Below are 57,671 nucleotides of genomic sequence, written 5' to 3'. Positions count from 1 at the left end.
GCTGTCGGGTGAAGCACCGATTCCGCGTGCCACGCCGCATGCGGCCACGTGGGCCGACACCGCGAAGGTGGCCGCGGCCACCGGCAAGCCGCGCTGGGAAGTGTGGATCGACGAGGTCACGCACGGCATCGCCGAACAGCTGACGAGCCTCGTGCAGGTGCGCCGTATCGACAACGCCGACGCGATGCTGGTCACGCCGGATCAAGGCTACTTCGTGCGCGAGAACCTGAAGCTGCGTCTGCTGTCGGCGCGTCTCGCGCTGCTGTCGCGCAACCAGACCACGCTGAAGTCCGACCTGCAGGCGGCGCAGTCCGCGTTGACGCGCTACTTCGACGCGTCGTCGAAAGACACGCAGACGGTCATCGATCTGGTCAAGCAGGTGGACGCCGATTCGGCCGCGGTCGAGCTGCCGAACCTCGATACGAGCCTGCAGGCCGTCAATCAATACCGGAACCGGGGTTAATCATGGCGATCCGGGGACTCCTGTGGCTCGCGGCGCTGTTCGCCGTCGCGGTCGTGCTCGCGGTGGGCGGGCGCTTCGACGCTGGGCAAGTGCTGCTGATCTATCCGCCGTACCGCGTCGACATGTCGCTGAACCTGTTCGTCGTCGGGCTGGTGGTGCTGTTCGTCCTGCTCTATGCGCTGTTGCGCATCACCCGCAATATCTGGCGCATGCCGCAGCGCGTCGCCGCGTACCGCGCACGCGCGCGTGTCGCGAAGGCGCATGCGGCGTTGCGCGACGCGATCGGCAACCTGTACGCGGGGCGTTTCTCGCGCGCGGAAAAGGCCGCCAAGGACGCGCTCACGAATGGCGACAACAAGGGCGCGGCCGGTTTGATCGCGGCGACCGCCGCGCATCGCATGCATGAGTACGCGCGGCGCGACGAATGGCTCGCGCAGATCGACGAAGCCGACTGGCAGGACGCGCGCCTGATGGCCACCGCCGACATGCGCGCCGACGGCCGCGACGCCGACGGCGCGCTCAATGCGCTGACCGAGATGCAATCGCAGGGCGCGCGGCGCATTCATGCGCAGCAAATCATGCTGCGTGCGCAGCAGCAACTGAAGAACTGGGGCGAAGTGCTGAAGCTCGTGAAGACGCTGGAGAAGCGCGAGGCGATCCATCCGGCGGTCGCGGTGCGGCTCCGTCAACTGGCGGCGGAAAATCTGCTGCGCGATCGTCGCCACAATGCGGACGCGCTGCTCGAACTGTGGAACTCGCTGTCGGCGACCGAGCGTCATTCGCCGCGCCTCGCCGACACCGCCGCCGAACTGCTGGTCGCGCTGAACCGTCCGCAGGAGGCGCGCAAGATCGTCGAGGAGGCGCTCGCGCAGAACTGGGATGCGCGCCTGTTGCGACGCTATCCGGACACGGCCGGCGGCGATGCGTTGCCGCTGATCCAGAAGGCCGAGGCGTGGCAGAAGGATCGGCCGGAAGACGCGGACCTGATGTTCGCGCTGGGGCGCCTGTGCCTGCATCAGCAGTTGTGGGGCAAGGCGCAGTCGTTCCTCGAACGCGCGCTGAAGCTTGCCGACAACGAGACGCTGAAGATCCGCTCGCATCGCGCGCTCGCGCGTCTGCACGAGCAGCTGGGCGATACCGACAAGGCGAGCCAGCACTATCGCGAGAGTGCGTTGGCGATGAACGTGACGTGAGTTCGGCGTTTTCGGCCTTGCGCTGAAGCGCGCAAGCCTCGGAAACCGCTACCTGATGGCCGCAGCCCCGCGCTGCGGCCATTTGTTTTTCCGGCGGCCGGCGTTCCGGCTTCCGGCGGCCGGCGTCCCGGCGGCCGGGCGTGCGCTGGACTCGCGCGCAATTCGCGGATCCCCAGCTCGAATCGTCGGGACTGCGCTTTGCTTCACCACCTCACTGGATGCGCAACCTCGGAGGTGTTCAAAGTGGCCAGCGACGCTGTGACGGTGCAAACCGAGACCCGCAGCGGCGACGTCGAGCGCAAGGGCGTCGTCGTCATTACAGGGGCAAGTGCCGGCGTGGGGCGCGCGAGCGCGTCCGAATTCGCACGGCAGGGCTACGACGTTGGGCTCATCGCGCGCGAGCCGCGACGGCTCGCTCGCGCCGCCGAGGAGATCGCCGCGACCTATGGCGTGCGCGCACTCGCCATTGCGGCCGATGTCGCCGATGCCGACGCGATCGAGCGCGCGGCGCAGCGCGTGAAGCGCGAGTGGGGCGGCATCGACGTCTGGGTCAACGTCGCGATGGCGACCGCGTTTGCGCCGGTGTCGGCGCTCAGCGCGCGCGATGTCGAACGCGGCACGCAGGTGACCTACCTGGGGCAGGTCAACGGCATGCTGGCGGCGCTCCCCGTGATGCGCGCGTGCGGGCATGGGACGATCGTCAATGTCGGCTCGGCGCTCGGGTACCGGTCGGTGCCGTTGCAGTCGATCTATTGCGGCGCGAAGTTTGCCGTGCGCGGCTTCACCGATTCGTTGCGTTCCGAGTTGCTGCACGACGGAGTCGATATCCATCTGACGATGGTCGATCTGCCCGCGGTCAATACGCCGCAATTCGACTGGGCGCTCAATCGCACGGGGCGCAGGGCACGGCCGGTGGCGCCGGTGTTTCAGCCGGAAGTGGCGGCACGGGCGATCTACTTTGCGGCCACCCATCGGCGGCGGCAGGTGTGGGTCGGGTGGTCGACGGTCAAGGCGATCCTCGCGAACCGGATCGCGCCGACGCTGCTCGACCGCTATCTCGCGCGGGCGGGTTACGACGGGCAATTGACCGATGAACCGTTGCCCGCCGATGCGCCCGCGAATCTCTACGAGCCGGTGCCGGGCCACTACACTTCGCATGGTCGCTTCGATGACGAAGCGCATGCGTACTGCTGGCAGATGTTCACCGATCGGCATCGCAATGCGGTGTACGGCGCGGCAGTGATGGCGCTGGCGGGGGGCGTCGCGTGGCTGCTGAGGCGCGAGCGGCCCTGATGCGCGGCCGGTCGGCCTCATCCCTGTCGCCGACGGGATGTCTGGACTATCCTTCGAATGACGGTACCGCCCACAAACCGTGGTGCGGCGTCCTCGACTACGAACATTCCAAAAATGGAAGCGGACAGGCCAGTTCCTCACAAAGAACAGACTGCTGTAAGCAGGGCGCGCCGCTGGATGCGCTGGCTGCCGGGACTGACGGTGCTCAAGACGTACCGGCTGAGCTGGTTGCCGAACGATCTGACGGCGGGACTGGTGCTGACCACGATGCTGGTGCCGGTTGGGATCGCTTACGCGGAGGCATCCGGCGTCCCTGGCGTGTACGGCCTCTACGCGACGATCGTTCCGCTATTGGCGTATGCGCTGTTCGGTCCGAGCCGGATTCTCGTGCTCGGTCCCGACTCCGCGCTCGCCGCTCCGATTCTGGCGGTCGTGGTGCAAATCGCTGCGGGCGACCCGTCGCGCGCGATTGCGGCGGCCAGCATGATGGCGATCGTGTCCGGCCTGTTCTGTATCGTGATGGGCTTGCTGCGGCTGGGATTCATCACTGAATTGTTGTCGAAACCCATTCGATACGGCTATATGAACGGCATTGCGCTCGCCGTGCTGATCAGTCAATTGCCCAAACTGTTTGCCATCTCAATCGAAGAGCGCGGGCCGTTGCGGGACATCGTGAGCCTCGTGCAGGCCATCGCCGATGGCAAATCCAACTGGTATAGCTTCGCGGTGGGCGCTGGAAGCCTCGTGCTGATCCTGTTTCTCAAGCGCTTCGAAAAGCTGCCGGGCATCCTGATCGCCGTGATCGTTGCGACGTTGTGCGTAACCGTATTGCACCTCGATAGCATTGGTGTGAAAGTGCTCGGCAAGATTCCTCAAGGCCTGCCGACCTTTGCGCTGCCGTGGGTCACCGACGCCGATCTGGTCAAGATTCTGCTCGGCGGCTGCGCGGTCGCGCTGATCTCGTTCGCGGATACCAGCGTGCTGTCGCGAACTTTCGCGGCACGTTTTCGCAGCCGCGTCGACCCCAATCAGGAGATGGTCGGGCTCGGCGCGGCCAATCTTGCGGCCGGCCTGTTCCACGGCTTCCCGATCAGCAGCAGTTCGTCGCGCACGCCGGTCGCCGAGGCGGCGGGTGCGAAGACGCAACTGACGGGCGTCGTCGGCGCGCTGGCGGTCGCGGCGCTGCTGATGGCCGCGCCCAATCTGATGCGCTACCTGCCCAACAGTGCGCTCGCCGCGGTCGTCATCGCGGCGGCGATCGGTCTGTTCGAGATCACGGACCTGAAGCGGATTTTCCGCATCCAGCAATGGGAGTTCTGGCTGTCGATGGCCTGCTTTGCCGGCGTCGCGGTGTTCGGTGCGATTCCCGGCATCTGCTTCGCGGTGGTGATCGCGGTCATCGAATTTCTGTGGGACGGCTGGCGACCGCACTACGCGGTGCTGGGAAGCGTTGAAGGTTTGCGCGGCTATCACGACTTGCAGCGCTACCCGCATGCCCAGCGAATCCCCGGACTCGTGCTGTTTCGCTGGGATGCACCGCTGTTCTTTGCGAATGCCGAGCAGTTTCAGGAGCGCCTGCTGGAAGCCGTCGCCGAATCGCCGGCACCAGTGCGGCGTGTGGTGGTGGCGGCCGAACCGGTGACGAGCGTGGACGTCACCTCCGCCGACATGCTGCGGGAACTGACGCGCACCCTCGACGAGCGCGGGATTGCGCTGCACTTTGCAGAGATGAAGGATCCGGTTCGCGACAAGCTCAGACGCTTCGAGCTGACCGATCTGATTGGCGATGCGTGCTTTCATCCGACGGTGAGCAGTGCGGTTGATAGCTATGTCGAGATGGTTGGGAAGGAATAGTATTCGGACCTTGAGCTGGATCACCGGAGAGCCGGCATGACCCTGCCGTCCGCGTCTAAAACGCCTGCGAAAACGGTTTGGGACCGCGCCAGTTCACGTCCGCGGCATACCGTGATCCTGTGTTTCGCCGTGGTATTCGTTGTCACGTTGATTCTTGCTGTACACCAATATTTTCTCGTACGTGCCCGGGAGCTCGATAACCGTTCGCATCAGCTCGAGATTCAGGCCAGGGTTCTCGATGTCGCGGTCCGCAATAACAGGCAGCACTTGCAGTTTCTTCGCGAGAGTGCCGAGCGGCTCCTTGCGGACCGGACAGCACAGCTCGATCGAACACCGGATGCCTCGCTCCAGGCGGTACTCCGGGCGCAGGACGAGCGCGTCTGGACTCTTCAAGTTCGCGATATCGACGCCCCCATTCGGGGTATCGGCACACAGCAGCTCGCGGTGACTCCTGGTTTGCACCGCGACGAGCCTACATTTGTCGAGGACCTGCGGCTCGCCCAATTGATGAGCCGGCTGTTTGCCGTGCAATTCCAGATGGGGACGGGTCTCGAACGCGCGGTATATGTCTCGCCGACCGGTATCGTGGTCGCTCACCCAACCATTGACGACGACGAGGTAGTCCGGCTGTTGCAAATGTACGGCAGCTCGCGCCTGTTACAGCTGGCCAACCAGAACCCGCTCGACTATGACGTCACGTTCGATCCGGTTCGCGGGCGCAAGAACCCGGCAGGACCTCGCCTGCTGTTTGGGACAGCGGTGATGAGTAACGACGTGGTTCGCGGCCTCATATTCTTTGTGGTCCCGCAACGCATCGTTCAGGACTATCTGTGGAACAACACCACAGCGGATGAAACTCACGCTCTGATAGACCCGAGCGGGATGCCAATTGCAACGAGCGGAAGTACTTTCTCGGTCAATGATGAGAATTGGCTGAAGACTCTGCCGGCGCAGTGGAACACGCTCTCTGCTTCCACGTTGTTTCGGACACCCAGCGGAACGTTGAGTGCGGGACAGGACTTCCTGCTCTTCAGAAAGCTGGATACGGCGGATCTCGTATTGACCGATTACGTATCCGCTGCGACCGTATTCTTCTCGGTCGTTCGCTTGAGCAGCGCGCTGTTTGCCGGGGTGTGGATACTGATGGCATTGCTTCTCTGGGCCACTCTTTTTGTCGTCGACCAGCTTCTTTCCACGCAGATGGCACTCAACGGGCGGCTGCGGGAATTGTCGCTCGCGGACCCCCTGACCGGTCTCGCGAACCGCCGCCGTTTGAATGAGGAATTCGACGCACTTTCACGGCGCAACGACGAGCGCCGCATCGCGCTGCTGATGATCGATATCGACCATTTCAAGGTGGTCAACGACAACTGGGGGCACGCTGGCGGAGACGAGGCCCTGAAGCACCTGACCAACGTGGTCAGGATTGCCGTGCGCCCGGGGGATCTGATGGCACGTCTGGGTGGCGAGGAGTTCTGTGTGCTGCTGCCCGATACGACCGCGGACGACGCGGCCCGAATTGCGGAGCGCGTGCGCGAGGCCGTCGCCCGCAACGCCTGCGTCCTTCAGGAGACGCAATTAACCCGCACCGCGCCGGGCCGTGAGATATGGTTCACGATATCGATCGGGGTGGCGGAGAGTGTCTCGGATAACTGCTTTGACCTCGAGGGATTGATTGCGATCGCGGACCAGCGACTGTACGCCGCGAAGGCGAGTGGGCGAAACAGGGTGGTGGCAAGCGAGTCCATGCAAAGCTGAAAATGCGGATGTCGTCTCTGTACATGCGGCGCTTTGCCACCTGCTGTTCAAGACGGGCTTCATTCACGGTATTGCCGTCTCAACGCGGAATAGTCACGATTGAGGCGAACGTCCATCAGGACCGGCGTTTTGGGTTCGTCCGGAGCTGGATTCTTTGGGCCGGGGTCGCCGAAAGCAAATTCGACATCCACCGGAAATCGGCTCGTTGGCAGATCCGAAGCACGATAGCGATAGTGATGCAGACGAATCTGTGGAGGCACGGTTCCCATATCATTGCCGGACCGCCGCCCGCCTTTGCCGTCGATCCAGTAGCCGATATCGACCTGGAGGAGATCTTCCAGCGTCGAGCGGTTGATGTCCGTCAATAGTGGATTGAAGCGGATCGTGAAGCGCCTCGCGACCTGCTTGATTTTCGTGCGGTCGGCCGAGGGGTCGAGCGGATCGGGTACCACAACTACGATGATTTGCGTGTCCGGCAACACCGGATTCACGAAGGAATACTCCGTAACGCCTACCACGCCGCGATCTCGTCGCGCCGCAAGAATGCTGCCGAATATCGTATGCGCGGGATTGAAGGGCTGGTCGTCCCGCAGGATCGCCATCGCCGTGGCCAATATCCTGAAGGCCATGTCGCGCTGGGCATCGGTCACAGTCGGTCTCATCTCAGCTCCTGGCCCCGACGGTCCTGAGGGCGTCGGCGTACTGAGCCGTGCATGTATCGGGGTTGAGAACGAGAGGATCACCAGGATTGCGCCAGTAGGCCTGAACCACTTCCGCGCGCCGTGGCGCTTTGCCACCTGCTGTTCAAGACGGGCTCTAATCACGGTGTTGCCGTTTCAATGCGGAATAGCCACGCTTGAGGAGAACGTCCATCAGGACCGGCGTTTTGGGTTCGTCCGGCGCCGGATCGTTCGGGTCGGGGTCGCCGAAAGCAAATTCGACATCCACCGGAAATCGGCTCGTCGGCAGATTCGAAGCACGATAACGATAGCCATGCAGCCGAATCTGCGGTGGCGTCGTTCCCATATCGTTGCCGGGCCACCGCTCGCCGTTGCCGTCGACCCAGTAGCCGATATCGACATGGAGGAGATCTTCCAGCGTCGAGCGGCTAATGTCTGTCAATAGTGGATTGAAACGGATCGTGAAGTGCGTCGCGACTCGCTTGACTTTCGTGCGGTCGGCGGAGGGGTCGAGCGGATCGGGTATCACAAATACGATGATGTCCGTCCGCGGGAAAGCCGGATTCACGAAGGAATACTCGGTACCACCAACTTTACCGCGCAGGGGATCAGCCGCAAGAATGCGGCCGAATATCGTATGTGCGGGATCGAAGGGCTCGTCGTCCCGCAGGATCGCCATTGCCGTGGTCAATATCCTGAAGGCCATGTCGCGCTGGGCGTCGGTCACAGTCGGTCTCATCTCAGTTCCTGGCCCCGACGGTCCTGAGAGCGTCGGTGTACTGAGCCGTGCATGTACCGGGATTGCGAACGAGAGGATCACCAGGATTGCGCCAGTAGGCCTGAACCACTTCCGCGCAGGCGTAGGCATCTTCTTCATGAAGTTGGCTCCTATAGCCGGTTTCGAATTGCGCCATTTTTTGTGCTGTTTCAGCAGAGACGTTCAGCAGTTCACATACCTTCCTTTCAGCACTCGGGAGATCTCGCCTGACGTACTCCCAACCCCGTTTGTCCTGCATGTAGGAAATCAGCCAGTAGTAGTGGAATACAAGCATCCTGTGCAGACCGATGTGAACGCGATGATCGTCGGGTAGCGGCGAATTTCTAGCCACTTCATAGGCTTCGCTCAGCATCGTCGACCGATACAACGTCTGGATATTCGGCAGGTCCCTATAGTCGTCTGGAAAGTGCTGAAGCAAAGAAAACATCCAGAAGTACTGCTGGCAGTGGCGACACTCGTGATACAGCGTGTCGGCAAATGCGCTGAGACGGTTGTCCAGCGAGGGCCGCTGGTCTCTGAGTTCGACGATGTGCGCGATCTCGCTCTCGTTGACGGCGATAAGCCAGTACTTCCCGATGAATGCGGCGCTGACATCGTGTCGCAGGTTAAACTCCGTTGCCCGCAGTGGATTGACAATCACAACCTGTGGCATGCAACCGTTATTTTCGGGGCTAGCGGCATAGCCTCGTGGCAATCCAAAGGGCCCGGCACCAAGCGCGATTTCCAATTGCGGCGTGACCGCGTTTTGAATGGTCTTTATCGAATCGGCAGTCAACGGCCACGTCACCCCGGCCCAATCGATTCCCTGCAACGCCGTCTTGATCGCAGCCGTATAAGCCTTGGTCACCGGATATTCAACATCCTTGCGCATCGACATACCGGCCGGCGCATCAGCCTCGGTCGCACCGTTGATGAAGTGATAAAAGCGCAGACCGAAGTTCATCGGATCGCATGAAACGAATTCCGGCGGCTTGTCTTCCGTCGTCGCGCTTTGATCGGGAGAGGCCACGGCCTTTCCTGCGACCCTGGCGGTGCGTTTCTCGGCGTTGGGCACTGCGCCCGCAAACGGCTCGTTCGTCTCCCTGATCACCGCGCCTCTGCTCACCGCAATAACCTTGTCCGGTTCACTCTTGGCGAACAGTTCAACCGTCGCGAATGCAAGAAGATTGCTCGTGACGAGACTCGTTTCTCCAAGCGCATTGGTCACGCCCTGAATCGCCTGACCATCGTCGAGCGTGATCCGGTACGGCTGGTTCGGCAGTGCAAAGCCCGTATCGTGTTCGATCAGAACATGATGCGCAGCCAGCTTGCCCGGCTTTCCGGGCGTGACCGGCACACTGACAGGCCGCGCCGCTGGCCTGTCAGTTTGATGACCACGCGCATGGACCCGATGCTCTCCATCCGTATAGACCCTGTACCCTTCCGAATTGATGACCACCTTCGTGCTTCCCGCATGGAGCACGATCTCTTTGCTGGCCATCAGATTGATCGAATCGGTTCTACTGATGATGCTGACGACCCGCTGCGCGATGACCTCGACATCATCGCTCTGCGCGTCGATTCGCACCTTGCCTGACGCGGCCTTGAGCCTGATGCCGAGATTCTGCGTGAACACCCGCACGCCGTTGATTGCCGACGCCAGCAGCGATTTCGCCGCCGCCATGCTGACGTGTCCGCCCGCTGTGAGCGCGATGTGTTCGATACTCGCCACGTGCGTGCTTTGCGCTGCGGTGAGACCGACCCCCGCCGCGCTGGCCAGCACCATGTCGGGTGCGCTCAGTTGCGGGAAGGGAAGGTCCGCACGCGCCGCGACGCCGCGTATCGCCTCGTTCTGCGCCTTGATGGCCCGCGATACGTCGCTTTGACTGGTCTGTTGCTCCTGTGCCTCATACTGCCGCGCGAGACCCGCGAGGTTCTCGTGGATATCGCGCGCCTGCGTGAGGCGCGCCACGGTCTCGCCGAGATCCTTTGCCGGCGCGGTCGCGCCGCGACGCGCCTCCGTGGTGATCAGCATGCCTCTATTGGCGCGCGCGACACCCCATGCGTCGGTGGCCAGTTCCCAGCCTTCACCGCGCGCCTGCTGTCGGCCGGCCTCGCGCACGACCTGCGTGTTGTAGCCCAGCACGAGGCGCGAGCGTGCGTGATCGCTGGCGAGCTGTGCCTGGAGTTGGCCCGGCGTGTCATCCAGTACGACGTGATTGGTCTGGCCGTCGCAGCCACCTTTGAGCTCACTGCTCAAGACGCCTGAAAGTGCCTGGTTATCCGGTAGCTTCCAGGGCGGCTGGTTCCAGCCATTGATCATCCGGCCCGATACGTACGGCTTGTCCGGGTCCTCTTCGTGGTAGCTGACCATGACCTCCTGACCGACACGCGGCGGATAGATCGCGCCGAAGCCATTGCCTTGCCACGGCGACGACACGCGCACCCAGCAACTGGCGCTCTCGTTTTTCGGGCCAAGCCGGTCCCACACGAAACGCACCTTGGCGCGCGCGTATCCATCGACCCAGATCGGCTGATGCTCGGGCCCAACCACGATCGCCGTTTCCGCCGCGCAGCGCGGCTTTTTCTTCGGGCGGTTTCTGAAGAATGCATTGGCAGGCTGAAGCACGAAGCTGGTCACGCACCGGCGCAACGCGTCGTTCGTGTCGTTACCGGACGGCTGTGTGTTCTGCGGCGCGTTGCGAATGTCGAGCGTGGTCGATACCGCCAGGTACTCGGCGTTGATGTCGCATTGCGGATGGTTGTCGAGCCAGAATGTTTTCCCGGTTGTCAGGCCGCGCAGATTCCCTCGGCCCTTCAGACGTAGCCGGTGGCAGCGCATTGCGTCGACGCGCACGCTCGCGAGGTATTCGGCTTCATTGCGGAAGTTGTTTCGCCTACCCGACAATCCCATCTCGCCGGCGAGCGGTTGCGAGTAGTCGCCCCAGCCGTGTTGCTCGATGTTGTCGAAGGCCCGTTCGCTGAAGCTCTCGTACTCGCCCTCGAAGTGCATGCCGGGGCGCGTGTAGTCGTAGTCGATCAGACTGACCTTGCCCGTCGTGATCTGACGCGAGACCTCGAGCCTGTGAATGTGTTCTTCGTCGACGTGCCGGCTGTCAGGCGCGTGATAGCGGATAGTGTCGTAGCCGTTGTCGTGCTGTTTGTGCGAGCCGGGCGAATCGCACAGTACCAGCGTCATTCCGTCGAACAGATAGTAGATTCCCCATTCTCTCCAGATCCGCGTGAGGAATTCGAAATCGGATTCCCACATCTGCCGGACATGGTCCCGCTTTGGGTAGCCTTCGCACAGACCGGTCGCGCCCAACTCCATCACGACCGGAAAGTGATAACGCTCCTTGAGTATCCGGTCGGTGATGTCCACCACGCTCGCGTCCTGAAAGATCCTGCTTTCACGGTTCTTCGTGGCCAGCCACAGCCAGGGGCGCACGACGAAGCGGTAATGGGCGCGCCGGTCGTCGGTGCCGGTCTGTTTCATGCCTGTGACGAGGCCCGAAATCGTGCGGCGGCCCGCGCCCACGTGTGCCACGTCACCGGGTTCCAACGCCTGTTGACCGAACAATCCGTTCCCGTCGAACGCGATCGAAATGTCGATGACTTTGCCGATCAGGTTATCGGGTACGACCAGTTCCTGTGCTTGCCACAATCCGAGCGTCGGACTTTCGATCGTCGCCACATCGAGCGTGTATCGATAGAGCTTGCCCAGGGATTCGGTGCCGCGCAGACGGAGCGGAGCCAGCAAAGGCTCATTGCCCCACGTGGGTAGTGCGTCACTGGAAAGACCTAGCGTGCGGTCCTGTGCGGGTTCGACCATGCGTGCAAGGAGCTCGGTGTTTCGTGGCAACCGGGAAGCGATCATGAAGCGATCAGGATCGCGCCGCAGCCCGTCCTGTCGCCGGCATGGCTGACCCGCTTGCCGTTGTGGGTTCGCTGGCCGGTCGCGATGATCGGATAGACACCGCCACACTTCGGACACTCGACGCCGTGTCCATCGAGTGCAACCGGGATGCCCATGTGCATGAGGTCTGTCGCGGCCTCGATGACCGTGCCGTCGTGCGTCGTCTTGTCTGCGAGCCGGATCATCGGCTGGCCGTTGCCGTTCTTCATCGGTCGTCCCCTGTTATGTGCGAACGACAGTATCGGGAGCGGGGCAACCAGGAGCATTCGGAATTGGATGAATTTTTAGCCTATGTAGGCAATTTGTTTGATTTGTCGGGCGAACGGGATCTCACAGCTTCCAGAAGAAGCATCCCCCATGCGCCGAGGCCCCGGATGAACCTGCCAACAGCGCGCTCGCCGCGATCGTCACTGCGGCGGCGCCTAAGCCCACGCCACCGACGGACCATTACTGCACGATGTACACGCACTCCTATTCAATTGACGCCGAGAACGGCACAAAGGGCGAGTCGCTCGTTGAAGTGCTTTCGTGGGTTCGCGAGCCGATGCTTCCGGTTTTAGAAAGACTGATGACGGAATGCGGCTTTGCGGGAGAAGTCGAGGCGGACTGAGGTCTGAGGGGACTTCGTGATTTCGCATCGATTGATGCAATCGGAGCGGCCACCACGCCGCACGGCTGCGCGCCGTCCATAGACGACGCGCCCTTCGCTTAGAAGAACCCCAGCGCCTCCGCCTGATAGCTGACCAGCAGACACTTCGTCCGCTGATAGTTCGACAACGCCATCTTGTGTGTTTCGCGCCCGATCCCCGACTGCTTGTAGCCACCGAAGGCCGCATGCGCCGGATACAGGTGATAGCAGTTGGTCCACACGCGTCCCGCCTCGATCTCGCGTCCCATCTTGTAAGCGCGGGTACCGTCGCGAGTCCACACGCCCGCGCCCAGGCCATAGTACGTGTCGTTCGCGAGTTCGATCGCGTGCTGTTCGTCCTTGAACGTCATCACCGAGGCGACCGGCCCGAAGATCTCCTCCTGGAACACACGCATATCGTTGTTGCCGAACAGCATCGTCGGCTTCACGTAGAAACCCTCGCCGAGGCCGGCGCCAGGGGTTGCGCGCTCGCCGCCGACGAGGCACTGCGCCCCTTCGTCCCGGCCGATGTCGATATACGACAGAATCTTGTCGAGCTGCTGCTGCGATGCCTGCGCACCGATCATCGTTTCGAGGTTCAGCGGATGGCCAGCCTTGATGCGTTCCACCCGGGCGATCGCCTTCTCGATGAAGCGCTCGTAAATCGACTCCTGAACCAGCACGCGCGACGGGCACGTGCACACTTCGCCCTGATTCAGCGCGAACATCGCGAGACCTTCGAGCGCCTTGTCGAGGAACGCGTCGTCGCGATCGAGCACGTCGGCGAAGAAGATGTTCGGGCTCTTGCCGCCGAGTTCGACCGTCGACGGGATCAGGTTGTCCGCGGCTGCGTGCAGGATGCGCTTGCCGACCGGCGTCGAGCCGGTGAACGCGATTTTCGCGATGCGCTTGCTGGTGGCGAGCGCTTCGCCCGCTTCCTTGCCGAAGCCGTTGACGATGTTGATGACCCCGGCGGGGAACAGGTCGCCGATCAGTTCGATCAGCACGAGTACCGAAGCCGGCGTCTGCTCGGCCGGCTTCATCACGACGCAGCAGCCGGCCGCGAGCGCGGGCGCGAGCTTCCATGCGGCCATCAGCAGCGGAAAATTCCACGGGATGATCTGACCGACCACCCCAGCCGGCTCGTGAAAGTGATAAGCGACCGTGTTGTCGTCGATCTCCGAGATGCCGCCTTCCTGCGCGCGGATGCAGCCCGCGAAATAGCGGAAATGATCGACGGCGAGCGGCAGGTCCGCGGCCATCGTTTCGCGCAGCGGCTTGCCGTTGTCGATCGTCTCGGCGACCGCTAGCAGCTTCAGGTTCTTCTCCATGCGCTCGGCCACCGCCAGCAACTGGTTCGCGCGCTCTGTCACCGAGGTCTTCGCCCATTTGCGGCGCGCTGCGTGAGCGGCGTCGATGGCGAGGTCGATATCGGCGGCGCTCGAGCGAGGCACGCGACAAAACGGCTGCCCGTTGATCGGCGACACGTTGTCGAAATAGTCGCCGCCGACCGGCGGTACCCACTTGCCGCCGATGTAGTTTTCGTAACGCTGGCGATAGGGATACTCGATGTCGATGCCGAGGGCTTTCAGGTCAAATGGATTCATCACTTGTCTCCGTTTTGTGATGGTGATCGGGTGACTGCGCGGGACCACATCAGGCACGAACCGTACCAATGCATCGAAGTGGGCTATTTAAGGGACTGCGGTGAGCTGTATGGCGGAAATGTTCCGTTTCGGAACAGTTGCGCGGGCAGCGGGTGTTCAGAAACGCCGCAGATTCGGCCGACGCTGACGCAGATCAAGGATGCGGGCCCGCGCGGGGTCGCCGCGCGCGTCGGTCGGACTAGCAAAGGGAGTATTCTGTCGACACGCATCAAAGCGTCCGGCACGACCCGGGCGCATTCAGGAGGAGACAATGCGCGACGACGTTCATCCGCTCGGCGTGGCGGCGGCTAACCGCTCCAAAGGTTGGCCCGCACCGGCGATCCAGAAAGCCCACGAACGCTCCGAGACGTTCGGCCTGCGCGCATCGATCCGGCCGGATTACGACATCCTGTCCGACATGGGACTCGCGCTGAAGCGCGAACAGAACCAGGTGCTGTGCGCGCATGCGATGCCGGTCATGGAGACGCTGCGCGAGCAGATCGTCAACACGCAAAGCATGATCGTGCTGACCAACGCCGAAGGGTTGATCCTGCATTCGATCGGCGACGACGACTTTCTGCATCGCGCGGAAAAAGTGGCGCTGCGGCCTGGCGCGAACTGGGCCGAGGATCGTCAGGGGACCAACGCGATCGGTACCTCGCTGGCCGAGGGATGTGCGATGGTCGTTCATGGGGACCAGCACTATCTGGCTGCTAACCGCTTCCTGACCTGTTCGAGCGTGCCGATTCTCGATCCGTACGGCGATCTGATCGGCGTGCTCGACGTGACGGGCGACCACCGCAGCTATCACCAGCACACGACGGCACTCGCGAAAATGTCGGTGCAGATGATCGAGAACCATCTGTTTTCGACTGCGTTTCGCGACGTGCTGCAAGTATCTTTCCACGGCCGGCCGGAATTTCTCGGCACGCTGATGGAAGGGATCATTGCGTTTACCGATGATGGGCGCTTTCTGTCCGCGAATCGAAGTGCGCAGTTTCAGTTGGGCTTGTCGCTCGCTGCGTTGCGCGCGCATACGCTGTCGTCGCTATTTCAGATCTCGTATGCGCAATTGATCGATCGTTTGACGCATGGCGTCGCGCCGCATCTGATGCTGAATTTGCACAACGGTGCGGTGGTTTGCGCGCGCGGGCAGTTCAGGCGGGCGTCGTTTGGGCTGGGGCGTGGAGCCGTCGATGTGCAGGGTGCAGTCGCACCGCGACCGGTGTGTGCGAATGCGCGTCAACCGGCTGCGGGACTGTCGCGGCTCGGCGATCTCGATACCGGCGATGCTCGTGTGTCCGCACTGATCGCGAAGGTTCGCAAGGTGCTCGGCAAGGATATTCCGATTCTGATCACCGGCGAGACCGGTACCGGCAAGGAGTTGCTCGCGCAGGCGATTCATAACGATTCGCCGCGAGGTGAGGGGCCGTTCGTTGCGGTTAACTGTGCTTCGATTCCGGAGTCGCTGATCGAATCTGAGCTATTCGGGTATGAAGAGGGTGCGTTTACCGGCGCGCGGCGTAAAGGGGCGATCGGCAAGCTGATGCAGGCGAATGGAGGCACGCTGTTTCTCGATGAGATCGGGGATATGCCGTATTCGTTGCAGGTGCGGTTGCTGCGTGTTTTGCAGGAGCGGGTTGTGACGCCGCTTGGGGCGACGCGGGCGGTTCCTGTCGATGTCTCCATTATTTGCGCGACCCACCGCAACTTGCGCGAGATGATCGCGCAGAACCAGTTTCGTGAGGATCTTTACTATCGGATCAACGGGCTTGCGGTTCGGTTGCCGGCGTTGCGTGAGCGGAGCGATCTCGCGGTCGTCGTTCAAAAGATGTTGCGGTGGGAATCAGTCGAAAGCGGGGGGCGGCAGGCGCTCAGTGTTGCGGCTGATGTGATGGCGGTGTTCGGGCGACATGCGTGGCCGGGAAACTGTCGGCAACTGGCTAATCTGCTGCGCACTGCGGCGGCGATGGTGGATGAGGATGGGGTGATTCGGTGGGAGCATTTGCCGGATGATTTTTTGGATGATGTGGGGCGCGCGGGTTGCGGCGATGGCGAGGTTGGACAGGGGGACTCTGCTGCGTCGGCCGCTTCGAGCTCTTCAGCCATTTCGGCCGGTTCGGCTGCGGATGCCCCTGCTGCTGGCGATGCGTCGCTGCCCGACGGTGCTCGGCTGCAGGATGTTGCCACCTCTGTGGTTGCGATGACGCTGGCGCGCCACGGCGGAAACGTGTCTGCCGCGGCGCGTGCGCTCGGGGTCTCGCGGAACACGATCTATCGCAGGATGCCGGCTGTGCAGCCGGGGCGGGTGGCGGAAAAGGATTGACGCGGGAGTTTGCGCAGGACCAATCGATAATGGCCGCGGTGACCGGCCAGTTTTCCCTATGAGTCGAGTCACATGGGTGACGAAGGCTGCGGCGCCCGATGGCCGCCCGCCGGCCGCGCGCGCCGCGTGATGATCATGGACGTAGCCCCCATTACTTCACGAGCTCGCGCAGACTGTCAACGACCTCCGGGTTAGCCAGCGTGGATACGTCTCCGGGGTCTTGATGGTTTGAAAGTGCTGCGAGCACGCGCCGCATGATCTTGCCCGACCGGGTCTTGGGCATGTCCGGAACAATGACTACCCGGTGCGGCTTCGCGATGGCTCCGATCCGATCGACCACCGAGTCTGTGACCCGCTTTGCAAGCTCCTCCGAAGCTTCCACCCCGGGCTTTAACGAAACATACAGTTCGGGCACTCTGCCCTTGATCTCGTCGGCGACCGGCACGACAGCCGCTTCGACGACTTCGGGGACAAGCAGGGCGGCTGACTCGATTTCTTTGGTACCGAGGCGATGGCCGGCGACGTTGATCACGTCGTCGATGCGACCGAGAATCCGGAAGTAGCCGTCCGCAGCGTCGACAGCACCGTCTCCCGCCATGTAGGGCCAGTCGCGCCAGTCCTTGCTCTTGGGATCCCGGCAGTAGCGGGCATAGTACGTTTTCACGTAGCGCTCCGGGGCCCTCCAGATGGTCTGAAACGCGCCGGGCCACGGATTGAGAATACAGATGTTGCCCGCCTTGCCGGAACCGCTTGCAAGTTCATTACCGGCGTCGTCGTAAATCACCGGATGAATACCAGGTATTCCCGGACCGGCACTGCCGGGCTTCATCTTGTGCAACGCCGGCACCGTGCTGCAAAGGAACCCGCCCGTTTCAGTTTGCCACCACGTGTCGACGATGACGGCCTCCCCCTTCCCGACAGACCGGTGATACCACTTCCAGACTTCGGGCTCGATGGGTTCGCCCACGGTCGTCATGTGCTTGAAGTGATAGCTGTACTTCGCGGGTTCGTCCGGTCCGCTGCGCCGCAGTGCGCGGATCGCAGTCGGCGACGTGTGGAAGATATTGACGCCGAGGTTTTCGGCAATTCGCCAAGGGCGCCCGGCATCGGGGTAGACGGGCACGCCTTCGTACACGACCGACGAGGCCGCGAGCGCGAGCGGGCCGTAGACAATGTAGGAGTGACCGGTAATCCAGCCGATGTCGGCCATGCACCAATACACGTCCTCGGGGTGGATGTCCTGGATGTATTTCGATGTCCAGGCGACGTAGGCGAGGTAGCCTCCAATGGAATGCTGGCACCCCTTGGGGCGGCCCGTGGTACCGCTCGAATACATGAGGAATAGCGGTGCCTCAGCGGGCATCTGCACGGGCTCGACACGTTTGCCGCGAAACGCCTTGAGGGCGTCGTTGACGATGACATCGCGTTCTTCCACGAGCTGCGTCGGACTCGAATACTTGCCCGGATACCGCTGCCAGATCAGAACCTTCTCGGCCTGATGACCCTTCCCGGCAGCTTCGGCGAACGCGGTGTCGGCTTTTTCCTTGTGATCGATCAGCTTGCCGCCACGCCAGTAAGCGTCCATCGTAATCAGCAGACGGCTCTCGGAATCCAGGATGCGGTCGGCGCAGGCCGCGCCGCTGAAGCCGCTAAATACCTGCGAGTGAATCACTCCGAGCCGGGCGCAGGCGAGCATCGTGATGGGCAGCTCCGCCACCATAGGCATATGGAGAGTAACCCGGTCACCGGCTTTTAGACCGCAGAAGTCGCGTAGCATGGCCGCGAACTCGCTTACGCGGACATAAAGTTCCTGGTAGGTGACATGCTGGACCGTCTCGTCCTCGGGCTCTGGCACGAAATGGATCGCGGCCTTGTTCCGGTAGGCGGCGAGGTGACGATCCACGCAGTTGTAGCAGGCATTGATCCGGCCACCGACGAACCAGCGCCAGAACGGAGGATTGCTCGCGTCGAACATCGTGTCCCAGTACCTGTACCAGTCGAGAAGGTCCGCGAACTCCTTGAAGCACTCGGGGAATTTGTCGAGAGAGAAACGTGCGAACACTCCCGCGTCTGTCAGATTGGCTTGGGCGATGAACGAGGCGGGCGGCGGGAAATATTCCTCTTCAGGCCAGTGCACGGCGATTTGCGCCTCGGAAACCTCGGCCGCTTGTTGCTCTGCGGAAGCGCGGCGCGATGACTTGTCTCGTGACATGACAGTTCCTCCTTGCTTCTAGGTGCCCAGGGACACGAGGTGTCCCACGCTACCCGCGGCAGCGCGTCTTTCGACCTGTCTCATGGGTCTGGACACCAGGCGCGACAGTCCGTGCGCTGCATAACGAATTTAAGGCCAGGGCGGATGCAATGCCAAGCAACGTATTCCCTGTCAAAGAGCTGCATCCCGAGGGCCAATGGTGTTAGCGCGACGAGGAGCGTTGACTTGCCGGTCGCTCAACCCTGAACTCAATTTTCATTGGGGTTCATCAAACGGGAGAAGCGCCATGGATCTGCTCGTTGAACGTGTCGATGTATGGGCGGCCACAATCGAGGACAGGCCCGGCGGTCTCGCCGAAGTGTTAAGTGTCCTGCGAGATGCCGGAGCGAACCTGCAATTCATCATCTCCCGTCGAACTGCGGAAGCACCCGGGAAGGCGGTCGTGTTTCTCGCGCCGCTTCAGAACGACCGAGAAATTCGTGCCGCCTCGCAGGTGGGGTTCAACGTCCTCCCGAGTCTTCACTCGGTGCGGGTGATGGGCCCCGACCGGCCGGGCATCATTGCAGAGTTGACCCAAAAGTTGGCTACCGGGGGAATCAACCTTCGCGGCGTTTCGGCTGCCGCTATCGGCACACAGTTCGTTGCCTACCTGGCAATGGACGCGCTGGGTGACACGATTCGTGCAATGGAGATTTTGCAGCAGGCGTAGGACGTTGCGCCGCCGCGACCAAAAGGAGTGTTTGCGTGCCGCGCCGGCCGTGGGACGCCATCAGAGCAGCGCTCTGACACGTTTATGACGTCGTAGAGCCGGCCAGTGATCACACCCGCCGATAGCGCGAATTGTCAGGGGGTATTCGTTCGAACATCAGAGTTCCTCCATCGAACGGCGATCCATCGCCTCGTAACGAGTCCAGTCGGTCCACATTTCTCGACCCACTTAGCTGATACCGGAAAGACTCGATACGCAGACTTGGTCTCCGTCTCCGTGGAGCACCGCAGGCCTGACTGGCCGGCGCGCTTGCTGCACGCCGGCCGACCCGCGCCGAGTGGCTAGGCCGCTCGCGGATGGGCTTGTGCCCAGTCGTGTGTCGGAAGCACGGTGTGTCCGAAGCTTTCGTTGATCACCATCGCCGCCGACGCGTAGAACGCCAGTAGAGCGGTAATCAAGCCTACATAGCCGCCGGCCCGCGTGGCAACGCCCATACCTGTCCATGCGCCGATCGCCAACAGCAGAAAAGTGACCCACAGCGAGAGAAACACCAGTTGCACAGACGTACTCGTGTGCAGCGAGCCGATCCACATGTAGAACGTGAAGACCCCCCACACAAACAGATACCAGCCGATGAAGGCCTCAGGCACCTTGGTGCCCAGGAACGCGACAAACAGCGCAAAGGACCACCAGAAGGAGCCGTAACTGAGGAACGCCACCGTGCCTAGCGTATTGCCGCGTGGAAATTCGAGCACGCCCGCGATCATCTGCGCCGTGCCGCCGAAAGCGAACGCTAGCGCCAGCACGAGCCCCAAGGCATCCTTGTCGAACCAGCCGGCGTTCACCATGCTGAGCATCCATGTGGTGAATGCGAATCCAGCGAGCCCGAGCGGCGCCGGGTTGGCTAACTTACTGTTCATAAACCGCCTCCTTGGTGGTTAGCATCTGAGACATATCCGGAGACGATACGAATCCCTCGGTCGCCGCCGAACGCGACCGCGCCATGCTCGCTATCGATGGCCATCAGCGCAATATGCGTTCGGCCCAATTTGTGGCGCAGCCACGTGCAAGCCTGCGCGGTTGAACTTAAGTGTAGGATGCGTTGCGCCGCTCGCCGAATCGGATGGTACTGATCTGGCTGGACGATGACCGCCAGATAGACGCAGCGTGTCGCTACCCGTATGAACGTGATCGAAAGCGGGTCAATGGCGTTCGAGCGTCGGTTGGGCACTCAAGAGCGGCCTCTTGGCCGGACCCGTGCCAACCGGCCGGATCGGCCATGGGAGGGCCGGGAGTCAATGTGACTCCAGGAAGCCTTGAAGAAAGTGATGGGATTCGACTCGCTCACCGTCGCCCGTTTGGACTCACCTAACACCTGCTTGACCGGGAGCCTCGATTTCAATCGGATCAAGGTGGACGGCGGGTGCTCAGCGGTACCGGCAACGTTCTTGCGCGAAGGCTGCCGATACAGGGATACGAAAGCATGATCCCGCGTGCACATCTCCCAGCGCGGGGGAGATGTGTCTAGCGCGCCGCGATCCCTTGCGCCCCCGGCGGTACGCCGGTGACTGAGCCAAGTGGCTCGAGTGTTCCGTCTGGCATCACGCGAAAGCCACTTACAGCGCCGTTACCTTCACGAACGTAGAGGAATTTGCTGTGACCACTGAGCGCCATGTCAAGGGGAGCGCTGAGTGTGCCTGCAGTCGGATTGAGCAAGCGTACTGTGCCGTCCGCCGCGATCCGCAGACTGCTGATCGAGCCGCTACCGGCATTGGCCGTGTAGGCAAAACGTCCATCGCCCGTGGTGACAAGCCAGCAAGGGGCGCTCTGGCCCAAGGGAATTGCCGCACTGATGGAAGTCAGATGTTTGCTGTCCTCGACCTCATATGAGGAAACCGAACCAGATCCGGCCTCGGAGACGATCGCATAACCCCGGGTCGTGATGGAAAAGCCGAACGGCGTGACGCCGTTTGACGCATGGGGGGTTGGAGTCTTCGAGGCGTAACCGGTGAAGCCGACATAATACGTGTCAATGAGTTGTGTGCCCTTTTCGGTCACGAGCAGTTCGTTGCCTTCCGGCGCAAACTTCACTTGCGCGGGCTGGGCGGAGTTTCCGCCGGCAAGTGGTCGTTGTGAGCCTGGTAATGGAACGAGACGCTTGCCAAACGCGTCGACGATAAAGCCATTGATGTTCGGTGTGCCTCCGGCATTGAGCACATACGCGATGGGCCCCTTCACGGTCACGCTGACGGGCATTTGACCACCCGATGGTTTTCTGTCGAGCAGCGTCAGTTTGCTGCCGTCGACCGCGAACAGCGAAACATCATTGCTGCCGGCATTCACGGCGAACAGAAAGCCCCCTTGCAACGTCAGCGAACCCTGCGAGCCTAGCGGATCGGTTCCTGTGCCTGCTCCTTGGCCGCCGGTTGAGTACGTGGCTTCGTAGGTGAGTATTCCGTTGGCAGCCCGCGAATAGACAAGAACCGAGTTCCCGGACGGCTGGTTTGACAGAACGTAAACCGCTCCTGGCGGATCGACCTCCGAATCGGCTTGCGCAATGCTGATTGAAGCGAATCCTAACGCCGTCGCGAACGCGATGGTTCGCAATAGAAACGTTAAACGGCACGTGAAAAATGACATGGCGTACTCCTTGCGTGGGCGACGAGCGAACGGGTGACGTCGGATGGACGAGTGGGCAGAGCAGGTAGCTGTACGTTACGTCCTTGATAAATTGGGCTACAGGCAGACCCGCAAGAGCGTTACCCAGTTCGCGAGCTGTTTCATTACTTCACCCCTTGTCGCTTTACTACACGGTGGTTAAGGAGGTCGAACAGGGAACATCGGGCAGCGGTGGATTGGTCGGGAGCCGGGTCGCGACTATTCGGCGTCGTACATCTCCGTTCGGCTTGACTGCGGCTCTCGCGGACCTGAGTCAAGGGCGGTTTTCGTTGGACGTACAGCCATTCGCCGCCCCTCGTTTGTATATAGTCCATCTGGGCCGCTTGACCATGAACATTTTTTGACGGTGCTCCCAATGCCGTTGAATCCCGCCAAAGGTATGACTGATCCGCCAGTAAGTGCTGCCAATGGACTACCTTCGGCCTTGACTTGAAAAGCCCTTCGGGGCGAACAGATTGACGATGGCCTCCTGTAGGGCAGCAGGGGGACATTCGTCAACGTGGATTGAGTGACTCGAAGGGGTCGCGTGCCGCCAATCGCTGCCGGCCTGCAGCCGGGGAACGAGCGACACTCGCCCGCGCCGGGGCAGTACACTACCGGTCTCGGCAAAAGCCAGGTAATCCCATCCACGTCAGACAGTCCATGGACTACTTCGCCGCAGTACGGGCCTTCGTTTGCGCAGCGGAACTGCAGAGCTTCAGCAAGACGGCCAATGCACTGTCAGTCAAGACCTCGACTGTCTCCCGCTACGTAAGCGAACTCGAAAGAGATCTGGGCATCGCCCTATTCAACCGGTCGACGCGCGGCCTCGTCCTGACAGAAGGCGGCCGGCTGTTTCGTGAACACGCCTTGTTAGCGTTGCAAGCACTCGATGACGCGCGCGAAGTGACGTCGTCGCTAAATCGCACGCCACAAGGCGTGCTGCGCGTGACAATGCCACCGGCATTCGGCCGCCTGCACATCGTGCCGCATCTGCCGGCCTTCATGGCGCGCTATCCTGATATCGACCTCGACATCGTCTCTACGGACGAAACGCTCAACATGATCGATGCGGGCATTGATGTGGCGATCCGTACCGGCGTGCTGCCCGATTCGTCATTGATGGCGAGGCGCCTGGCACCGCATCGTCGTATCGTCTGTGGCAGCCCGGCGTATTTCGCGCGTAGCGGCACACCGCGTGTGCCTGGCGATCTGGCCGCGCGCGATGCGCTTCGCGTGTCCCTGGTCCCGGACGACAAATGGTATTTCACGCTGGTCACCGCGGACGCGCGGGCGTCGCAAGAACAGGAACAGGTGCTGGTGGAGTTGCAGGGGCGCTTGCGCGCTGACGACTCCGAAGCCGTGCTCGCGCTCGCCGTGGCCGGTTGTGGCGTGGCGCTCCTGCCGACATGGCTCGCCTCTACGGCCCTGCGCGGAGGACGCTTGCAGCACGTGCTACCGGAATGGGAAGCACGCACCGGACGAGCCGAACCCGCGGTCTGGGCGGTCTACCCACCGAAGAAGATCGTCTCGTCGAAGGTGCGCGCCTTCGTGGATTTCTATGCCGAGTCGTTTGGCGAGCCGCCGTACTGGGACGACGGCCTCGCACTGGAGCGTCAGCCTTGATGGGCGAAGCGGATGTCTAGCGTGCGCAGGTAAGTCTGCAAGCCTGCATCCTGAATCGGAATCACATAGGCATTTTCGTTCGTTTCGTTGAAATGCGCATGCCAGTGTCCCGGCGGCGTGACGAATGCCATCCCCGTTTTCCAATCGACGCGGGTCGGGTTCACGATATTGCCATCCCTGTCCAGTTCCGTTCCGACCAGCGTATAGACACCCGGCTTGCCGCTGGCGATGAAGTCGAGTGCAATCGACTGGTGCCGGTGCGGCTTCTGCACCGAGTTGGGCGGCACGATGCCGAACATCGCCCACAACACATGCGTGACCGTGCGCGTCTGCGGAAAGTTGGTGTTGCCCATTAGTACGCTGATGCGGTTGCGACGACCCGCGTTCGCTTGTTCCGCGACCGCGCGCAGTGCTGCCTGCGCCTCGGCGGCTGGATAGCGTGTCGGCGCAAAGCGCGCATGTACTCCGGTGGTACCAAGATAGGTCAGCAGCGGCGCGTCATTGACGTAATAGAGCGTGGCCGTCGCAGCAGCGGACAGCACCGTGGCATGGCCGCCCGGGAACGTGAAGAAATCGCCCATCGAAAAGGGGAAGCTCGTTTCGGACTGCTGCACGCTACCCGCTCCGCTAATGACATAGCAGACCTGCGAGGTCGCATTGGGATCGAGTGTCAACGCATCGCCCGCATTGATGCGCAGGAAGTTGGCGCTCAAGCCGGGACCGGTCGCGGGACCCGGGCAGCCCAACTCCGCAGACAGGTCAAGCGGCACGACTCGGGTTGCGCCGTCTGCATAAAGCGAAGGCGAGAAGCTGCAGAACGGCACACGCGAGATGAGCTTCGCACCAATCGGATTGGCGGACGAAGTGTATTCGAAGTATTGCGCGTCTTCCGTGGCGACATTCGGTTTGGTGAGAAGCGCGGGGGATGTCCTGGTCAGCATGGTCTTGCTCCTTTTGAGTTTTGAGGGGGCTTCGCGCGGTTCCATTTGTGAGGATCCGCATCCGAAGGCTGACCTGACTTTAGGCGCGGGGCGTTGGCGCCGGAAGTGCCGGACATCGAAATCACCTTTGCGCAAAAGGAACACCGTGCCACGACGGTTTCGAGGCGCGGCGGGTTGTTCGTGCCGGGCCGCTAGGCAGTTCATCGTCGGCCAAGGTTTGGCCAGGAGGCAATGTTCAACGAGGTTGTGTTGACGGGCCGAAATCGTACCGAAGGACGTTTGATTTCGGACTCTGATCGACCGCTTCACGCCCTGAGGCGGTCCGTCAAGCTTTTAGAAGGGGGAAGCATGAGGTTTGCAAGAAGGGGCGAGCCTCGCTTCCTCAATGCGTTTAGATAGACGCTTTCGTCGTATCGTGTCCCAGTCTGCCAGCAGCGGTAGAGGATGCGTATCCATTTCAACACCAGCCATTTCTCTTGAGGCCGGTCTAGCGGCGTAAGCACTCATGCTGGCAGGCCGTCCTGTTCATGGATTTAGGGATTTCCCAGGCAGCCACAGGCCTCGGTAAACCAGAGATCCGGGCCCGACGACATTGGTTCGACATGTTGTTAAGTGCCGCGCTAACAGGACCTTTCAAGCCGCCTCTGGTGCCATCGCGAGAATATGCCCGGCACGATCAATTCGATGCTGATGTGACATGGCTTAGCTCCCTAAGCATTGGAAACGTTTCGGGTCTTAACGTTTCCTTCAGATCGGTCTAGTACGATCTTGTGCAACATGGGTTTCACCGTATTCGACCACATGCTGTGCATCCCGTCGCGTTGGTACGTTGACGGCAGTTCCTTCTGCTGGCGGTTTACGCATCGAGGCGCCAATTGAAGTATCGGAAGGTTTGAATAGATCCGGGGCGGACTGAAGTTGCCTTCAATCGTCGCCACCATGATCCATGGCGATCATGGTGCGGGCCGCGATCGTCGTTCACGTTGCGTCTTAAAGTAACTGCAGAAAGCTAGTTACGCGAACCTTTCGCCACACTGCTGCGCGAGGGCGAAAATGAGATCGATGACTTCTGGAATCAGGGTGACAGGGAGACGGTGCCGAGCCGCCGCAATCACGGCGTTCACTTTTTCGGGCGCATATGCCGGCGGGATCGATCATGAAGTCGCGCTGGATCAGAGCGGCATATGGAACCGCAATGTTCAGCTCGCACTTGAATACGCCGTGATAGCCACGACGGCGGGTGGGGCTCTGTGGCTTGGGAACGACAACGAACTGGGCCATACATTCTGGCAAACGGCCGACGCTACGGCGATATCGGCGGTCGCTGCCCAAGGCATGAAATATGCGTTCGGTCGCCAGCGGCCCAGCGCTGGCCAGGGACCGAACCAATGGTTCAGCGGCGGAAAGAGTTTTCCCAGTGGTGAAGTCACCCTTCAGGCGAGTTTCGTAACGCCGTTCATCGTCAACTATGGTCGGCGTGATCCGTGGGTTTGGGCACTCGAGGTGTTGCCGCTCTATGATTCGATCGCACGCGTGAAAAGCCAGGCGCATTGGCAGACCGACGTCCTCGCCGGTTGGGCGCTTGGCACGGCGGTAGGATACTTGAGCACGACGTGGCAGACACCCCTGTTCGTGCAGATTCTCCCGCACGGTTTTACGGTTGGCTTCGCGAAGCGGTTCTAGATCTGGTTGCGAAACGGACGTGACTGGTGTGCAGGTGGCGGCGCGGCGACGTCCTGACCTCGTTTGAACAACGCTCCGTAAGTTCGACGCGCAGAGTTTGCTCGCCACCACCCGTATCCAGCAGCGCGAACCGTCATCGCGATGGAATGGCCGTTTGAATCCGCCCTCCAAACCTGACGATTTCACCACGTTGCGTCGAAGGACCGAAAGGGGGCGACAGTACGCATTCGCTCGCAGCGAGTGCGACATTCGCCAACTCCGATATGCAAATGTCGGAAATGCGACTTGGAGCGGCCTCACAAACCCCGACAGCCGAACGTCGGGTATGGCCGATGAGAAGCGACCGCCATCCCTCAGATTTAATGGCTGCTTCCTGGGTGCAGTGGAAGCCTGAGTGTCCGAGCTGGTTACGGAAGATTGATTGTTGGCCGATCACCACAGGTGCCGCTGCTCGTGTACGGCTATAGCTTTCGGTTGGGAGCTCACACGCGAGGCACTAACCCGAGTCATTGCTCCAAATGCCAACGCGCCCAACACTGGGGGGGACGCTTTTGAAGTAAGTCGAGCGAAGCTCGCCCGCCAATTTGACACCGACTGATTTTGCGTCTGCTTCACTAAGGTCATATAAACCCGACCTCGTCGGTGGCATTCCGCGAAGGCGGGCAATCACTCTTTCTGCAACATTCAGCAGCGACTCCAATCACTTATTAACCATCCTCGCCGGCGCACTAATAGCAAGCAAACCGCCCAGCACCATGAACGCCGCCAACATATACATCCCCGAATCGTTCGCCGCGGTAACCTCCTTCAACCACCCCACAGCATAAGGACTAAGGAAACCGGCAAGGTTGCCAATCGAATTGATCATCGCAATCCCGGCAGCGGCGCCGGTGCCTGCCAGAATCGCCGTAGGCAAACTCCAAAACAACGGCAGTGTAGTGAGGATGCCCATGGTAGCCAGCGTCAACCCAGTCATGGCAAGCAGGGTGTTATGCGCCCAAACGACGGAAAGCACGAGCCCCACAGCACCAAGAAACGCCGGCAACGCAATATGCCATCTCCGTTCCCTCGACCGATCCGCACTCCGCGCCACAAACACCATCGCCACAACAGCCGCCGCAAACGGCACCGCCGATAGCAGCCCAATCAAAAACGCATCGGTAACGCCGGTCGATTTGATAATCGTCGGCAACCAGAAGCTCACCCCATAAAGCCCCATCACAAACGAGAAGTACGTGAGGCTCAACATCAACACCCGCCCGCTAGTGAGTACCTGCCGAATCGGCATATCGTGCTTGGTCGCTTCCTCAGCCGACACCTGACTCTCAAGCAACTGCTGCTCTTCCCGGGTCAGCCACTTAGCCTTCGAAATCCGATCATCGAGCATCACGAACACGATGATCCCAACCAGCACCGACGGCACCCCCTCGAGCAGAAACAGCCACTGCCACCCGTGCCACCCGTTCACGCCGTTGAAGTTCTTCAGGATGTACCCAGACACCGGCCCACCAATCACCCCCGACAACGCAATCGCCGTCATAAACCAGGTCGTCATCCGTCCACGCCGATGCGCCGGATACCAGTAGGTGAGATACAAAATAATCCCAGGAAAGAACCCCGCCTCTGCAAGTCCAAGCAAAAAGCGCATCACATAAAACATCGTCGGCGTGGTGACTAACATCGTCAGCATGGATATCACGCCCCACGAAATCATGATCCGCGCGATCCAGACACGCGCGCCGACCTTATGCAGGATCACGTTGCTCGGCACTTCGAAGATGAAATAGCCGAGGAAGAAAATCCCCGCGCCGAAGCCATACACCGCATCGCTCAAGCCAAGATCGGTGCTCATCCCCAGCTTCGCGAAGCCGACGTTCACACGGTCCAGATAGGCAACGATGTAGCAGAGCATCAATAGCGGCGCGAGCCGCCAGGTAACCTTGCGATAAGTCGCCTCTTCGAACGTCGAAGGCGGCGCGCCAGCGCCGGGATGGTGGAGCGGATTTGCAGGACTAGCCATGACTATGTCTCCTCATTTTTATGGAATTGAAGTGCCGCCGCCGAACGATTCTATCCGCGCCAGGTCTTTTGCAGGACGAATCGATATCGGGGGAAAACACTGACCGCGCACGCAGTGCGTGCGCAGCGCTTCATCTACCGCTACACGCAGCGCCCCCCATCCACTTCGAGACACACGCCGGTAATAAACTCCGCCTCATCCGAAGCCAGATACAGCGCCGCATTCGCAATATCCTGCGGCGTCGAAAACCGCCCGAGAGGAATCCCTGCCAGGAACTTCTGCCGGTTCTGCGGCGTATCCTCGACCCCCATGAACTCGGACAACAGCGCGGTCTCACCGATCACCGGATTCACGCAGTTCACGCGAATCCGCTCCGGCCCCAGCTCGACGGCGAGCGACTTGCTAGCGACGATCACCGCGCCCTTGCTGCCGTTGTACCAGACGAGCCCGGGCCGCGGCCGCACGCCCGCCGTCGACGCGATATTGATGAAGCTGCCGCCGCCTTGCTCGCGAAAATACGGCACGAACTCCTGCACGCTCCAGTAGATGCTCTTCACGTTCACCGCATAGACGCGGTCGAACTCGGCCTCGGTCACTTCGAGTACCGGCTTGTTGCGATGCGTGGTGCCCGCGTTGTTGACGACGATCTGCACGCTGCCGAAGTCTTCCAGCGCGGCCTCGCGCAGCGTGCGCCAGTCGTCGCGTTGCGCGACGTTGCCGGGGACCGCGATCGCCTTGCCGCCCGCCATCGCGATCTCACTCGCGACGCGTTCGGCGGCCGGCCCGTTGAGGTCGTTGACCACGACGTTCGCGCCTTCGCGCGCAAAGGTCTTTGCGATGCCTTCGCCGAAACCCGAACCGCCGCCCGTGACGATGGCCGTTTTACCTGTCAACCGCATGATGTCTCCGTTGTTTGTGATGGATAGAGCGATGCGTTGTTGCGTGTAACGTGCTGCTCGCGCCGATCGCGAGCGAGCCCTACGGCACCCGCTAGCCGTGCCGGATCGCGATCGTCTTCAGCACCGTAAAGCCATACAGCGCCTCGAAGCCTTTCTCGCGGCCATGTCCCGAATGCTTGACGCCGCCGAACGGCAATTCGACGCCGCCGCCCGCGCCATAGTTGTTGATGAATACCTGGCCCGAGCGCACGCGTCGGGCGAGGCGCATCTGGCGCGCGCCATCGCGTGTCCAGATGCCGGCGACGAGGCCGAACTGCGTGCCGTTCGCGAGCGCGAGCGCTTCGGCTTCGTCGCGGAACGACATCGCGGCGAGCACCGGACCGAACACTTCGTCGCGCGCGAGGCGGTGGCTCGCGGGCACGTCGCGCAGCAAGGTCGGGGCCTGATAGAAGCCGCTTTCAGGCGCTTCGGGAATCACCTCGCCGTGCGCGGCCATCGCGATGCCGTCGTGTTGCGCGTCCGACAGAAAATCCCACACGCGTTGCTGCTGTTTCGCGCTGATCAGCGGTCCGCAGTCGAGGTCGGCATTCGACGGCCCGACGCGCAACGCCTGAAAGGCGCTGCTGAGTCTGTCGAGCAGCGGCTCGTAAATCGCCTGCTCGATCAGCACGCGACTGCCCGCCGAGCAGGTTTGCCCGGCGTTCTGCACGATCGCGGAGATCAGCACCGGCAGCGCGCCGTCGAGATCGGCGTCGGCGAACACGATTTGCGGCGACTTGCCGCCGAGTTCGAGCGTGACCGGCACATGGTTTTCGGCGGCCATCTGCGTGACGAGCTTGCCGGTTTCGGGCGAGCCCGTGAAGGAGATGTGATCGATGCCCGGATGACGCGCGAGCGCGGCGCCCGCTTCGTGCCCATAGCCGGTCACGATGTTCAGCGCACCGGCCGGCAAGCCGGCCTCAGCGGCGAGCTCTGCGACCCGCAGCACGGAAAGGCACGCGTCCTCGGCCGGTTTGACGACGCACGCATTGCCGGTCGCGAGCGCCGCGCCGACGCTGCGCCCGAAGATCTGCATCGGGTAATTCCACGGCACGATGTGGCCGGTCACGCCGTGCGGCTCGCGGATCGTCAGCACCGTGTAGCCAGATTGGTAGGGCAGAGTTTCGCCGTGCAGCTTGTCGGCCGCGCCGGCGTAGAACTCGAAGTAGCGGGTCAGGGCGGCGGCGTCGGCGCGCGCCTGCCTGAGCGGTTTGCCGGTGTCGCGCGCTTCGAGCCGTGCAAGGTCTTCCTGGCGCGCTGCCACCAGCAGCGACAGCCGGTATAGCACGCGGCCGCGCTCGGCGGCGCTCAGCGCGCCCCATGCGCCGTCGAACGCTGCCCCTGCGGCGTGCACGGCGGTGTCGATATCGGCCTCGGTGCCGCGCGCGATGCGCGTGAACGGCTGGCCGTCCGAGGGATCGAGTACGGCGATCGATTCGCCGCCGGAAGCGGCGCACCACTCGCCGCCGATGAAATGCCGTGCTTCTTCCATGCATGCTCCTTGATGACGTGCGGCCGGCGTGCGGCGGCGCGGGTTCGAAGGGGAGACACAAAACGGTAGAGACGCGAAGCGAGACGCCAGCCGATTATCGCGCCGATCCGACCGCGGATGCCACCTGCCGATTGGCTATAATGGCGCATTCCGTACGGTCCGGTGCGCGGCCCCGTCGTTCGGGGCGAGAGGGTTTCAGTGCCCGACGTTCGCGGTTCGCACACAGTTCGCACCGCATCCGCAGCCCGCGCGCCGTTCGCCGCCTTCCGATTTCCATCCCCTTCAGAGAGCGCTCATGAGCTTCAATCACGTTCCCGCAGGCAAAGACCTTCCGCACGATTTCAACGTCATCATCGAAATCCCGGCGCAAAGCGACCCGGTGAAGTACGAAGCCGACAAGGACCTGGGCCTGCTCGTCGTCGACCGTTTCATCGGCACCGGCATGCGCTATCCGGCCAACTACGGCTTCATTCCGCAGACGCTGTCGGGCGACGGCGACCCGGTCGACGTGCTGGTGATCACGCCGTTCCCGCTGCTGGCAGGCTCGGTCGTGCGTGCCCGCGCGCTCGGCATGCTGCAGATGACTGATGAGTCCGGTGTCGACGCGAAGCTGATCGCCGTGCCGCACGACAAGATCTGCCCGATGACGGCGAACCTGAAGTCGGTCGACGACGTGCCCGCTTACCTGAAGGACCAGATCAAGCACTTCTTCGAGCAATACAAGGCGCTCGAGAAGGGCAAGTGGGTCAAGGTCGAAGGCTGGGCCGACGTCGATGCCGCCCACAAGGAAATCAGCGAAGGCGTGGCGAACTACAAGAAGTAAGCGCGCCGCGGTTCATCCGCTTGCTGCATGCAGTACGAAAACCGCGCGAGTCCGCAAGGACCGCGCGGTTTTTTCATCTGATTTGCGCGGCATTCGACTACCGTGCAACAAGCGCCGCGATCTTCGTCTGGCACGTGCCGTCTCGCGCGCATAACCTGAATGCATCGCTCCGATGAACGGAACGCATTTTTATATTTAGGTGTAAACCCTTATCATTCGCCGCACGACCTCGTGCGCGAACTCACGGCATCAACGCGCGTTTCCATCACTTCAAGAACCACGGTCCGGATGATGAACCGCAGCAAGCCCCACTCGACATCGCCGCGCTGGTCGACCCGGCTGCATTCGGTCGTCACCGCGATCTATCGCAAGCGGCCGGTCTGGATGGTGTCGTTCGCGGCGAGCGAGGCGAATCTGTCGGAGGGCTTGAGGGCGGCGTGCGCATCGACGGCGATGCTCGCGCTCGGCAACGTGCTGCACGATCCGGTGTTTGCGTGGGCGGCGATCGGCGCGTTCTGGACCTGCCTCGCCGATGCCGCCGGCTCGAACCGCGCGCGCTTCATGTCGATGATGAGCTTCGCGCTGCTGTCGACGCTGTGCGGCGGCATGACCGCGTTCGCGTCCGCCTCGGGTGCCGCGTGGGCCGCGCTCGCGGTGCTCGCGTTCACGACGCTCGGCGCGTTCGGCCGCATCTGGGGCGCGGCCACGTCGCAGGTGACGATCCTCGCGGCGACCGCCTGCATCGTGATGGTCGATCGGCCGATGCACGACGCGCGCGCGGGTGTCGCGTTTCTCGGCGTCTATCTGGTCGGCTGTCTGTTCGCGATCGTGCTGAGCTTGACGGTGTGGCGCATTCATCCATTCGGCGCGAGCCGCGCGTCGTTGCGCGCGGTGTATCTGCGCCTCGCCGATGTCGCGTTCGACAGCGCGCGGCTTGTCGGCGGCCGTGCCGCGCCGCGCGAATGGGCCACGCATGCCACGCGCTTTCGCGCCGATGCGCGCGCGTCGCTCGAACGTTCGCGCGATGCGCTCGCGAACGTGCCCGCATCGAAGGCGGGCGGGGCGGCCGTCTACGACACGTTGCTCGGCCTGCTGACCGATGGCGAAGCGCTGTTCGCGTATCTGATCGCGGTGTCGGGCGCGGGCGCGAAAGTGCCCGACGATTCGCGCCGCACGCAACGCGCGGTGCGCTCGCTCAATGCGATCGGCGAAGTGCTCAGCGACATCGGCAGCGCGACCGGCGACGCGCGCTGGGAACGTCTCGCGGACCTGCAGGCGCGTCTGCGGCGTCTCGCGCATCGGCTCGAAAGCGCGTTGCTCGAACCGGTGAAGCTGCAATCCGGTTTCGAGCTCGTCGATTTCGCGCCGCGTGAGGTGCACGTCGAGCCGTGGAGCGCGTGCGTCGCGCGTTATACGGCGCGCGCGTGGTCGACGCTGAAGGCCAATCTGTCGTGGCAGTCGGTCGGCTTGCGCCATGCGGCGCGTGTCGGCGTGACGACGACGGCGGGCTTCGTCGTGATTCGCGCGCTCGGTCTGCCGTTCGGCTATTGGGCCACGATGGCCACGCTGCTGATCCTGCAGCCGTCGATCGCCGCGACCTGGCCGCGCAGCATCGAACGCGCGACGGGCAGTATCGTCGGCGGCGTGCTCGCGGCGGCGATCGGCTATGCGATTCATTCACCGCTCGGCATCTCGCTCGCGGTGTTCCCGCTGGTGATGGCGACGATGGCGCTGCGCCCCGTCAGTTACAGCCTGTTCGTGCTGTTCCTGACGCCGACCTTCGTGCTGGTCGCCGACTTCGCGACGCCGGGCGCCAACGAGTTGGCGTTCGCGCTGACGCGGCTCGGCAACAACGTGCTCGGCTGCGTGCTCGCGCTGCTCGCGACGTTCCTTCTATGGCCGACGCGCGAGAAGCTCGATGTGCGCGTCTATCTCGGCGACGCGGTGCGCGCGAATCTCGCGTATCTGCGCGCGTCGCTCGACGCGCCTCGGCATGGCGGCAAGGAGATCGAGCAATTGCGCCGCGCCGCGGGCCTCACCAGCAACAACGCGGAGGAAGCGCTCGGCCGCGTGCGGCTCGAAAAGCTCGAGGACTCGATGGCCGATACGGTCACGCTGACGGTGCTGAGCCTGCTGCGACGGATGGCCGGCACCGCGACGCAGCTGCGCCTCACCGCGAACCGTCGCGACCTGCATAGCGAACTCGACGAATGGGTCGAGGCGATCAGCGCGGCGATCGAGGCCGCGCTGAATCGCACGTTACGGCCGGTGCGGCTCGAGTTACCCGCTCGTGAGCAATTGACGTCGCTGGAAGCAGATGTGGTGGGCGAGCTGGCGCGGGTGCATCGGCTGCTGACGGAGAGGATGCGGGAGGCGAGGGGGTAGCACGACTCAGCCGTCGGAACGCTCGCCGTCTTCCGCGACGTCATTCACCGCTGCAACCGGCAACACCGACTGCAGCGTGAACACCCCGGCCGCCAGCGCCCGTTTATCGGCCGCCGTGAGCCGCTTGACCCAATACTCGGCGCTCGACGCGCTCGACCGGTCCGCCAGCTCGAACGACGCCAGCACCCGCACCGGCTTGCGCGAGCGCGTATAACGCGCGCCCGTGCCGCTCAGATGTTTGTCGAAGCGAGCAGCGACATCGGTCGCGATGCCGGTATAGACGCTGCCGTCCGAGCATTCGAGCAGATAGAGAAACCACGCCATAACCGCGCTTCTAGCCTTTGAACGGATTGTGTTCGCGCAGCTCGTCCACGTACGCGTGGATGCTGTTTTTTTCGTTATCGAGAAAATGGCCGACCGCATCGGCGAACGCCGGATGCGCGAGCCAATGCGTCGAGCGCGTGACCGTGGGCAGAAAGCCGCGCGCCATCTTGTGCTCGCCCTGCGCGCCGCCTTCGAATGCGCCGAGCTTTTCTTCGATGCAGAATTCGAGCGGCTGATAGTACGCGGTTTCGAAGTGCAGGCACGGCACGTGTTCGAGCGCGCCCCAGTAGCGGCCATACAAGGTGCCGCCGGTTTTCTCGTCGCGCTGATAGACGACGAGCGAGCTCGCGATCGGCTTGCCTTCATATTCGGCGATCACGAGCAGCAGATTCTCCGGCATCGATGCGCCGATCATCCGGAAGAAATCGAGGTTCAGATACGGACTCGAAAAATGCTCGCGATAGGTTTGCCGATAGCACTTGCTGAAGAAGCGCCAGTCGGCATCCTCGATGTCTGCGCCGCGGATCCTTCGCATCGTGATGCCGGCCTCGTGCACCTTGCGCCGTTCGGCGCGGATGTTCTTGCGCTTCTTCTGTTCGAGCGTCGACAGAAAGTCTTCGAAGTCGCGATAGCCGTCGTTGAGCCAGTGAAACTGCACGCCTTCGCGTTGCATCATGCCGATATCGGTGAGCGCGTCCGCTTCGCTTTGCGTCGGAAACAGCACATGCAGCGACGACACCTCGGCCTGCTCGGCGAACGCCATCAACGTGGCCGCGAGATGGCGCAACGCATGCTCGTTCGCCGACAGCAGCCGGTTGCCCTGTACCGGCGTGAAGGGCACCGCGCACAGCAGCTTCGGGTAATAGGGCAGGCCGTTGCGCTTGTACGCGTCGGCCCAGGCCCAGTCGAACACATATGTCGTAGCTCTACGAGTGGCCGTTTGTGTCCGAGTAGGGTTTACATGCATTGAATCTTTAAGGTTTCGAAGGCGACCGCAGGGCGCCGAGCTGCTTTTGGGTTGAGGGCAAGCATGCCCGAAACCGGGTGGGGGTCTGGGGGAGGGGCCGAAAAAAATATAACACAACCTGCTCAAAATACATTGGGGTTTTATCGACTTAGGCTCTACTGTTAACTCATCCCAAGGACTGGTCCGCGGAGATGAGGCGATGGAAGTAACTACTCTGACTGTTGCAGACGTTATTGTCGAATCCGACCGTGATTGCCGAATTTATGATTATTTGATTCGGACATGTGGAATAACACGGATTGCTAATGCAAGGAATCAACTGCCCGGTCGGACGCGGCCTTACGTATCCAATTTGGCAAAGATGCTTGGCGTGACGATTCCGGACGCCGTAGTCATTACTCCGAGAGAGGAGGCTAGACGGCATCTCGTTGAAATAAAAAAGATAATCCGACTTGGTTAACAATTAGCGCCGGTCTGTGCTGGTCTGAGTCAGGCCGCGCTGCACCGATTATCAGGTTTCCCTAACTGCTTCAGTGCCAGGCGCGGTATCGGAATATCAGTTCGCGCGTGCGGATTTTGTCGGAATAAATCCAGCGCGTTCATCTGCTTTCGCGTCTTCGCCTGCAAACCACTGATAATGAACTTCGGCGGCGATTTCGGTAGGCGGCTCTTTGTTTTCTATCACTATGACCTGTATATCTTTTGAGGTCTTAGCGAGCGACTCCCAGAAAGCTGCTTCAATACCTGCGTCAATCTGTCCGTTTTCTCCTTTCACAGTCTGGTTCTTTTTCTTCTTATAGCTTGTAAGCGGCGAGTCGATAACAATCAAGCCAGGGTGCGGCCGATTGTTTTTTGCGGTGTATCGAAGAAGACCAATAACAAACGCAGCGTATAGGATTGCCCGAACACCTTTGCCGGAAGACTGGCGTGGCTTCCCATCTACAATAATGTCGAACGCCTTCTCATCGAATTCGAGACGTGGAGTTCCTTTCCATGCCCACTCGACCAAGACAGCCTGAATCTCCGCGCAAAATTCCCCGAGCTCTTTCGGCGGAATGCCGGCCCAAGTTTGCTTCGGCGTGCCACTCTCAGCGAGTGCGGAATTAATGTCGTTTTGGAGTTTGACCAAACTTTGCCAACGTTCTCGTTCGACTCGCGTAGCCTCACGTTCGGTGTGTCGACTCACGAGTTGCTCGAGGCGCTGCGTCGTGAACTCCAGACGTGGGGCCAAAGTGCGACTCAACTCGGTATTCAACGATTGGAGTTCTGTGTCGATGGTGCTTTTTTCACCTTCGACCAAGCCTTGTCGAACCTCAAGGTCGCGAATTGCCGCCGCTAAGTCGGTGCGATGTGCGTGTATTTTTGCAGCTTCGGCCACGGCTGATTCTCGGATTGGTCGAGCGGCGGAATCCGGACTGTGCGAGTGGCCGGGTGCCATTATCTGGTCACAAACAGGGCAAGGGACTTCCTGAAGCGCATCGAAATAGAAAGAGCTTTCGGAAATGAAGTCCAACCTGTCCAAGTCAGACGTGTACCGCTCGTCCAGCAGTCGATACCTCGAAAGAAGCTCACGGATGCCGAGCAGCTGAGAATCGGCTTTCAGAATATTGCGAGTTGCTTCTTGTGACTGTTCCTGGAGTGCGTCCCGAGAGGTGGCAAGATTCTCTAGTTCGCCGGTCAGGCTACCAATCAACGTGTCTAGCTCTGTATCGTCTGTCGACACACCCAACTCACCCGACGACGCGAAGCGCTCGTTCAGAGGTTGCAACATCTCGTCCACAAGTTCGAGCTTTGCCTTCAGTCGCGCCTTCACGATTTCGTTCTTCTCACCGGCGGCCACGCTTTCATCGTCAATTCCAGTCAGGACGTACGAAAGCGCACGTTTCCGGGCCGTGTCGCCGAATGCGGGCTTCCCCGTTACAGGGGAGTGTTGGTCGATGACAGAGACCTCGTCTATGAGGAATAGCGGCTCAATCGTCCGGATAGTAAAGCGTTGAGTCTCACCACCAACATTCTTCCGGAGGCGGGCTTCCTTGATGTCCGCAAACGGCAGCAGTACCGAGGTGACGTCGGGGCCTTTGCTCACGCCTTTCCTCGTCGGCGCTATCGGCTCACCGTCTCCCGAGATGTCATTGATGGGTACCCGATATGCCATCAGATTCCCGCCATTTGTCGGGCGCACCAATGTGATGGTTTCGTCGTCGGAGTTCACGAATTCGACGGCAAGGTGAGTGTACGGCTTCGCTTCGTCGACAAGCGTCAGCTTATCCGCTCCAAGGATGAAGTTGATGCATTCCAGGAGAAAGCTTTTCCCAGTGTCAGACTCGCCCGCGAGCACATTGGCGCCGCTGTAGAACTGGACGACGGCGTCTTCCAGCCCAGTTCCCCGGAGCAGAATCTTTCTGATTTGAAGCATAGTCAAAGTTCCAGTAAATCAACGGCGGTGAGGCGGTCGAACTCTGTGCCCCATCGTCCCACGTTTTGCGCCATGAAAGCCTCGAGCTCCGGGTCGGTGTAACGACCAAACCGGTCGATTATCCAGTTCGCTCTCGCGTGCAACTCGTGCGCGTAGGCAGATTTCAGTAGCTTGATGAACGCGGCCGTCATATCGGTAGCCCGGTACAAGAAGCCTTGCGGGGCAAAGACGATTTCAATCAATTCCTTCGCCAGCATCTGGGTCAGCCCAGTGTGGATGACATTGCGCTTCACGAGCAGCTCCGTGCCTCGATGGGGCATCGCCGGATGCAAGCTGGCTGGACCATCATCCACGTCACCAGAGTGGACAAGCAGGTAGTCGTAGGATACGAGCCGCTCGAGGTCCATTGCGTGACCGTGTGCCGCGTTGAGGATGAACAGCGTCCGGAACCCATACTCCAGGGCCGAGTTGAACGGGCGGACTTGAAGCGTTCGGATTGGCCTGTCCGTGCTATTCATGGATTGCACCAATCGAGGATGTCTTCGTTTGCCATCTGGTGGCACATGCCTTCACGGTCTTTACCTGTTACATGGGATGCCAGCGGGTGTGCACCAAGTTGAATCGCTTGGGCGGCGGTCACCGTCGCCTTCAGGCGGTCCATTGGACTCCCGTTGGGCTCGGTGTATTGGTAGTACAGTCCGTCGCTGAATTCGGTCAGCAACGAATCGAAAAAGGCCTGGTCCGCCATCTGGTCGCGAGCCAACTCTTTGAGTCCCTCTGCGCTGTAGAACATCAGTCGGGAACGCTCGAACAAACGGGCGTGACGGGGGCTATGCTTGAAATCTGCGGCGTCAACGACCTTCGTGCCAAGAGCGTCGCCGATTACGCTGTACAACTGTTCGATGTACTTCGCCTCGTTTGCTGCGACCGTCGATGGCGGCGGCGGAGGGGGCGGCCTTTCCAGCAATGGTGCGCCGAACACCGTCAGGTGATATTTAGTTTGAGCGTGTTCGGCGATTAGGTCGTGAGGCTGCTTCGCGGAGAAGATGCTGAAGTCGAATCCCAGGATGTGCTTCTTGAGCTCGGGAGTGAGTGCGATGGTCTGCTTCGAAGTTATGGACTTCGAGTAGTCATCCCATGTATCAACCATCGCTTTCTGAAGGTCGGCCGGCACGTCGAGCAAGTCTTGGAACGGGGAGGTGACGCCCTTGTGCGTCACAAAAGAGTAGCTTTCGGGCACCGTGTAGTCGCCGATGTGCGTGTAGTACAGCACCTTCGCTATCTCGATGCCCGCTTTGGACAAACCGAGCTTCGCGTCATAGTGCTTGCATTGGTAGAGCTGCCAGCGGCGTGGGGTTACGTTCGAGGCGTCGAGCCAGACGATAACGTCTCGACCTTTATCCCCGGAGCCTCCCCGCGCTTGCACTTCGACCGCGTGGATTTGCTTTGCGAGGAAATCGCTCGCCCACTCGAGCGTGAATCGCTCGAAGTCTTCGGCGCTGAATTGGCCTAGGCGAGCCAGCGGAGTGACGGGAAGGCCATATCCCAGTCCCAGCATTCGAGCATTGGCGCCGGGCCAAGGTGTTGGCGGCGGCAATGCGGATAGCGCGACGTTCCCGCTCGCTTTGGTGGTCTTTGCCAAAGTCCCCTCGGATATATGCTTTTTTCGGTTTCAACTAAATTTTACTTGGACGAAGTGCATGCGAGAACGCCACGCATTCATTCGTGCCTGCTATGCAACCGAGCGAGTCCGATTACCGGCCAGCTCTGTCAGCGGGCAGGCCTTCACAACTCTGGCCCAAGCTCAAAAATTACAAATCTTTCGCTCTCGGCCAATCTTTGACCCTTGTGGTGCCGGACGACCTCTCCATCGTTTGGCCCCACCACGAAACACCCATACAGCCTTTGAGACCTCTCCGTGGTTAAGGACCCAAGAGAACCACCGGGTCGACGTCGAGACCCTGAGCAAGTCTTTGGAGGTTGTCGACGGAGACGTTGGTTGCCGAACGTTCGACCTGACTGACATATGTCCGGTGAAACCCACATATGTCGCTGAGTTGTTCTTGTGATAGTCCCCTTTCAGCACGCAGCTTCCGGACAGTGTTAGCAACGCGCCGACGTAGGTACCGGTCGAATTCTGTGTGCTCAGTGTTGGTCATGGACCGGAATTTCGCCTAACGCTGAGCTTCCGTCTACCGGCCATACGTCTACTGTTGATACATCTACTGTGTATACATCTCATTTGAACGTGTTTATCATGAGCGCTGTGTTGTCGAAAGGGGCCTTGGCTAAGAGTCATATGCTCGCACCGCTAGCAGCCAAGGCGTTGGCAGTCCGTGAGTTCAGCGGCGGATTCGTCAATGGCTGGGGACGCGTATTTACGCATTAAGCGGGAGCAGCCTCCCTTGACGTCGACGCCGGCGGATGGGCCGTCAGCATGCGATGCAAACCTCTTTTTACGCTATACGAGGTGGGTATGGAATCCAGAAGTAATGCGAGGCGCAGAGCCGTGATGTCGCGTTTGGAGAGCATCATGCACGCTACGGCGGGCGAAACTGTTCCAGAGACTCAACCACCTGAATCGGCCGCTGCGGCCAACATCGATTCTCTGGACATACTGGAAGTGCTTTTCATGCTCTGCAAAAAGGACGGGCTCCAGGTAGCGGGCGACCCAAAAAGCGCGTTTGCGCATTTCGATTCGGGCACTCGTACTCTCCACGTGTACGCGCGGAATTTGAACGCAGTTGACATCTCCTCGGACCCGAAAGCCACCATGCTTGCGGCTTTGGACTATGCCCAAGTGCAAGGAGCTAGCTTCGAAGCGGGTGATGGGTTCGCCGTCTGTACTGTAAGAGGCGTTACCGCGCATGGCTACACGTATGGGGAGGCTGCTGTGCGCGCTCTTGCGAAACTGAAGGTTTCATCTGGGTCCCAAACATCCACGGCCGAACCAAGCCACGGGTCCTGAGCACCTTGCTTCTGAGGCGCGAAGTCGCTTCAGATGGCGGGCTTCGGAACTCGAGGGATTGACTGGTGGCTCTGCACCGACCTTGGACCGGTACATTCTCTAACTAAATCTTGCCGCCATGATTCGAATCACAACCAATGGAGTACCGCGGCCCTCTCGTCAAAAACGAGAAGCTCTTTCGCCTGAAGAAGCACGGCTGGCACTGATAGACCACGCGATTCATCGTGCAGTTGTCGCTGCCCTCCTATGTGACCCTATAGGCTGGAACGCACTTCTCGAGCTCCCCGCTGAGGAGCTCGGGCGTATGTTTAAGAATCAGCTGTGGAGAGTCATCGGCGTGTCTACGATACTCAACCTAGACCTCCCCGCGTTGCATCAAGAGGGCGAGAATTTACGCAAGCGCATTCGTCGGCAATCGAAACTGCGTACACACGAGGATGCGATACAGAGTGAGTCGGCAAATGCCGAGCGCCACGCTCTCGTGGACCATGGAAAGTTGCTAAGTATGGAAGACTACATTGGAGCGGCAGGTGTCGCAGAGAAGAAACTGAGCAAATCCCTCGCTTCAGGGAAAGTCTTTAGCGTTGAGCTCGAAGGAGAGGCGTACATCCCTGGATTTTTTCTCTCCCCCGTGATTCATCACAACGACTTCGCGAAGGTCTTACGTAGCTTGGGCGATACATCCGGTTGGAGCAGATGGGATTTTTTCACAACTCCGACAGAGGCTCTTGGTGGCGCCACGCCGCTCCAATTTCTCGCGATAAAAAAGGTCAAGCCTGTGCTGAAAGCCGCTGAAGAACTTACGAGGCGCTGAGCACAGCTCCTTTCGAGGCCGTGGAAGAAATTCTGGAATTCGTTCTCCGAAACTTACCGCTACTGCATCGGCTCCAAAATGTTGAGCCGGTAGTTGAGGAAGCCGCGACCTTTGCAGAGCAATACGCGCGGCTGCTTACGTAGGCACGAAACCGCAGTTTCTTACGTCTGCTCGCCATGAAAGAACTCCTGACCTTCGCGCTCAATAACCCCGCACTTCTGGTCGTGCCGGCAGTCGGGTTCGTACTCAGCCTGGTCGTGGTGCGCATCAAAAGGAGATACGTGAACGAAGGGATTTTGTTCAGGCGCAAGCCTGCTACGGAGCGCGACAACTGCGCATCGAAATCAGCGGAAAAAGAGATGAACTCGGACAACCATATTGACCTTGAGATTGCGCTTCGTAAGTTTCACGAATTGGGCCTTGAGGACGGGGACTTAGGATATGCCTACTGGTACCAGGTCGGACAGCTACTGAAACGAGCGGGCGGCATGCAAGCGCAAATAGATGCGCTCAGCAAAGAGCTGGAACAGTTGCGCGGCACGCGGCAGAAAATGGATTGAAACGAGCGCAACGCCGCGGCTGCTGCTAGCTAGTCCGTTGAACTCGGGCGCGTGTGGATGGTCGGTTTTGAGAAAAGGTGAGCCACAATGTCGACGAAAGCGAGGATTTCACCGCCATCCGAGGCCGACGCGATGGCACTCGCTCATAAGCGTATGGAAGAAATGTTTCGGAATTTGGGCTCCCGTGTACCTGCCGAGGTTCAACGGGAACTCTCCAGCGGCGTGGACGCAATAATCGGCGAGGTTCTGAGCCTGCACTTCTCGCGGCGGGCTGACGCCGACGATTTCATGTCCACCGCCGACGCAGCGAAACTGCTATTCGTTTCCCGTCCACATGTGGTGAAGATGCTCAAGGAAGGAAAACTCAAGCTTCACCACAAAACGGGGAACAACCGATTCGTGATGAAGGCGTCGGTGCTGGACTATCAGGCCGACCAGCGTGCTGCAGCACAAGCCTACCAAGCTTCAACTGCTGACGAAGAATGAGCCGAATGCGGACCGGCTAGGCCGAACGCCAGTCAAATGGCAATCGCTAACACGTGACCGTGTTCAGGGAGGCGTCGGCGTTTTTCATAGATAAGTGGTCGAGACACTATGGTATTTCTGGCGAACTATCGACGCCGAGGGAAACCATGGCAACGCTATTCCCGATTCTTTTGACTTAGGCTGTCAGAACAAAACTGTTTGGGCAAACATAAGGTTCGGGGATTCGTAGCTTGGTTCCACTGCTAGTTCGGGACACTCCCGCGGACACATATGTACATGAACATGAAAGCCGATTCGCATCTCCCAACTGACCACGTCGTGGTTAGCAGACTTCTCTCGAAGATTCTGCGCCACGAGCCCGAGATGGTTGGCATACGTCTCGACCGTCAGGGCTGGGTATCTGTCGATGAGCTGATACGCGCAATAGAACGTACCGCGCATAACGCGAATGCATCGAAGCGACTGAGGACATTGCCAGCAATCACGCGAGACGTCATCCTGGCGGTCGTGGCCACAAACGACAAACAGCGCTTTTCGCTCTCACCGGATGGCCTGCGGCTACGCGCGGCACAGGGTCACTCGATAGTCGTGGACCTTGGATATGCCGATATGGAACCGCCGGCTGTTCTTTATCACGGTACCGCCTGGCTCAACTGGGAGAGTATCGCTGCTGATGGATTGACGCCTCGGACCAGGCACGCCGTCCATCTGAGCACAGATGTAGACACGGCGACGCGCGTAGGTGCGCGGCACGGACGACCACTGGTATTGGTCGTCGACGCGGCTCGGATGCGTGCTGAGGGGTTCGCTTTCTCTCGTTCGGATAACGGCGTTTGGCTTACTGAGGTAGTACCAGCAGCATACCTCGCTCAGCTCGGGGCGCACGGGCACGGGCACGGGACCAAAGCATGAATGTATGTGCTCGCGTTAAATCTCTGGCAACTCAACGAATGCAAAGGCGTGTGCTGAGTCGTCAACGCGCGAAGGAGCTACTACTCGCTGACGCCGTTTCTGGGCTCAGCGATGCGAAGACCGGGCGCGTAAATAGCGAGGCCGAGTTTCGCCGACGCTTTCGACGATGAAGGGCCTGCCTACATCGTGCGCCGCCGTTTTGCCGCGAGGCTTGATGGCTCAGAGCGGTGGCGTCATACACGGATGTCATGCGGCGCCCACTCGACGGGGCCTCGAATTGCTGAAGTACACAGCGTCGACGGAAGCTAGCGCAGCGTTGACACGCGCGACGGGACTCGTGGGCTTCCTTTGCTGCCCACTTTCAGGAACTTAGATGACAACCCCTGAAGAACGTACGAAAGCTGTTGTTGAGACTGGCGAGTTTCTGCGAATGCTCGTCGTGACGGACAGTCTCGCAATCTCACCTCAAGTTAAGGACCTCGCCAACAAGCTGCTCCGGCACTATCCGCTGGATGTCGACATAGGCGTGTCCGCGGCTGCGCTACCCGGGGTATGGGCTCATCCAAAGCACGGTAGGTGAGATGGAATATGCGTCGCCATGGCCGCATTACCTGGCGCAAGGAGGTTCGAATGAAAGAAGAAATCCGTCTGGAAGAGCGGCTGTTCATGAAAGCGGACAAGTCTTCCGAGGACTTGAGTTGCAATTGGCACTACGAGAAGTCCCCGAGTTTCAAAGACTTTGCGTCTGGCGACGCGACGGGGAAATGGTGCATTTTTATGCGCCCCGCCGAAGTCGACGCGGCATGGACCAATAGGCGACTCGCCCTGGAGGCGAGACGAGCGCGATTGCTGGCGCCCCGGGGGCCAGAACATTCGCGACTGCGGCCGACACCTTTCGCCAACCGCTCCGGTAATCGCTATCGTCTTTCCTTTCGACTGCCTAGTCCGTTGAAGCCCCTGCCATGCGGTCACGCCTGCTATGTCAAGAAGAAGTGAGTGCGAGTCCATCGAACTGCGCAGTCAGCGGTCGTCACCGCTTATTGTCGAACTGGTTCCGTCTGTAATCGAATCACCGAACGCGCCTACCGTTCAAGTTCCTGGCGACCGCATCAAAACCTAGTCAACGAAGAACCACGATTCAACCGGAAACGGGAACCCAGATTCTCCAGCCTCTGCTGTAACGGTCTGGCGGTAGGTGCGGACAGGTAGTTTGTCCCCATTGCCTTCGCATGCCAGGTTATCGGTCCACTCGTGCCAGCGACGAGCAGATTGATGTGCGACATCTCTTCGTGACTGACTGAGCCCACGGAACGCGTCGTCGCAGGTGCCGAAAAAATCTTGACGAAGGATGGTTCGGCATACGTCGCGATTGTCGACGCCCGAAAGCTGAATTACTACCACCCTCTCGAAGCCGAGCTCGGTCGGCTCGTCCTGTTGCATGATGCCGAGGAGGGTCTCAAGGCCGCGCCTGCGGACAAGGTGCAGTCCGAAGAAGAATTCCAGAAATCACTGCGGCGTTTTTCTCCCGGGAAGTGATGCGGGTCGATTTCGCGGAGTTCGAAAGGCTTGGGTTTTGTTATGGAGGTGCGTGATGGGCTCATTTATTCGCACCGGTCGACACGGGCTGCCCGTGCACAGTTTCCGTATCCTTCTTTGAGGGCAGCACCGGTAACTTCGACGTGAGCCACCGCTGCCCCTGAAAGTGCAAGCGCGGTGGCTCCAAGGCCTAATGAAAGCGTCAGGTGTCTCGCTTAAACCTTGCCGAGTGCTGCATTCGAGCTGCATTAGCGTGCGGTGAGTGTGCAGGAGAGGGGGCTGCCGCACCAGAGTGCGCATGAACGACCTCAAGGTATTCCAGCGGAACCCGCTCAAGCCGTTCAGGCCGCCGCTCACCATCCACCGGGAATTCGACGCTTACGTGCTTTCCCGTGGGCTCATGCGCTATGACCTGCCCGACCCGACCTCGAAACCGGCTTGCCGAACGGTCGTCGAGTGCACTCAGGCGAGCAGCAGTGAATATCACGGAAACCTTTTTTCTTATCTGGGACACAAGAAGCTCCTTAATTCCATTGTTCAGAGGATAGGAAACAGGCGTAGGTAACGCAAGGAAAAAAGAGGTCCCCACCCAAGCCGCTTTGGCATACGGCGGCTCTCGTGAGGGTGACTTCTGCCTCCGCCGCCAAGGTACCGGTAGCACCAAGCGTTGCTGTAGGCACGGCAAAGCAAAAGAAATCGACAGTCCGCTGCACTGCAGGCCGCCGCGGAGCGCCAGCTATGCGAAGGGGCGTTGTGAGGGCGGCATTTTCGGATACGGAATGAGCGTCCGTTGTCTGTTGTATCGCCTGCCTGCCGTTGCAAAGCGACGAATCAGCGGCCCTAGGCACGGGCCTTGCGGCACTTCGTTCGTCAGCGGCAGTCGCTTTCACGACATCCCCTCTTCGGAGGTGAACCATGAAACTTAACAATAGGACGTTTTGCGCTTCGGCCCTCGTGATGGCGCTGGCGGCAATCACATACGTGCACGCGGGCGGCACTGCTGGCGGGACGTTAAGACCGGGGGTCGGTTCGATGACAGCCCCGAACGACAGTGGATACGGTTCGCCGAATGTTGCGCGCGGTGGCGTCGGTGCGATGCAGAGCAGCCCTCCGACCGGACGTTCTAACCGCGGGAAGGCCAATGGCCTGAATATGGGTACCCGTAGCGGCGCGAACAGCGACGTGAACAGACCACGGTACGGCCCAAAAGAAAACAGCCAGTAGTGGTAACAGCGGACTGCACGCGGCGTTAACATCGCGACAGGCTCACTCGACAAGCAACTAGCGCATGCCTGCAGGCTCGGTGAACGCGTGGACCAGTCGACGGCTCCGTCCCGCGGAAGAGTCGTCAAATTTGTCGCCGGTTCGTTTCACGAGACAGACTTCGTCGTTGACGATGATGTCGCCAAGGCTGAGCCGGGGCGCGCTGTTGACCTTGAGTCTGGCAGAAACGTCGCGACGGCATCGGTCAGGTCGTCGGCTTTGGTTCGGGACAAGGCCCGCCCTTCCGCTAGCCGGGCGCATCCCGCTCCGCGGGCGACGCGACCCCGACTGGACTCTTTTCCTCCGCGGCGTCGTGCAACGGCTCGGCCCACGCGTCCCTTCTCATCTGGGGAAACCCGGTCCCAAACCACTTCACCTTCTTCTGCATGTGAGCGACGTACGCCTTCCAGCCGTCAGGGTTGCCGTCAATGAGGTCATGCTGAACGGTTGACGCGAGCGCATTGCGGTTGAGTTCAGTATCGAGCAGCTCCTTTGGCCACAGGAAGAACGCACTAGCGACGCGTGCGCTGAACTCGCCCACTGTCATCTTCCGCGCAAGTGCGCGGAGGAACTCAAAGTCCTGTAACAAATCCTGTTCCTTCGCAAGCTCCACTACCAGCGCATCCGGCCGACCGGTCCCGGCTAAACAGCTCAAAACTTCGAGCATGTCCCCGAGGTGCAGCAGCGGTTCGCGTCGGTCAAATCGGTCGTCCACTGCAGCTATCTCCTCTCGTTGCGTGCCTGGCTGGAAACGGTCTGTTCCGGCGCAACACCGCGCCCCGGCGACTCCTGTCCCGGCGCGTCTTCGTCAACCATTGCGTCATCGTCCTCTGACTGCACGAGTGGGGGAGCGCTGTCAGGCACAGGTGAGCCAGAGGCGTTCGGGGCGTCTCCAGGCCGTTCATCTTTATCATCGTCGCGGCGCATGTCGCGCGTCTGTCCCTTTCGTTGATTCGTCATGGTTTCCTCCTGAGGGAGGCAACGACCCGATGTGATGGGTCTGCCTGTGCGACTATCTGACAGGCGGCGGCAGCTTCGGCTTGGCCGCCCGGGTGACTTTGCTGACAGTGAGTCCGGGTTCAACTGCATGCTCACATCGCGGGGAAATCGCGGACCAATGTCAGCGGTGCATCATCCGCCTCGCGGCCGACAACCTCTCACCAAGGCGCAAACCCCATTCAATTCCGCACGTTATTTCTACCGTTTCTCGTGTCCCTCCAGGATGCTGAGCAGCTTTTCCAGCTTGATACGTTGGGCAAGCCCGAGCCCCGGCGTTGCGTGAATTTCGTGAAGACGACGTCGCCAATAGGTCTGGGCAAATATCGAGTGCGTCCCGTCCGCCGCCAGCGCTTTTTCTAGATTTGAAATCTCTGCGTCTGCGTGCCGGAGAGCGTGCCGGTTTGAGGCGCTCAGGCCCCATCGACGAGTTCCCCTACTCATGTCGGCCTCCATCGCGAACTATGCTTCATGCTCCGTAGCGCAAAAGAAGTGCCAGGCCGACACTCTTTCCGTGCATCGCCTCCATGTCGACGAGGTATATCTTTTGCGCCTTAAGTTTATCTTGGACCCATCACGCCACAAGGGTGACGGTTTATGAAGGTCATTCTGTCCCGCGAACGAGTGCGAGCGTTTGCGTGGACTGCACAGGTTCGGCATCTCCGACACGCCAACGGAGTCGTCGTTTGATGCCATAACGCGCCTGGCGGCACTGTCGTTGCGTGCTCCGATGGCGCTCATCATCGACGAAAAACCGATAGTGGCGCCAGTCCGCCTAGGCGATGCAGCCACTCTCCGAATTGACACAGAATACTGCGAGCGAACCGTCGCGTGCATCCTGCAAGAAGGGGGCGCTCCTGTGCACAGGAGCGTCGACCTCCATCACGTACCGCGCTGAGTCTTTCGCCAGATTGGATGCTAGGTCGGTACGTGTCGTTCGTGGGTAAGGGAAGCTGTCTCGCCGTGCATCGTCGTACATGACTGAGGCCTTGTATGGCGCGCCGCTGTATGCAACGCAAAGCACAAGCTGACGTTGCACGCGTTCCCGGGACCAAGCCTTGCTGCACCGCTGATTCCTGCCCTGTGGCGTGTCGTTCAGATTCCTTCAAGTGGCTTCACGGACCACTCGCCACGTTACCCAGATGGAGGTTGCAATGAGCAGTCTTTCCAGCAAACAGGCGGTGGCTTCGCAGAGAGCCAGTTTGGAAACCGTGTCCGATGTATGGACCAAGGCATTCGGCTGCATCGAAAAGCTGACTGAGCTGAACCTGCGGGCGGCTAAATCGACGCTCTCCGAAAATCAGGCAATCATCAGCACGGCGTTGTCAGCCAACGACCCGCAGGAGCTGTTCGCATTGCTGGCAAAGCGCGCGCAAGCCGCCATGGAAGAAGCACAGTCCTACTGGCGGCATGTGTACAACATCATGTTCAGTGCACAGGCCGAACTGGCCGGGAGCGCCGAGGGCCAATTCAGGCAGCAACAGCAGAATACGCAAGCGTTTGTCGATACGGTCGCAAGCAATGCACCGATGGGAAGCGAACCCGCTATGAACGCGTTGCAATCAGCTGTTAGGTCCGCCAGCGAGACGACGAGCGCAACGATTGAAGCCGGAAAAAAGGCCGCTGCACAGACACTGGAGATTGCCGGAAACAACGTTGACACAGCAGCTTCCGCCTCAAACAGGGCGACCAGACAGGCCGTTGAACAAGTCACGGCTGGCACAAAAAAATAAGTGTTAATTGACGTGCGGTGTCAATGCCGGAAACGGCTTGACTCTCATGCCTTCGGCCCCGGTGTTCACATCGGAACAGTCGCGCATGGGCGGCGTGGGCACCGCGTTTGGGCGTGAGCGTCCGGAGCCCGTTGGCGGCTTCAGTCGCTGGGTGTAAAGAATCCCCTGTCGCAGCTCGCTAGCGTGTTCGTGCGATATACGTCCGATAACGCAATCCAGCGCATGAGCCCTCAGCATCGCGACGAGATATTCCGGGTGCCCGTCCTGCAGTGCTGGCCAGGGCGGCACCGGAATGGGCACGCCGAACGCGAGTGGCGCGACGGACACGATGTCTGGCGCGTCCGGCTCTAACACGATGGGTCACTCTGGCAGCAAGTCGAAAAAGCAGATGCAGAAAAAAGGGGCGGTGGGCTCGCCGGCCTCCAGTAGTGAAATGAAAAAACCTACTAGGGGTGAGTTCCGGCAGTACGCCCAGCATGACGGCTTTCGCCGTCTTCGCGGCGAGCGCGATACAGATTGCAGTGGCGATTATTCGCGCGCGTCTGGTGGTTAAGGAAAGCAATGCGCCTATGCCACCGAAGCAAGCCATAGTGGCATAGGCGCTGGAGCGGCAGAGAAGCCCTCCGCCCTGGACCGCTTACCGCTAGTGTTTAATGCTCGCTCGGCCGGAAAGCTGGGTCACTTTCCACCACCTCCTGGGTCGCGGACCAGTACGGCTGCCGGTTGTAGTAGCTGTATGTTGACTCTCCCCATTTCGCATCTGCCATGGCGGGCCAGTGGTCCTTGTCGAAGCCCGGGTCCTCCTTGAGGCGCTGGGCCGTGATGTCGACGAAGAAACACTTCTGGTCCGTATCGAGGGTCAGCGCACTCCATGGGATGGCATGCAGGTTAGACCCCATCCCAAGGAAACCGCCTTCAGACAGCACTGCATAGGCGATGCGTCCGTTGCGGACATCAAGCATGATGTCTGAAATCTTTCCCACGTGTTCGCCGTCTGAAGACATCACCTTGGTCCCGTCGAGCGTCGCGGCAGCCATGACGTCTGGTCCCGGTCCTTCGCCAACGCCACCGCCCACGATATTCGCTCCGCCTCGGGCAGCACCTTGCGGGTTGATTGAGCCCATGATTCACCTCCATCGAAAATGGTGCCTCCGTAACGAGCAAGCAGCATACCTCCGCAGGCGGGTGCCGACGCGAACTTCGGTACATGGCGCCCTCAAGATAAGACGCGAGGCGCTCTCGGAATGCCGTTCGTTCACCGGTTACGCCCAATACCTTGAGGGCATCGGGGCCCAACGCGAGGGCGCCGGAGCCGGCACATTGACGCTCTTTTTGGAACAGCACAAACGCCGGGCCAGGAGCGAGCTGACGGCAGACTCAAGGGCTTTCAGGTCGACGGGCTTGGAGAAGAACATGTTCCACAGCGCGGACTTATCTTTGGGCGGCAACTCGCCAGATGTCATCAGCACCGGAATCTGCGCAAGTGAAGGGTAAAATTTCAGCCGCTCGCAGAGGGCGATGCCGTCCATTCCCGGCATGTTCCAGTCGGTGATAATCAAATCAGGCAGATGGCGCCCCGCCAACGCCAGCGCCGGTTCACCGCTATCCGCGAGCAGCACCCGGTGACCACTTCGCTCGAAAACCAGCTGAAGCATCCACAGTGATTCACCGTCATCGTCGACCAGGAGAATGAGAGCCATAGCGCAGCAACCCAGGACATATCGATTTTGCGCATTAAGCATGCCGCCTTGCACAACCGCCGGCCTGCGCCCTCGAAGACGCTTTGTTGTTCCTCGTACTCGGCGGCCGTGCGCTGAGGGCGGCGCTCTATCGTCAGTGCATTCGGCGATTTATCGGGAGCGTGACGACGCTGTCGCCGAGGGCGAGGCTGGAGCGCCCTAGGACCATACGCGTTCCAGCCGTCAGGGTTGCCGCCAGAGCTTTCCGGTTGAGTCCGGTGGCATGCGGCGCCTGCTGCCAGTTCAGCGACGCGTGCCGGCTCGTGCGACGCCGCCGGAGTCGAGATGCACCGGGAGTAAGTCGTTCAACTACATCCGCGTTCGAAATTTCAAGGTCAGAATTGGCGTTGCTTCAAGCGCGAAATAACTTCGGTGTGGCGAGCGTATTGAGGGGACAATGCCAAAGAGATGCGAGCATGCAGGCTAGGCGACCGGTCGCTCGTCGTCGGCCTGTTCAACCGATGTGCGGCTCGAAAACCGTCGGTATTCTAGCCGGTGCGGCTCGGTGTCAGATTCCAGTCACCCGGAGGCATACGAAGTCAGGACAATTGTCGCGCATCGCCACCGCTGCATTTCAAAACCAGCCGGAGGCGGAATCATCCGCCGCACCGACATTTGGGTGGGCCAGTAGGTCAGGGGAAGAGCTAGCGCCGCTCGGGGCCGTTGATTCCGCACGGTGTATCCACATCGCCGACGGCGGCCCACGGGACACTGCTTCGGCGCGACGCATCCAGCTCATGCCCTTTACTGCCAGCCCGGATGGGCCCGCCGCAAATCGGGCGAGCCTCGGGTCTCGTTGCACACGCGGATATATACCCGTCACGGTGCCTTTTCGTCCGGCGGCTGGTCGCCGGGAGACGGCTCCGGAGGCGTCTCCTCATCGGGAACGTCTTCGTCCGGTTCTGTTCCTGGAACGTCGCTGTCTGTCTGCGTTCCAGCATTCTCGTCCGGCCCGATTTTCGTCGCTCCACCGGTCGACGGCGGGTCGCTCGCAGCGAACGTATCTTCGACAGCTGTATCGACGTCCTTTTCCGATTTGTCGTCGGCCGCGCGTTGCTGGGTAGGATGGGTAGCCATTTCCAACTCCTGATGGTTTGTGTTCCGAGAGGCCGCAACGGCTGTTCCTGAAGCGGCATCAGCCTGCGCGGCAAGAAGGCGAGCGATGGTAGAGCCGCGCCAAGAGCGCAAATCAGCGCAGAGCCTCCGTGCGGGGAAGAACCGTCAATGCATTGGCATTCCAAAAAACCGGACCTCCAGGGGAGCAAATCCGCTCCGTCCGGTCGTATCCATTGTGAGTTGTCGTCTGACCGAATGTTCTTCAATGGGAAGGGGCATCCCGTAGCCGCACTTGTTTCGGCTTTCCAGAAACTGGTTTTCCGGTGCTAAGCTTGCAAAAAAGCCGGGAGGATAGCGACTGACCTCCGACCGGTGGCTTGTGCAGCCGTAATCAGAAGCCGCGCGACCTCCGGCCCGCCGGCTACGAGGAGAAGTTCATGGCAGCTCGTTCCATCGCGTCTCTGACGCTTTCCTTCGGCCTGGTTTCCATCCCGGTCAAACTGTACTCGGCCACGGAGAGTGCCTCAGGGGTTGGCTTCAATCTCCTGACGCCAGAAGGCGGGCGGGTGAAGCAGCAGTACATCTCTGAGGCGACAGGCGAGGTGGTGGCTCGCGCCGACATGAAGAAGGGTTACGAGTTTGAGAAGGGACAGTTCGTCGTCTTCGCTGCAGACGAGCTGAAGGCGCTTGAAGAGGGTGCTACGCACGTTGTAGAAATTGTCTCCTTCGTGCCGGAAAAATCGGTCGACCCGCTCTACTACGACAAGGCGTATTTCATTGCGCCGGACAAACGGGGTGGCAAACCCTACAGTCTGCTGCAGCAGGCGATGCGCCAAAGCGAACGGTGTGCACTCGCCAAATGGTCGTACAAGGGAAAGACCCGAGTCGTTCAGATAAGGCCGGCTGAAGACGGGATGGTCTTCCAGCAACTGTTGTTTGCCGATGAGGTGCGTGCATTGAGCGATTTGCATATCGAGCAGGCGCCCGTAACCGCCACGGAACTCAAGCTTGCGCTGCAAATCATCGACCAGGTCTCCGAAGACGCTTACGACCCGTCGGCTTATGAGGACGAGGAGAAAAAGCGGATTCTCGAGGCCATCGACCGGAAAATCGCGGGCAAGCAGATTGTGTCTCCAGAGGAGTCCACGAGTGAGTCGGGCGGCCAGGTAATTGACCTGATGGAAGCGCTTCGGGCGAGTCTCAGCGCCAACAAGGCGAAACGGGACGTACCGGCGAAGACGGCGCCGGCCAGGACAACGGCAACGAAGAAGACCACCGCCGCTGACGTCGAAGTGTTGGCAGCCAAACCAAGGCGCCCTGTCAAACGAGCCACACCGAAAGCCGATGTGAAAGAGGCGCAACCGGCAAAGGTTCGAGCACGCAAGTGACCAGACGGAATCAGTCAAACGATTACTCGTTGCGCAGCCTTCAATCGCTGCTGGGGGTCTCGCGTCGGGTGCTATCTGGGCTGATTGAAGCCGGATTTGTTCACCCTGCACGCGGCCGAAGAAACGAACTTCGGTTCTCTTTCCAGGATGTAGTGGTCCTGCGCACAGCATTTCAGTTGCAATCAGCCAAAATCTCATCACGGAAGATTTTGAAGGCGCTTGCCAAGCTAAAGGCCGAACTCCCTGACGAGCTTCCCCTGTCTGGAATCCGAATCACATCGGTAGGCGAGACCGTGGCTGTCAGGTCAGGACAGGCCCAATGGGACGCGGCCTCGGGCCAGCACCTGCTCGACTTCGAGGTCGCACCTATTCGTGGCGATGTCGCGTTCCTCGACTCGGCACCGCGAAACCTGGCGAGTCGGGAACAGCAAGCGGAGGAATGGTTTGCACTCGCAGAACAACTGACCGGAACCGATGCTATTGGCGCAGAGCAGGCCTACCGGAAAGTGCTGGAGCTCGCGCCATCACCGCATTACCACGCTTTTACCAATCTGGGCGTATTGCTCTGCGAGGCAGAAACCCGCTGCGATGAGGCATTGTCCGTTTTTGAAGGGGCGTTAGGGCACTTCCCGGATGACGCGTTACTGCACTTCAACCGCGCGGTCGTTCTCGAAGAGTTGAAACGTTACGACGCTGCAGCGACAGCCTATCAGCGATGCATAGAACTTGACCCGACGCATGCCGACGCTCACTTCAACCTCGCCCGGCTGAGCGAGATTCGTGGTGACAAACAAGGTCTCGTTCGGCACCTTAGTGCTTATCGCCGGCTGGTTGGCTGAACCGGGATTCGCCGGCGAATCATCTGGTTCAGAGCACGGCTTGCGGCCTATCAACCCGTTCATGAGGATGCTGAAACTCTGCGGCATGTCCGGCCACGGCCTGATGCAAGGACGTACAAAGCTGCAGATGCTGCGTTCGGCATCGTTCTCGTGACGCAACTGTTCTGTCGAAGTTCATCGACGTGACTTGTCCTCCACCCACGTTTTACTTGTCCTCCGCCCACGCGCAACTTGTCCTCCACCCACGTTTTGCTTGGCCTTCACACACGGAAAATGGGTATCCACTTCCGAAAACCGTGCTGCAGGCAAGACGTTTTCTCGGTCGAGCACTCCGGTAATCTTATAATCTTTAATCTGTGTAACCCTATGCGTGAGCGAGGAGCCCCTAAGATTGGCTCAAGACAGCGATTCCGATGAATCTTCTCGGTGTTGTTGTACGGCTCTGAATATCCCCGAGGGTAGCGCTTATGGCAACCAGGACGAAGGGCTGTGCGCACGAGCGGCGTTTCTGCTATCAAGCCGGCGCCGCCTTAAGGAAGCGTCAAGCTGTTCGGAAGTCACCGCCGTCCAGCGCACTCCCTGGTTGCCCTCTGTACAGCCATGAGAGTCCCGTAAGCGCAACACCGCCCGTGTCGAGGTTCGTGTTTTCCGCTCTCCGGAAGTTCACCTCTTTTGTGGTCGCCGTAAATGCCGGCTTCTTGCGACACGTCCACGAGACACTGCCTCGTCTGGTGGCTTTCTCGGCGTCGCAACTTGTGATACTCACGCACAGCGGGCGTGGACAAACGAAGTTGCGTACGCATGCGGGACGTTCAGAAAACGTACTTCTTCTTCGGTTCACATCGATTCGTCCACCACTCGTCGCGATATGGAAGCGAACGTAGTTCGCGGGCTCGAGGTCCTCGTTGCTGACTGGTGAAATGCCAAATGCTGGAGCGCGTCAGAGAGCGCAAGAAGGTCCAGCCCATCAATCCATTCGCGCATCAGTCAACTTGACGTCACTGGACGGTTCCTGTTTCGGTGTGTAACCAATGAGCCGAGTTTGTCTGCGGGAGTTGCGGTCAATCACTGATTTTGGCCCACTCGAGGACTGCCACGCCGCGATATTCGCTGGGATTTTGTGCGGCTATAGACAAAGACGGTAATGCCGACAAACGGTTTGCCCTCGCGGGGTAACCCTTTCTCTACGGGAGCGCTGCGTTGCGCCTCGACTTGAAACCGCCTTGCTCGCGCGTCGGCAGTGGGAAACATGAATGATTTGACGAGCACGTCGTTCAGATGACTAAAAAGTAATTTCTGCGTCACCGCTCGTCCAGATTTCATTCTCCAGAATGGACACCGTTCGGAATCAAATCTTATCGATTCCGCCCGCTCTGGAGGAGCATATGCAGCCCCACGCTATTGCCGCTACGCTTATTGCTGCAACGCGCGCCACGTCCGCATTTGCCGATGGCAACCTCGACCGCCCGGAATCACCGACTTCCAATACGACCGCCTCAACCGCCCAGCCACCGCAGCAAGGGAACACCAGAGCGCTTTCGATGGTCTCTGCTGTCGCAACCACTCGCGTTGCTCCCGGCTCCCGCTACGTGTCTTGTCTCCCGCATCATTCAAGAGAAAATCGTGTTTAAGTTAATTGCGTTGCTCGGCGCGGCAGCGTGCCTAGGTGGTTGCGCGGTCGCACCAGGATATGGATACGCCCAGCCATACGATTCAGCGTACGGCTATCCCTTCTACGGGTCGGGGTACGATACCTGCAGTATCTGGGGCGGCTGCGGTGGCTGGGGCGGCTATCGCTGGCACGGCGACCATTGGCACGGTGGATGGCACGGCGGACATGAGGCCGGACATGGAGGTGGACATGGAGGTGGACATGGAGGTGGACATGGAGGTGGACACGGCGGTGGAGGTGGACATGGTGGCGGCCGCTGACATGCTCCCCTGGTCCCCGATGACGGACCGCGCTTACTACGAACACCGGTCGGCTGCGTGAGAGTTCCCCCGCCCGACACGTACTGTTGCCGCTGCCCTAGGCCCGTCGAATACGACGACCGAAACCTCCAACGGAAGGGGTATCCAATTGATGACTCGACGACTCGAGCAAGCTCGGCGCTTGCTCGCTCTTGCGCAGACTGGGCTCCACTATTCGACTGGGCCGTTCGATACCGAACGCTACCGCGAGATAGCGAACATCGCTCACGCCCAACTCGCGGAAATTGCCGACATGAGCACCCAGGAAGTCGCGGAACTCTTCTCCAAGGAAGAAGGGTACGCGAATCCCAAGGTCGACGTTCGATGCGCGGTGTTTGACGAAACGGGCCGCATACTTCTTGTACGGGAAGCAGCAGAGGGACTGTGGTCGTTGCCCGGTGGATGGGCAGACGTGGGAGCGACCCCTGCCGAAAACGCCGCGCGAGAGGTTCGCGAAGAAAGCGGCTATATTGTGCACATCACTCGGCTGCTCGCAGTGTGGGACATGCAACGGCACTCGCATCCACCATCGTTATTTCACATCTGGAAACTGGTGTTCCTCGGCGAGATTGTTGCCTCGGGCGAGTTGGTGGGCGGCGAGACGGATGGCGCCGATTTCTTTGACCTTGACGCTTTGCCGACGCTATCGCTGGGGCGTGTTTTGCCGGAACAGCTGCGTCGGCTGGATGAACTGCGTCGTTGCGGCGATGTCGAGTTCGACTAGACATGTGAGTCGGCTGTCCTGGCGAGGGGCAAAGTCGTTGGCGACCACGGCAGCACAGGCCTGCTCTCAACGCCTTGTTCGTGTCGGCTCGCTATGTTTTAACGATTCTTTGTCAGCAAAACTTCCCGCCGTATGCACCTTCGCGCTGACAAAGAATGAATATCGAAGACGTCTACCGGGAGGCGATGAGCATGCATCGCCACTACGACACACTCTCGCTGACTGCGGTGACCCACAACATTTGTCACGCTCGCCGGAACTCCAGCGGTCTATTGGAGCAATTCCTGGCTACACCGGAGCGCCCCCGGTTTGGATAGTTGGCGGCCTGCTTATGTGGCTAGCTTTCAGTATTTACCAACAACTCGATGGTCACGCCGGATTTGCATTGAAGTTTGCCGAGTTTGCTGAATGCAATACGAGCGCGACACTCACCGGTGTCTCGCGCGACATGCACCACTTCGACGAGACGCAACTCACCCAGTTCGTGCGCAAGGTTCACGCTACCGTTCGGAGTAGCTAGTAATGGCGCAAGACTCGATACGGCTCGCCGGCGCGACTTCCGCCGGGGGCTCGCTCCTCGCACAGCTCAGGGCGCGCGTCCTGCTTCTGGCTGCCTTTGTCGGCTCCATGTGGCTGGTCTTTTTCCTGTCCGCTGCACTGCCGTTCCTGCATCTGAACCGGCACGGCGTAGTGCCGCGCACGCTTGGCGGGCTACAGGGCATCCCGTTTGCCCCGTGGCTGCACGCAAGCCTGGTGCACCTGATAGCCAACACGAGCGGCCTCCTAATTCTCGGCTGGCTGTGCATGTGGCCGCGCATCGACAACTTCTGGCAAGCGACCATCGGGGCGATGCTGGGCGCCGGACTGTGCGCCTGGGGGTTTGGTGCGCCCTACACGGTGCATATCGGCGCAAGCGGCCTGGTGTTCGGCTACGCCGGCTACCTGGTCGCCCGGGGCTTCTACACGCGGCACATTCTC

At 60.5% G+C, this 57,671-nt stretch carries 47 protein-coding genes and 1 pseudogene (2 of these 48 only partly in view); 26 read left to right on the top strand and 22 right to left on the bottom strand.

The window, feature by feature from the left end; genetic code table 11:
- From hemDX to OKW35_RS04810, 5 genes are all read left to right on the top strand, one after another.
- A protein-coding gene (gene hemDX, locus OKW35_RS04830) for a fused uroporphyrinogen-III synthase HemD/membrane protein HemX (protein WP_429551828.1) crosses the window boundary here: on the top strand, positions 1–463 show its end. The gene continues 1,529 nt to the left of window position 1, outside the view; the window shows 463 of its 1,992 coding nt (coding positions 1,530–1,992); the start codon falls outside the window, past its left edge; the stop codon is at positions 461–463.
- Positions 464–465: 2 nt separating this feature from the next.
- The gene (locus tag OKW35_RS04825) at positions 466–1,656 is read left to right on the top strand and encodes a heme biosynthesis HemY N-terminal domain-containing protein (protein WP_429551374.1); all 1,191 of its coding nucleotides are present in this window, start codon (positions 466–468) and stop codon (positions 1,654–1,656) included.
- 264 nt (positions 1,657–1,920) lie between these two features.
- Entirely contained in the window at positions 1,921–2,949 is a 1,029-nt protein-coding gene (locus OKW35_RS04820; protein WP_429551827.1) for an SDR family oxidoreductase, read from the top strand.
- A gap of 114 nt (positions 2,950–3,063) precedes the next feature.
- Positions 3,064–4,803 carry a SulP family inorganic anion transporter gene (locus tag OKW35_RS04815; protein ID WP_429551373.1) on the top strand — a complete coding sequence of 580 codons (1,740 nt, stop codon included), beginning with the start codon at positions 3,064–3,066 and terminating at the stop codon, positions 4,801–4,803.
- A gap of 36 nt (positions 4,804–4,839) precedes the next feature.
- On the top strand, positions 4,840–6,561 hold the full coding sequence (locus tag OKW35_RS04810; RefSeq protein WP_429551372.1) for a diguanylate cyclase: 1,722 nt from the start codon (positions 4,840–4,842) through the stop codon (positions 6,559–6,561).
- 59 nt (positions 6,562–6,620) lie between these two features.
- Here the strand turns inward: OKW35_RS04810 and OKW35_RS04805 are convergent, their stop codons facing one another.
- The 5 genes from OKW35_RS04805 to OKW35_RS04785 all read right to left on the bottom strand — a co-directional run bounded on the left by OKW35_RS04805 (position 6,621) and on the right by OKW35_RS04785 (position 14,149).
- Entirely contained in the window at positions 6,621–7,223 is a 603-nt protein-coding gene (locus OKW35_RS04805) for a hypothetical protein (protein WP_429551371.1), read from the bottom strand.
- Between the two features lie 154 nt (positions 7,224–7,377).
- Positions 7,378–7,968: a hypothetical protein gene (locus OKW35_RS04800; protein WP_429407076.1), complete on the bottom strand. Its 591-nt coding sequence runs from the start codon at positions 7,966–7,968 to the stop codon at positions 7,378–7,380.
- A 13-nt stretch (positions 7,969–7,981) separates the two neighbouring features.
- Positions 7,982–11,830, bottom strand: coding sequence for a type VI secretion system Vgr family protein (locus tag OKW35_RS04795; RefSeq protein ID WP_429551370.1), 3,849 nt, complete (start codon positions 11,828–11,830; stop codon positions 7,982–7,984).
- Between the two features lie 41 nt (positions 11,831–11,871).
- The gene (locus OKW35_RS04790) at positions 11,872–12,123 is read right to left on the bottom strand and encodes a PAAR domain-containing protein (protein ID WP_429335929.1); all 252 of its coding nucleotides are present in this window, start codon (positions 12,121–12,123) and stop codon (positions 11,872–11,874) included.
- A 499-nt stretch (positions 12,124–12,622) separates the two neighbouring features.
- On the bottom strand, positions 12,623–14,149 hold the full coding sequence (locus OKW35_RS04785) for an aldehyde dehydrogenase family protein (protein ID WP_429551369.1): 1,527 nt from the start codon (positions 14,147–14,149) through the stop codon (positions 12,623–12,625).
- A 310-nt stretch (positions 14,150–14,459) separates the two neighbouring features.
- Here OKW35_RS04785 and OKW35_RS04780 point away from each other — a divergent pair, with 310 nt between their 5' ends.
- Complete coding sequence (locus tag OKW35_RS04780) at positions 14,460–16,514, top strand: sigma-54-dependent Fis family transcriptional regulator (RefSeq protein ID WP_429551368.1); 2,055 nt, start codon at positions 14,460–14,462, stop codon at positions 16,512–16,514.
- Between the two features lie 151 nt (positions 16,515–16,665).
- Here the strand turns inward: OKW35_RS04780 and acs are convergent, their stop codons facing one another.
- Positions 16,666–18,726: an acetate--CoA ligase gene (gene acs, locus OKW35_RS04775; protein ID WP_429356791.1), complete on the bottom strand. Its 2,061-nt coding sequence runs from the start codon at positions 18,724–18,726 to the stop codon at positions 16,666–16,668.
- A 286-nt stretch (positions 18,727–19,012) separates the two neighbouring features.
- Here acs and OKW35_RS04770 point away from each other — a divergent pair, with 286 nt between their 5' ends.
- Positions 19,013–19,435, top strand: coding sequence for an ACT domain-containing protein (locus OKW35_RS04770; RefSeq protein ID WP_090803525.1), 423 nt, complete (start codon positions 19,013–19,015; stop codon positions 19,433–19,435).
- A 341-nt stretch (positions 19,436–19,776) separates the two neighbouring features.
- Here the strand turns inward: OKW35_RS04770 and OKW35_RS04765 are convergent, their stop codons facing one another.
- Entirely contained in the window at positions 19,777–20,355 is a 579-nt protein-coding gene (locus OKW35_RS04765; protein WP_184059554.1) for an acetate uptake transporter, read from the bottom strand.
- 604 nt (positions 20,356–20,959) lie between these two features.
- Positions 20,960–22,075 carry a lactonase family protein gene (locus OKW35_RS04760; RefSeq protein WP_429551367.1) on the bottom strand — a complete coding sequence of 372 codons (1,116 nt, stop codon included), beginning with the start codon at positions 22,073–22,075 and terminating at the stop codon, positions 20,960–20,962.
- Positions 22,076–22,756: 681 nt separating this feature from the next.
- On the opposite strand from OKW35_RS04760, the gene OKW35_RS04755 reads away from it, so the two are divergent.
- Entirely contained in the window at positions 22,757–23,719 is a 963-nt protein-coding gene (locus tag OKW35_RS04755; protein WP_429407059.1) for a LysR substrate-binding domain-containing protein, read from the top strand.
- On the opposite strand, the gene OKW35_RS04750 is transcribed toward OKW35_RS04755, so the two are convergent.
- Positions 23,710–24,660 (bottom strand): cupin domain-containing protein, encoded by a 951-nt coding sequence (locus tag OKW35_RS04750; RefSeq protein ID WP_429408461.1) that lies wholly within the window; start codon positions 24,658–24,660, stop codon positions 23,710–23,712. The genes OKW35_RS04755 and OKW35_RS04750 overlap by 10 nt on opposite strands.
- A 1,221-nt stretch (positions 24,661–25,881) precedes the next feature.
- On the opposite strand from OKW35_RS04750, the gene OKW35_RS04745 reads away from it, so the two are divergent.
- Positions 25,882–26,343 (top strand): phosphatase PAP2 family protein, encoded by a 462-nt coding sequence (locus OKW35_RS04745; RefSeq protein WP_429551366.1) that lies wholly within the window; start codon positions 25,882–25,884, stop codon positions 26,341–26,343.
- 700 nt (positions 26,344–27,043) lie between these two features.
- Here OKW35_RS04745 and OKW35_RS04740 read toward each other — a convergent pair.
- From OKW35_RS04740 to OKW35_RS04730, 3 genes are all read right to left on the bottom strand, one after another.
- Positions 27,044–28,363, bottom strand: coding sequence for an MFS transporter (locus OKW35_RS04740; protein ID WP_429551365.1), 1,320 nt, complete (start codon positions 28,361–28,363; stop codon positions 27,044–27,046).
- Between the two features lie 140 nt (positions 28,364–28,503).
- Complete coding sequence (locus OKW35_RS04735) at positions 28,504–29,262, bottom strand: SDR family oxidoreductase (protein WP_429551364.1); 759 nt, start codon at positions 29,260–29,262, stop codon at positions 28,504–28,506.
- A gap of 91 nt (positions 29,263–29,353) precedes the next feature.
- Positions 29,354–30,793, bottom strand: coding sequence for an aldehyde dehydrogenase family protein (locus tag OKW35_RS04730; RefSeq protein ID WP_429551363.1), 1,440 nt, complete (start codon positions 30,791–30,793; stop codon positions 29,354–29,356).
- Between the two features lie 295 nt (positions 30,794–31,088).
- On the opposite strand from OKW35_RS04730, the gene ppa reads away from it, so the two are divergent.
- Both ppa and OKW35_RS04720 read left to right on the top strand, forming a co-directional pair.
- Positions 31,089–31,616, top strand: a complete 528-nt coding sequence (gene ppa, locus OKW35_RS04725; protein ID WP_129958864.1) for an inorganic diphosphatase — start codon at positions 31,089–31,091, stop codon at positions 31,614–31,616.
- A 288-nt stretch (positions 31,617–31,904) separates the two neighbouring features.
- On the top strand, positions 31,905–34,001 hold the full coding sequence (locus OKW35_RS04720; RefSeq protein WP_429551362.1) for an FUSC family protein: 2,097 nt from the start codon (positions 31,905–31,907) through the stop codon (positions 33,999–34,001).
- 6 nt (positions 34,002–34,007) lie between these two features.
- Here the strand turns inward: OKW35_RS04720 and OKW35_RS04715 are convergent, their stop codons facing one another.
- From OKW35_RS04715 to OKW35_RS04690, 6 genes and pseudogenes are all read right to left on the bottom strand, one after another.
- Positions 34,008–34,325, bottom strand: a complete 318-nt coding sequence (locus tag OKW35_RS04715) for a GIY-YIG nuclease family protein (RefSeq protein ID WP_090803545.1) — start codon at positions 34,323–34,325, stop codon at positions 34,008–34,010.
- A 10-nt stretch (positions 34,326–34,335) separates the two neighbouring features.
- Positions 34,336–35,241, bottom strand: a pseudogene (locus OKW35_RS04710) (GNAT family N-acetyltransferase); the annotation flags it as partial.
- 607 nt (positions 35,242–35,848) lie between these two features.
- Entirely contained in the window at positions 35,849–37,708 is a 1,860-nt protein-coding gene (locus OKW35_RS04705; protein WP_429551361.1) for a hypothetical protein, read from the bottom strand.
- 2 nt (positions 37,709–37,710) lie between these two features.
- On the bottom strand, positions 37,711–38,226 hold the full coding sequence (locus OKW35_RS04700; RefSeq protein WP_429551360.1) for an ABC-three component system middle component 2: 516 nt from the start codon (positions 38,224–38,226) through the stop codon (positions 37,711–37,713).
- Positions 38,223–39,350 (bottom strand): ABC-three component system protein, encoded by a 1,128-nt coding sequence (locus tag OKW35_RS04695; protein WP_429551359.1) that lies wholly within the window; start codon positions 39,348–39,350, stop codon positions 38,223–38,225. Before OKW35_RS04695 ends, OKW35_RS04700 begins: the two co-directional genes overlap by 4 nt.
- Positions 39,351–39,630: 280 nt before the next feature.
- Positions 39,631–39,867 (bottom strand): helix-turn-helix domain-containing protein, encoded by a 237-nt coding sequence (locus OKW35_RS04690; protein WP_429551358.1) that lies wholly within the window; start codon positions 39,865–39,867, stop codon positions 39,631–39,633.
- A gap of 1,113 nt (positions 39,868–40,980) precedes the next feature.
- Between OKW35_RS04690 and OKW35_RS04685 the strand changes: the two genes are divergently transcribed.
- The 8 genes from OKW35_RS04685 (at position 40,981) to OKW35_RS04650 (ending at position 45,549) form a co-directional block, all read left to right on the top strand.
- Entirely contained in the window at positions 40,981–41,490 is a 510-nt protein-coding gene (locus OKW35_RS04685) for a hypothetical protein (protein WP_429551357.1), read from the top strand.
- Positions 41,491–41,666: 176 nt separating this feature from the next.
- Entirely contained in the window at positions 41,667–42,050 is a 384-nt protein-coding gene (locus tag OKW35_RS04680) for a hypothetical protein (protein WP_429551356.1), read from the top strand.
- Positions 42,051–42,137: 87 nt separating this feature from the next.
- The gene (locus OKW35_RS04675) at positions 42,138–42,536 is read left to right on the top strand and encodes an excisionase family DNA-binding protein (protein ID WP_429551355.1); all 399 of its coding nucleotides are present in this window, start codon (positions 42,138–42,140) and stop codon (positions 42,534–42,536) included.
- Positions 42,537–42,806: 270 nt separating this feature from the next.
- Complete coding sequence (locus OKW35_RS04670) at positions 42,807–43,448, top strand: RNA 2'-phosphotransferase (RefSeq protein ID WP_429551354.1); 642 nt, start codon at positions 42,807–42,809, stop codon at positions 43,446–43,448.
- A gap of 373 nt (positions 43,449–43,821) precedes the next feature.
- The gene (locus OKW35_RS04665) at positions 43,822–44,028 is read left to right on the top strand and encodes a BPSL0761 family protein (RefSeq protein ID WP_429551353.1); all 207 of its coding nucleotides are present in this window, start codon (positions 43,822–43,824) and stop codon (positions 44,026–44,028) included.
- Positions 44,029–44,078: 50 nt separating this feature from the next.
- Positions 44,079–44,444 (top strand): hypothetical protein, encoded by a 366-nt coding sequence (locus OKW35_RS04660; RefSeq protein WP_429551352.1) that lies wholly within the window; start codon positions 44,079–44,081, stop codon positions 44,442–44,444.
- A gap of 342 nt (positions 44,445–44,786) precedes the next feature.
- On the top strand, positions 44,787–44,984 hold the full coding sequence (locus OKW35_RS04655) for a hypothetical protein (protein WP_429551351.1): 198 nt from the start codon (positions 44,787–44,789) through the stop codon (positions 44,982–44,984).
- 298 nt (positions 44,985–45,282) lie between these two features.
- On the top strand, positions 45,283–45,549 hold the full coding sequence (locus OKW35_RS04650) for a hypothetical protein (protein ID WP_429448844.1): 267 nt from the start codon (positions 45,283–45,285) through the stop codon (positions 45,547–45,549).
- Positions 45,550–46,494: 945 nt separating this feature from the next.
- Here the strand turns inward: OKW35_RS04650 and OKW35_RS04645 are convergent.
- On the bottom strand, positions 46,495–46,962 hold the full coding sequence (locus OKW35_RS04645) for a hypothetical protein (RefSeq protein ID WP_429551350.1): 468 nt from the start codon (positions 46,960–46,962) through the stop codon (positions 46,495–46,497).
- 1,435 nt (positions 46,963–48,397) lie between these two features.
- Here OKW35_RS04645 and OKW35_RS04640 point away from each other — a divergent pair.
- Both OKW35_RS04640 and OKW35_RS04635 read left to right on the top strand, forming a co-directional pair.
- Positions 48,398–48,976: a phasin family protein gene (locus tag OKW35_RS04640; protein WP_429551349.1), complete on the top strand. Its 579-nt coding sequence runs from the start codon at positions 48,398–48,400 to the stop codon at positions 48,974–48,976.
- A 292-nt stretch (positions 48,977–49,268) separates the two neighbouring features.
- Positions 49,269–49,529: a hypothetical protein gene (locus tag OKW35_RS04635; protein WP_429551348.1), complete on the top strand. Its 261-nt coding sequence runs from the start codon at positions 49,269–49,271 to the stop codon at positions 49,527–49,529.
- Positions 49,530–49,626: 97 nt separating this feature from the next.
- Here the strand turns inward: OKW35_RS04635 and OKW35_RS04630 are convergent, their stop codons facing one another.
- The 3 genes from OKW35_RS04630 to OKW35_RS04620 form a co-directional block, all read right to left on the bottom strand.
- Complete coding sequence (locus tag OKW35_RS04630) at positions 49,627–50,100, bottom strand: PRC-barrel domain-containing protein (RefSeq protein ID WP_429551347.1); 474 nt, start codon at positions 50,098–50,100, stop codon at positions 49,627–49,629.
- Positions 50,101–50,238: 138 nt separating this feature from the next.
- Positions 50,239–50,676, bottom strand: coding sequence for a response regulator (locus tag OKW35_RS04625; RefSeq protein WP_429551346.1), 438 nt, complete (start codon positions 50,674–50,676; stop codon positions 50,239–50,241).
- Between the two features lie 858 nt (positions 50,677–51,534).
- Positions 51,535–51,792 (bottom strand): hypothetical protein, encoded by a 258-nt coding sequence (locus tag OKW35_RS04620; protein WP_429551345.1) that lies wholly within the window; start codon positions 51,790–51,792, stop codon positions 51,535–51,537.
- 416 nt (positions 51,793–52,208) lie between these two features.
- Between OKW35_RS04620 and OKW35_RS04615 the strand changes: the two genes are divergently transcribed.
- From OKW35_RS04615 to OKW35_RS04595, 5 genes are all read left to right on the top strand, one after another.
- Entirely contained in the window at positions 52,209–53,159 is a 951-nt protein-coding gene (locus OKW35_RS04615; RefSeq protein WP_429551344.1) for a Ku protein, read from the top strand.
- Complete coding sequence (locus tag OKW35_RS04610) at positions 53,156–53,998, top strand: tetratricopeptide repeat protein (protein ID WP_429551343.1); 843 nt, start codon at positions 53,156–53,158, stop codon at positions 53,996–53,998. Before OKW35_RS04615 ends, OKW35_RS04610 begins: the two co-directional genes overlap by 4 nt.
- Positions 53,999–55,847: 1,849 nt before the next feature.
- Positions 55,848–55,991, top strand: coding sequence for a hypothetical protein (locus tag OKW35_RS04605; RefSeq protein ID WP_429551342.1), 144 nt, complete (start codon positions 55,848–55,850; stop codon positions 55,989–55,991).
- 90 nt (positions 55,992–56,081) lie between these two features.
- Positions 56,082–56,693 (top strand): NUDIX hydrolase, encoded by a 612-nt coding sequence (locus OKW35_RS04600; RefSeq protein ID WP_429551341.1) that lies wholly within the window; start codon positions 56,082–56,084, stop codon positions 56,691–56,693.
- A 522-nt stretch (positions 56,694–57,215) separates the two neighbouring features.
- On the top strand, positions 57,216–57,671 hold the 5' portion of the coding sequence (locus tag OKW35_RS04595; protein WP_429551340.1) for a rhomboid family intramembrane serine protease. Its footprint extends 165 nt past the window's final position; 456 of the gene's 621 nt are visible here — the first part of the coding sequence; it begins with the start codon at positions 57,216–57,218; its stop codon lies beyond the right edge, outside the window.

It is taken from the genome of Paraburkholderia sp. MM5477-R1 (assembly GCF_050436385.1).
Lineage (GTDB): Bacteria > Pseudomonadota > Gammaproteobacteria > Burkholderiales > Burkholderiaceae > Paraburkholderia > Paraburkholderia tuberum.
The sequence above is the reverse complement of the archived record's forward strand: the minus strand, read 5'-3'. Positions and strand labels throughout refer to the sequence as shown.

Bases quoted from the DNA above. Each gene is read 5' to 3' on its own strand.
- OKW35_RS04665 (WP_429551353.1), top strand. From the start codon at position 43,822: ATGACAACCCCTGAAGAACGTACGAAAGCTGTTGTTGAGACTGGCGAG.
- OKW35_RS04760 (WP_429551367.1), bottom strand. From the start codon at position 22,075: ATGTCATTTTTCACGTGCCGTTTAACGTTTCTATTGCGAACCATCGCG.
- OKW35_RS04770 (WP_090803525.1), top strand. From the start codon at position 19,013: ATGGATCTGCTCGTTGAACGTGTCGATGTATGGGCGGCCACAATCGAG.
- OKW35_RS04720 (WP_429551362.1), top strand. From the start codon at position 31,905: ATGATGAACCGCAGCAAGCCCCACTCGACATCGCCGCGCTGGTCGACC.
- OKW35_RS04815 (WP_429551373.1), top strand. From the start codon at position 3,064: ATGGAAGCGGACAGGCCAGTTCCTCACAAAGAACAGACTGCTGTAAGC.
- OKW35_RS04690 (WP_429551358.1), bottom strand. From the start codon at position 39,867: ATGACCAACACTGAGCACACAGAATTCGACCGGTACCTACGTCGGCGC.
- OKW35_RS04680 (WP_429551356.1), top strand. From the start codon at position 41,667: ATGAAAGAACTCCTGACCTTCGCGCTCAATAACCCCGCACTTCTGGTC.
- OKW35_RS04700 (WP_429551360.1), bottom strand. From the start codon at position 38,226: ATGAATAGCACGGACAGGCCAATCCGAACGCTTCAAGTCCGCCCGTTC.
- OKW35_RS04685 (WP_429551357.1), top strand. From the start codon at position 40,981: ATGTTTAAGAATCAGCTGTGGAGAGTCATCGGCGTGTCTACGATACTC.
- OKW35_RS04615 (WP_429551344.1), top strand. From the start codon at position 52,209: ATGGCAGCTCGTTCCATCGCGTCTCTGACGCTTTCCTTCGGCCTGGTT.
- OKW35_RS04780 (WP_429551368.1), top strand. From the start codon at position 14,460: ATGCGCGACGACGTTCATCCGCTCGGCGTGGCGGCGGCTAACCGCTCC.
- acs (WP_429356791.1), bottom strand. From the start codon at position 18,726: ATGTCACGAGACAAGTCATCGCGCCGCGCTTCCGCAGAGCAACAAGCG.
- OKW35_RS04785 (WP_429551369.1), bottom strand. From the start codon at position 14,149: ATGAATCCATTTGACCTGAAAGCCCTCGGCATCGACATCGAGTATCCC.
- OKW35_RS04765 (WP_184059554.1), bottom strand. From the start codon at position 20,355: ATGAACAGTAAGTTAGCCAACCCGGCGCCGCTCGGGCTCGCTGGATTC.
- OKW35_RS04630 (WP_429551347.1), bottom strand. From the start codon at position 50,100: ATGGGCTCAATCAACCCGCAAGGTGCTGCCCGAGGCGGAGCGAATATC.
- OKW35_RS04650 (WP_429448844.1), top strand. From the start codon at position 45,283: ATGAACGACCTCAAGGTATTCCAGCGGAACCCGCTCAAGCCGTTCAGG.
- OKW35_RS04705 (WP_429551361.1), bottom strand. From the start codon at position 37,708: ATGCTTCAAATCAGAAAGATTCTGCTCCGGGGAACTGGGCTGGAAGAC.
- OKW35_RS04715 (WP_090803545.1), bottom strand. From the start codon at position 34,325: ATGGCGTGGTTTCTCTATCTGCTCGAATGCTCGGACGGCAGCGTCTAT.
- ppa (WP_129958864.1), top strand. From the start codon at position 31,089: ATGAGCTTCAATCACGTTCCCGCAGGCAAAGACCTTCCGCACGATTTC.
- OKW35_RS04730 (WP_429551363.1), bottom strand. From the start codon at position 30,793: ATGGAAGAAGCACGGCATTTCATCGGCGGCGAGTGGTGCGCCGCTTCC.
- OKW35_RS04740 (WP_429551365.1), bottom strand. From the start codon at position 28,363: ATGGCTAGTCCTGCAAATCCGCTCCACCATCCCGGCGCTGGCGCGCCG.
- OKW35_RS04635 (WP_429551348.1), top strand. From the start codon at position 49,269: ATGGGCACGCCGAACGCGAGTGGCGCGACGGACACGATGTCTGGCGCG.
- OKW35_RS04675 (WP_429551355.1), top strand. From the start codon at position 42,138: ATGTCGACGAAAGCGAGGATTTCACCGCCATCCGAGGCCGACGCGATG.
- OKW35_RS04805 (WP_429551371.1), bottom strand. From the start codon at position 7,223: ATGAGACCGACTGTGACCGATGCCCAGCGCGACATGGCCTTCAGGATA.
- OKW35_RS04825 (WP_429551374.1), top strand. From the start codon at position 466: ATGGCGATCCGGGGACTCCTGTGGCTCGCGGCGCTGTTCGCCGTCGCG.
- OKW35_RS04620 (WP_429551345.1), bottom strand. From the start codon at position 51,792: ATGGCTACCCATCCTACCCAGCAACGCGCGGCCGACGACAAATCGGAA.
- OKW35_RS04660 (WP_429551352.1), top strand. From the start codon at position 44,079: ATGAAAGAAGAAATCCGTCTGGAAGAGCGGCTGTTCATGAAAGCGGAC.
- OKW35_RS04605 (WP_429551342.1), top strand. From the start codon at position 55,848: ATGGAGGTGGACATGGAGGTGGACATGGAGGTGGACATGGAGGTGGAC.
- OKW35_RS04640 (WP_429551349.1), top strand. From the start codon at position 48,398: ATGAGCAGTCTTTCCAGCAAACAGGCGGTGGCTTCGCAGAGAGCCAGT.
- OKW35_RS04810 (WP_429551372.1), top strand. From the start codon at position 4,840: ATGACCCTGCCGTCCGCGTCTAAAACGCCTGCGAAAACGGTTTGGGAC.
- OKW35_RS04790 (WP_429335929.1), bottom strand. From the start codon at position 12,123: ATGAAGAACGGCAACGGCCAGCCGATGATCCGGCTCGCAGACAAGACG.
- OKW35_RS04750 (WP_429408461.1), bottom strand. From the start codon at position 24,660: ATGCTGACCAGGACATCCCCCGCGCTTCTCACCAAACCGAATGTCGCC.
- OKW35_RS04755 (WP_429407059.1), top strand. From the start codon at position 22,757: ATGGACTACTTCGCCGCAGTACGGGCCTTCGTTTGCGCAGCGGAACTG.
- OKW35_RS04670 (WP_429551354.1), top strand. From the start codon at position 42,807: ATGTACATGAACATGAAAGCCGATTCGCATCTCCCAACTGACCACGTC.
- OKW35_RS04795 (WP_429551370.1), bottom strand. From the start codon at position 11,830: ATGGTCGAACCCGCACAGGACCGCACGCTAGGTCTTTCCAGTGACGCA.
- OKW35_RS04625 (WP_429551346.1), bottom strand. From the start codon at position 50,676: ATGGCTCTCATTCTCCTGGTCGACGATGACGGTGAATCACTGTGGATG.
- OKW35_RS04600 (WP_429551341.1), top strand. From the start codon at position 56,082: ATGACTCGACGACTCGAGCAAGCTCGGCGCTTGCTCGCTCTTGCGCAG.
- OKW35_RS04735 (WP_429551364.1), bottom strand. From the start codon at position 29,262: ATGCGGTTGACAGGTAAAACGGCCATCGTCACGGGCGGCGGTTCGGGT.